General features: G+C 73.0%; 56 protein-coding genes and 3 pseudogenes (2 of these 59 running past the window's edge). 29 read left to right on the top strand and 30 right to left on the bottom strand.

The features are described 5' to 3' along the window. Window positions 1–820, bottom strand: partial view of an apolipoprotein N-acyltransferase gene (lnt, locus tag ABD374_RS10910; protein ID WP_344493924.1) — the 5' portion only. 776 nt of this gene lie to the left of the window's left edge; only the first 820 of its 1,596 coding nucleotides appear in the window; the start codon lies at window positions 818–820; its stop codon lies beyond the left edge, outside the window. A 599-nt stretch (window positions 821–1,419) separates the two neighbouring features. Continuing rightward, complete coding sequence (locus ABD374_RS10905; protein ID WP_344493922.1) at window positions 1,420–1,593, bottom strand: hypothetical protein; 174 nt, start codon at window positions 1,591–1,593, stop codon at window positions 1,420–1,422. A 293-nt stretch (window positions 1,594–1,886) separates the two neighbouring features. On the opposite strand from ABD374_RS10905, the pseudogene ABD374_RS10900 reads away from it, so the two are divergent. Continuing rightward, window positions 1,887–2,170 (top strand): annotated as a pseudogene (locus ABD374_RS10900) (pentapeptide repeat-containing protein); the annotation flags it as partial. A 26-nt stretch (window positions 2,171–2,196) separates the two neighbouring features. On the opposite strand, the gene ABD374_RS10895 reads toward ABD374_RS10900, so the two are convergent. Continuing rightward, window positions 2,197–3,072, bottom strand: coding sequence for an undecaprenyl-diphosphate phosphatase (locus ABD374_RS10895; protein ID WP_344493920.1), 876 nt, complete (start codon window positions 3,070–3,072; stop codon window positions 2,197–2,199). 147 nt (window positions 3,073–3,219) lie between these two features. Further along, window positions 3,220–3,984 (bottom strand): TVP38/TMEM64 family protein, encoded by a 765-nt coding sequence (locus tag ABD374_RS10890; protein ID WP_344493918.1) that lies wholly within the window; start codon window positions 3,982–3,984, stop codon window positions 3,220–3,222. A gap of 422 nt (window positions 3,985–4,406) precedes the next feature. Between ABD374_RS10890 and tuf the strand changes: the two genes are divergently transcribed. Together tuf and ABD374_RS10880 are read left to right on the top strand one after the other, a co-directional pair. Next, window positions 4,407–5,606, top strand: coding sequence for an elongation factor Tu (tuf, locus tag ABD374_RS10885; protein WP_344493917.1), 1,200 nt, complete (start codon window positions 4,407–4,409; stop codon window positions 5,604–5,606). 139 nt (window positions 5,607–5,745) lie between these two features. Further along, complete coding sequence (locus tag ABD374_RS10880) at window positions 5,746–6,591, top strand: spermidine synthase (protein WP_344493916.1); 846 nt, start codon at window positions 5,746–5,748, stop codon at window positions 6,589–6,591. Here ABD374_RS10880 and ABD374_RS10875 read toward each other — a convergent pair. Together ABD374_RS10875 and ABD374_RS10870 are read right to left on the bottom strand one after the other, a co-directional pair. Beyond that, complete coding sequence (locus ABD374_RS10875; RefSeq protein ID WP_344493915.1) at window positions 6,553–7,926, bottom strand: MFS transporter; 1,374 nt, start codon at window positions 7,924–7,926, stop codon at window positions 6,553–6,555. The two genes, ABD374_RS10880 and ABD374_RS10875, sit on opposite strands and share 39 nt — an antisense overlap. A 98-nt stretch (window positions 7,927–8,024) precedes the next feature. Next, the gene (locus ABD374_RS10870; protein ID WP_344493914.1) at window positions 8,025–9,029 is read right to left on the bottom strand and encodes a DUF8017 domain-containing protein; all 1,005 of its coding nucleotides are present in this window, start codon (window positions 9,027–9,029) and stop codon (window positions 8,025–8,027) included. A gap of 109 nt (window positions 9,030–9,138) precedes the next feature. On the opposite strand from ABD374_RS10870, the gene ABD374_RS10865 reads away from it, so the two are divergent. Further along, window positions 9,139–9,576 (top strand): DUF4442 domain-containing protein, encoded by a 438-nt coding sequence (locus ABD374_RS10865; RefSeq protein ID WP_344493956.1) that lies wholly within the window; start codon window positions 9,139–9,141, stop codon window positions 9,574–9,576. 133 nt (window positions 9,577–9,709) lie between these two features. Continuing rightward, window positions 9,710–10,393: a DedA family protein gene (locus ABD374_RS10860; RefSeq protein WP_344493912.1), complete on the top strand. Its 684-nt coding sequence runs from the start codon at window positions 9,710–9,712 to the stop codon at window positions 10,391–10,393. 16 nt (window positions 10,394–10,409) lie between these two features. On the opposite strand, the gene ABD374_RS10855 is transcribed toward ABD374_RS10860, so the two are convergent. Continuing rightward, window positions 10,410–10,940 carry a gamma carbonic anhydrase family protein gene (locus ABD374_RS10855; protein ID WP_344493911.1) on the bottom strand — a complete coding sequence of 177 codons (531 nt, stop codon included), beginning with the start codon at window positions 10,938–10,940 and terminating at the stop codon, window positions 10,410–10,412. 158 nt (window positions 10,941–11,098) lie between these two features. Between ABD374_RS10855 and ABD374_RS10850 the strand changes: the two genes are divergently transcribed. Further along, window positions 11,099–11,854, top strand: coding sequence for an acyltransferase (locus ABD374_RS10850; RefSeq protein WP_344493910.1), 756 nt, complete (start codon window positions 11,099–11,101; stop codon window positions 11,852–11,854). A gap of 22 nt (window positions 11,855–11,876) precedes the next feature. On the opposite strand, the gene ABD374_RS10845 is transcribed toward ABD374_RS10850, so the two are convergent. After that, complete coding sequence (locus tag ABD374_RS10845; RefSeq protein WP_344493908.1) at window positions 11,877–12,743, bottom strand: EamA family transporter; 867 nt, start codon at window positions 12,741–12,743, stop codon at window positions 11,877–11,879. A gap of 94 nt (window positions 12,744–12,837) precedes the next feature. On the opposite strand from ABD374_RS10845, the gene ABD374_RS10840 reads away from it, so the two are divergent. Continuing rightward, window positions 12,838–13,410, top strand: a complete 573-nt coding sequence (locus ABD374_RS10840; protein WP_344493906.1) for a helix-turn-helix domain-containing protein — start codon at window positions 12,838–12,840, stop codon at window positions 13,408–13,410. A gap of 43 nt (window positions 13,411–13,453) precedes the next feature. Next, window positions 13,454–14,008 carry a YbaK/EbsC family protein gene (locus ABD374_RS10835; RefSeq protein WP_344493904.1) on the top strand — a complete coding sequence of 185 codons (555 nt, stop codon included), beginning with the start codon at window positions 13,454–13,456 and terminating at the stop codon, window positions 14,006–14,008. A gap of 36 nt (window positions 14,009–14,044) precedes the next feature. Here ABD374_RS10835 and ABD374_RS10830 read toward each other — a convergent pair whose 3' ends face one another. After that, entirely contained in the window at window positions 14,045–14,452 is a 408-nt protein-coding gene (locus ABD374_RS10830; protein ID WP_344493902.1) for a CoA-binding protein, read from the bottom strand. 194 nt (window positions 14,453–14,646) lie between these two features. Between ABD374_RS10830 and ABD374_RS10825 the strand changes: the two genes are divergently transcribed. From ABD374_RS10825 to ABD374_RS10810, 4 genes are all read left to right on the top strand, one after another. Beyond that, window positions 14,647–15,201 carry a DoxX family protein gene (locus ABD374_RS10825; RefSeq protein WP_344493900.1) on the top strand — a complete coding sequence of 185 codons (555 nt, stop codon included), beginning with the start codon at window positions 14,647–14,649 and terminating at the stop codon, window positions 15,199–15,201. A 32-nt stretch (window positions 15,202–15,233) separates the two neighbouring features. Beyond that, entirely contained in the window at window positions 15,234–15,860 is a 627-nt protein-coding gene (locus ABD374_RS10820) for a YigZ family protein (protein ID WP_344493898.1), read from the top strand. A gap of 673 nt (window positions 15,861–16,533) precedes the next feature. Next, window positions 16,534–17,715, top strand: coding sequence for an exonuclease SbcCD subunit D (locus ABD374_RS10815; RefSeq protein WP_344493897.1), 1,182 nt, complete (start codon window positions 16,534–16,536; stop codon window positions 17,713–17,715). Further along, window positions 17,712–20,855, top strand: coding sequence for an AAA family ATPase (locus tag ABD374_RS10810; protein WP_344493895.1), 3,144 nt, complete (start codon window positions 17,712–17,714; stop codon window positions 20,853–20,855). The genes ABD374_RS10815 and ABD374_RS10810 overlap by 4 nt, the downstream gene beginning before the upstream one ends. On the opposite strand, the gene ABD374_RS10805 is transcribed toward ABD374_RS10810, so the two are convergent. Further along, the gene (locus ABD374_RS10805) at window positions 20,816–21,262 is read right to left on the bottom strand and encodes an Lrp/AsnC family transcriptional regulator (protein WP_344493893.1); all 447 of its coding nucleotides are present in this window, start codon (window positions 21,260–21,262) and stop codon (window positions 20,816–20,818) included. The two genes, ABD374_RS10810 and ABD374_RS10805, sit on opposite strands and share 40 nt — an antisense overlap. 93 nt (window positions 21,263–21,355) lie before the next feature. On the opposite strand from ABD374_RS10805, the gene ABD374_RS10800 reads away from it, so the two are divergent. Beyond that, window positions 21,356–21,862: a rhodanese-like domain-containing protein gene (locus tag ABD374_RS10800; protein ID WP_344493891.1), complete on the top strand. Its 507-nt coding sequence runs from the start codon at window positions 21,356–21,358 to the stop codon at window positions 21,860–21,862. 46 nt (window positions 21,863–21,908) lie between these two features. Next, window positions 21,909–22,726, top strand: a pseudogene (locus tag ABD374_RS10795) (SDR family oxidoreductase). An 81-nt stretch (window positions 22,727–22,807) separates the two neighbouring features. On the opposite strand, the gene ABD374_RS10790 reads toward ABD374_RS10795, so the two are convergent. Both ABD374_RS10790 and ABD374_RS10785 read right to left on the bottom strand, forming a co-directional pair. Then, window positions 22,808–24,499: a DUF885 domain-containing protein gene (locus tag ABD374_RS10790; protein ID WP_344493887.1), complete on the bottom strand. Its 1,692-nt coding sequence runs from the start codon at window positions 24,497–24,499 to the stop codon at window positions 22,808–22,810. Between the two features lie 115 nt (window positions 24,500–24,614). Continuing rightward, entirely contained in the window at window positions 24,615–25,097 is a 483-nt protein-coding gene (locus ABD374_RS10785) for an Lrp/AsnC family transcriptional regulator (RefSeq protein WP_344493885.1), read from the bottom strand. Window positions 25,098–25,156: 59 nt separating this feature from the next. Between ABD374_RS10785 and ABD374_RS10780 the strand changes: the two genes are divergently transcribed. Then, window positions 25,157–26,392 carry a trans-sulfuration enzyme family protein gene (locus ABD374_RS10780; protein WP_344493883.1) on the top strand — a complete coding sequence of 412 codons (1,236 nt, stop codon included), beginning with the start codon at window positions 25,157–25,159 and terminating at the stop codon, window positions 26,390–26,392. Here the strand turns inward: ABD374_RS10780 and ABD374_RS10775 are convergent. Beyond that, the gene (locus tag ABD374_RS10775) at window positions 26,286–27,743 is read right to left on the bottom strand and encodes a GNAT family N-acetyltransferase (RefSeq protein ID WP_425577184.1); all 1,458 of its coding nucleotides are present in this window, start codon (window positions 27,741–27,743) and stop codon (window positions 26,286–26,288) included. The genes ABD374_RS10780 and ABD374_RS10775 overlap by 107 nt on opposite strands. Window positions 27,744–27,936: 193 nt before the next feature. Beyond that, complete coding sequence (locus tag ABD374_RS10770) at window positions 27,937–29,535, bottom strand: alkaline phosphatase D family protein (RefSeq protein ID WP_344493879.1); 1,599 nt, start codon at window positions 29,533–29,535, stop codon at window positions 27,937–27,939. 190 nt (window positions 29,536–29,725) lie between these two features. On the opposite strand from ABD374_RS10770, the pseudogene ABD374_RS10765 reads away from it, so the two are divergent. Together ABD374_RS10765 and ABD374_RS10760 are read left to right on the top strand one after the other, a co-directional pair. After that, window positions 29,726–30,485: pseudogene (locus ABD374_RS10765) on the top strand (sigma-70 family RNA polymerase sigma factor family protein); the annotation flags it as partial. Window positions 30,486–30,621: 136 nt separating this feature from the next. Then, window positions 30,622–31,386: a GntR family transcriptional regulator gene (locus ABD374_RS10760; RefSeq protein ID WP_344493877.1), complete on the top strand. Its 765-nt coding sequence runs from the start codon at window positions 30,622–30,624 to the stop codon at window positions 31,384–31,386. Between the two features lie 51 nt (window positions 31,387–31,437). Here the strand turns inward: ABD374_RS10760 and ABD374_RS10755 are convergent, their stop codons facing one another. From ABD374_RS10755 to ABD374_RS10725, 7 genes are all read right to left on the bottom strand, one after another. Further along, window positions 31,438–32,595, bottom strand: a complete 1,158-nt coding sequence (locus ABD374_RS10755) for an ROK family transcriptional regulator (RefSeq protein WP_344493875.1) — start codon at window positions 32,593–32,595, stop codon at window positions 31,438–31,440. 175 nt (window positions 32,596–32,770) lie between these two features. Beyond that, entirely contained in the window at window positions 32,771–33,334 is a 564-nt protein-coding gene (mug, locus tag ABD374_RS10750) for a G/U mismatch-specific DNA glycosylase (RefSeq protein ID WP_344493873.1), read from the bottom strand. A gap of 10 nt (window positions 33,335–33,344) precedes the next feature. After that, window positions 33,345–34,787 carry an adenylosuccinate lyase gene (gene purB, locus ABD374_RS10745; RefSeq protein WP_344493871.1) on the bottom strand — a complete coding sequence of 481 codons (1,443 nt, stop codon included), beginning with the start codon at window positions 34,785–34,787 and terminating at the stop codon, window positions 33,345–33,347. A gap of 80 nt (window positions 34,788–34,867) precedes the next feature. After that, window positions 34,868–35,647 (bottom strand): SGNH/GDSL hydrolase family protein, encoded by a 780-nt coding sequence (locus ABD374_RS10740; RefSeq protein WP_344493870.1) that lies wholly within the window; start codon window positions 35,645–35,647, stop codon window positions 34,868–34,870. Window positions 35,648–35,725: 78 nt separating this feature from the next. Continuing rightward, the gene (locus ABD374_RS10735) at window positions 35,726–36,751 is read right to left on the bottom strand and encodes a hemolysin family protein (RefSeq protein WP_344493868.1); all 1,026 of its coding nucleotides are present in this window, start codon (window positions 36,749–36,751) and stop codon (window positions 35,726–35,728) included. Further along, window positions 36,748–38,127, bottom strand: a complete 1,380-nt coding sequence (locus ABD374_RS10730) for a hemolysin family protein (protein ID WP_344493866.1) — start codon at window positions 38,125–38,127, stop codon at window positions 36,748–36,750. The genes ABD374_RS10735 and ABD374_RS10730 overlap by 4 nt, the downstream gene beginning before the upstream one ends. Window positions 38,128–38,284: 157 nt before the next feature. Further along, on the bottom strand, window positions 38,285–38,710 hold the full coding sequence (locus ABD374_RS10725) for a GNAT family N-acetyltransferase (RefSeq protein WP_344493864.1): 426 nt from the start codon (window positions 38,708–38,710) through the stop codon (window positions 38,285–38,287). 111 nt (window positions 38,711–38,821) lie between these two features. Here ABD374_RS10725 and ABD374_RS10720 point away from each other — a divergent pair, with 111 nt between their 5' ends. Both ABD374_RS10720 and ABD374_RS10715 read left to right on the top strand, forming a co-directional pair. After that, window positions 38,822–39,049, top strand: coding sequence for an antitoxin (locus tag ABD374_RS10720; RefSeq protein WP_214910147.1), 228 nt, complete (start codon window positions 38,822–38,824; stop codon window positions 39,047–39,049). After that, window positions 39,046–39,417: a fic family toxin-antitoxin system, toxin component gene (locus ABD374_RS10715; protein ID WP_344493860.1), complete on the top strand. Its 372-nt coding sequence runs from the start codon at window positions 39,046–39,048 to the stop codon at window positions 39,415–39,417. Before ABD374_RS10720 ends, ABD374_RS10715 begins: the two co-directional genes overlap by 4 nt. Window positions 39,418–39,493: 76 nt before the next feature. On the opposite strand, the gene ABD374_RS10710 is transcribed toward ABD374_RS10715, so the two are convergent. The 5 genes from ABD374_RS10710 to bioB all read right to left on the bottom strand — a co-directional run bounded on the left by ABD374_RS10710 (window position 39,494) and on the right by bioB (window position 43,828). Next, complete coding sequence (locus tag ABD374_RS10710) at window positions 39,494–40,186, bottom strand: class I SAM-dependent methyltransferase (RefSeq protein ID WP_344493858.1); 693 nt, start codon at window positions 40,184–40,186, stop codon at window positions 39,494–39,496. Window positions 40,187–40,224: 38 nt separating this feature from the next. Continuing rightward, window positions 40,225–40,587: a VOC family protein gene (locus ABD374_RS10705; protein ID WP_344493856.1), complete on the bottom strand. Its 363-nt coding sequence runs from the start codon at window positions 40,585–40,587 to the stop codon at window positions 40,225–40,227. 26 nt (window positions 40,588–40,613) lie between these two features. Beyond that, window positions 40,614–41,309: a dethiobiotin synthase gene (bioD, locus tag ABD374_RS10700; RefSeq protein WP_344493854.1), complete on the bottom strand. Its 696-nt coding sequence runs from the start codon at window positions 41,307–41,309 to the stop codon at window positions 40,614–40,616. 82 nt (window positions 41,310–41,391) lie between these two features. Beyond that, window positions 41,392–42,699: an adenosylmethionine--8-amino-7-oxononanoate transaminase gene (locus tag ABD374_RS10695; protein ID WP_344493852.1), complete on the bottom strand. Its 1,308-nt coding sequence runs from the start codon at window positions 42,697–42,699 to the stop codon at window positions 41,392–41,394. Beyond that, a complete protein-coding gene (bioB, locus tag ABD374_RS10690; RefSeq protein WP_344493850.1) occupies window positions 42,692–43,828 on the bottom strand; it encodes a biotin synthase BioB in 1,137 nt (378 codons plus the stop codon). Before bioB ends, ABD374_RS10695 begins: the two co-directional genes overlap by 8 nt. A 143-nt stretch (window positions 43,829–43,971) precedes the next feature. Between bioB and ABD374_RS10685 the strand changes: the two genes are divergently transcribed. Then, window positions 43,972–45,129 carry an 8-amino-7-oxononanoate synthase gene (locus tag ABD374_RS10685; protein WP_344493848.1) on the top strand — a complete coding sequence of 386 codons (1,158 nt, stop codon included), beginning with the start codon at window positions 43,972–43,974 and terminating at the stop codon, window positions 45,127–45,129. Between the two features lie 383 nt (window positions 45,130–45,512). Further along, window positions 45,513–45,944 carry an ATP-binding protein gene (locus ABD374_RS10680; protein WP_344493846.1) on the top strand — a complete coding sequence of 144 codons (432 nt, stop codon included), beginning with the start codon at window positions 45,513–45,515 and terminating at the stop codon, window positions 45,942–45,944. A 39-nt stretch (window positions 45,945–45,983) separates the two neighbouring features. Here ABD374_RS10680 and ABD374_RS10675 read toward each other — a convergent pair whose 3' ends face one another. The 4 genes from ABD374_RS10675 to ABD374_RS10660 all read right to left on the bottom strand — a co-directional run bounded on the left by ABD374_RS10675 (window position 45,984) and on the right by ABD374_RS10660 (window position 48,982). Beyond that, window positions 45,984–47,003: a LysR substrate-binding domain-containing protein gene (locus tag ABD374_RS10675; protein WP_344493844.1), complete on the bottom strand. Its 1,020-nt coding sequence runs from the start codon at window positions 47,001–47,003 to the stop codon at window positions 45,984–45,986. Window positions 47,004–47,046: 43 nt separating this feature from the next. Then, window positions 47,047–47,520 (bottom strand): C40 family peptidase, encoded by a 474-nt coding sequence (locus tag ABD374_RS10670; protein ID WP_344493842.1) that lies wholly within the window; start codon window positions 47,518–47,520, stop codon window positions 47,047–47,049. A gap of 500 nt (window positions 47,521–48,020) precedes the next feature. Beyond that, a complete protein-coding gene (locus ABD374_RS10665) occupies window positions 48,021–48,329 on the bottom strand; it encodes a hypothetical protein (RefSeq protein WP_344493840.1) in 309 nt (102 codons plus the stop codon). A gap of 8 nt (window positions 48,330–48,337) precedes the next feature. Further along, on the bottom strand, window positions 48,338–48,982 hold the full coding sequence (locus ABD374_RS10660) for an ATP-dependent Clp protease proteolytic subunit (RefSeq protein WP_344493838.1): 645 nt from the start codon (window positions 48,980–48,982) through the stop codon (window positions 48,338–48,340). A gap of 92 nt (window positions 48,983–49,074) precedes the next feature. On the opposite strand from ABD374_RS10660, the gene ABD374_RS10655 reads away from it, so the two are divergent. The 8 genes from ABD374_RS10655 to ABD374_RS10620 form a co-directional block, all read left to right on the top strand. Continuing rightward, window positions 49,075–49,356, top strand: a complete 282-nt coding sequence (locus tag ABD374_RS10655; protein WP_344493836.1) for a type II toxin-antitoxin system Phd/YefM family antitoxin — start codon at window positions 49,075–49,077, stop codon at window positions 49,354–49,356. A 525-nt stretch (window positions 49,357–49,881) separates the two neighbouring features. Further along, complete coding sequence (locus tag ABD374_RS10650) at window positions 49,882–50,184, top strand: urease subunit gamma (RefSeq protein ID WP_093803703.1); 303 nt, start codon at window positions 49,882–49,884, stop codon at window positions 50,182–50,184. 16 nt (window positions 50,185–50,200) lie between these two features. Continuing rightward, complete coding sequence (locus tag ABD374_RS10645; RefSeq protein ID WP_344493832.1) at window positions 50,201–50,512, top strand: urease subunit beta; 312 nt, start codon at window positions 50,201–50,203, stop codon at window positions 50,510–50,512. Beyond that, window positions 50,505–52,226: an urease subunit alpha gene (locus tag ABD374_RS10640; protein WP_344493830.1), complete on the top strand. Its 1,722-nt coding sequence runs from the start codon at window positions 50,505–50,507 to the stop codon at window positions 52,224–52,226. The genes ABD374_RS10645 and ABD374_RS10640 overlap by 8 nt, the downstream gene beginning before the upstream one ends. 2 nt (window positions 52,227–52,228) lie before the next feature. After that, window positions 52,229–52,939 (top strand): urease accessory protein UreF, encoded by a 711-nt coding sequence (locus tag ABD374_RS10635; protein WP_344493828.1) that lies wholly within the window; start codon window positions 52,229–52,231, stop codon window positions 52,937–52,939. Window positions 52,940–52,967: 28 nt separating this feature from the next. Beyond that, complete coding sequence (gene ureG, locus ABD374_RS10630) at window positions 52,968–53,645, top strand: urease accessory protein UreG (RefSeq protein WP_344493826.1); 678 nt, start codon at window positions 52,968–52,970, stop codon at window positions 53,643–53,645. Further along, window positions 53,642–54,424, top strand: coding sequence for an urease accessory protein UreD (locus tag ABD374_RS10625; protein ID WP_344493824.1), 783 nt, complete (start codon window positions 53,642–53,644; stop codon window positions 54,422–54,424). The genes ureG and ABD374_RS10625 overlap by 4 nt, the downstream gene beginning before the upstream one ends. A gap of 179 nt (window positions 54,425–54,603) precedes the next feature. Then, window positions 54,604–54,710 carry the 5' portion of an alpha/beta hydrolase gene (locus tag ABD374_RS10620; RefSeq protein WP_344493822.1) on the top strand. It continues 1,471 nt past the right edge of the window, so 107 of the gene's 1,578 nt are visible here — the first part of the coding sequence; its start codon is at window positions 54,604–54,606; its stop codon lies beyond the right edge, outside the window.

Here is a 54,710-nt window from a genome sequence, read left to right as displayed (position 1 = left end):
GTTCGGTCAGATCCGCGCCGACGCTGCTCTCGCCCCACACCACCAGGTCGAGGTCCTGCCCCGCCAGGTCGCGGGTGAGCGCCTCGCTGAGCGCGAAGCGCCGCTCGGGGGCCCCGGCGCCGTCGACGACACCGGGCTGTACGACCGCGACCCGCACCCGGCCCGACGGCTCGGGGCGCGGCGCCCACGCCCACACGGCGCCCACCGCGACAGCGCAGGCCGCCGTCGCGGCCACCACGGGCGTACGGGCCCGGCGCACGGACACCAGCACGACGACGCCGGTGTTGACCGCGACCACCAGCAGGCTCACCAGCCAGACCCCGCCGACCGAAGCCAGCCGCAGCGCGGGGGCGACCTCCCACTGGCTCGAACCGAGCAGCCCCCACGGGCCGCCCAGGCCCTGCCAGGACCTGACCAGTTCGGCCGTCAGCCAGCCGGAGGGGACGACGACGAGCGCGGCCGTCGCGCGGCGGGCCGATGGCGCCCCGCCCAGCATCGACCTGACCAGCCATCCCCAGGGCAGCCACAGCAGCGCGAGGAGCGCCGCCAGGACCACGATGAACACGTGCAGGCTCGGCATCAGCCAGTGATGTACGGCGATCATGAAGCCGGTGGCGCCGAGCCAGCCGTCCAGCGCCGCCCGCCGGCCCGTCGCCGCGGAGCGGATCAGCAGCATCCACGGCACCAGGGCGACGTACGCGAACCACCAGAGGGAGGGCGCGGGGAAGGCGAGCGCGGGCAGTGCCCCGAACGCCACCGCGGCGGCGCCGCGCCACCAGGGCGACGACAGCCGCTCCCGCCGGCCGGCCGGAATCCGCATGCGGCGCCTCCTCGCCCTGCCGCTCTGCCCGGTAAAGGGTCCGGGAACAGTCCCTGTCACCAGTGTGGGGGAAGGCGGCGATCGCGGACAGTGTGCCCGCAGCGGCCCGGACGTAACGGGCCTTTCCGCACGTCAGCGCGTGGGGAGCCGCCACTTCTCCCGCACGGCCACGGAGCGCGGCCGCCGGTGGCGTGGTGGCCTCCGGCAGTGCGGTGGCCTCCGGCAGTGCGGTGGCCGGGCAGGCAGGCCGGGCGCGGCGGTCCGGCCGGCCGGCGTCGGTCAGGTCGCGAAGACCTTCGCGGAGCTTCGCCTCGGCCTCGCGGTCGAGGTCGCGGTGCACCAGTTCCGCGCGGCCGGTGGGGAACGCGTCGCGGACCCGGTCGGTCGTCGGGGGGTGACGGCCGCGAAGGCCTCCGGAACCGGGTCACCAGGCCGAACAGCCTGCCCTGTACCTGCGGGTCGCCCTCCTGGCCGACGTCTTCCAGGCCCTTGCCCGCGAGGGGGAACGTGTCCTGTACCGCTGGGTGGGACGAGTGATGAGGCCAGGCCCGGACCGAACGGAATAGGAGGGCGCGGCGGATGCGGGCCGCGCGGGCCGGCTAGGCCACTTCGACGACCTCGCCGCGTATGGCCGCGTCCCACTGCAGAAGCAGCAGTTCGTACTCGTCCGCAGGCCATGAGCCGTCCGTGCGCGACTCGACCAGGGCGCGGATCGCCTCGTTCGCCTCGGTCAGGGGCCGCACGGAACCAGACGGCGGGGGTGAGCGGTGCATGCGACAAGACTACGGCGAGGCACTGACAGCGGGCACCAGTACGACAGTGGCTTTCCTCGCACCGGGGGTGGACGCCGGGTGCCGAGTGGTGGTGCCCGCCACCCGGCCAGGAGGTCGCACACCTTGTCCGAGCAGCCCGTTCCCGCGATATCCACCTCAGGCCGAGGCGGCCTCGGCCTGCGGGCCGACTGGGCGAACCGCTTCGGACTGTGTTGTGTCGCACTCGTCTTCGCGGCCTTCGCGATCGACAAGGGCGCCGGGCAGCCCTGCCCGAACCTCCAGACCGATTTCGGCGCCGGACCAAGGACCGCAGGGGCGCCGACCTCATCGGTGCGAAGCTTCGGGGCGCCGACCTCCACGGCGCCGGCCTGAGGGGGGGCGTACCTCATCGGTGCCGATCCCAGGGGGCGCCGTCCTGCGGGTGGCCGGCCTGATCGGGGCCGACTTCCGCGACGCCGGCCTCTCGGGCGCCGACCTCACCGGAAGCTTCTTCCCCGCCCCGTCACAGCTGAACGCGGCGAAGGGCGACGCCGGCACCGGGCTTCCGCCCGCGCTGACGCGCCCTTCGCATGGGTGAGACGGGTGAGACGGGAGGGGTAGGGGTCAGCCCGCCGACTCGCCCGCGTGCGGGCTCAGCGTGTCGGTGCCGACCAGGACGAACAGCACGATGCCGAGCAGGACCCGGTAGATCACGAACGGCATGAAGCTCTTGGTCGTAATAAAACGCATGAACCACGCGATCACGGCGTAACCGACGATGAAGGCGATGATCGTCGCGAAGATCGTCGGGCCCCACGACACATGGCCGCCCTCACTGGCGTCCTTGAGCTCGAAGACGCCGGAAGCCAGCACCGCGGGGATGGCGAGCAGGAACGAGTAGCGCGCCGCCGCCTCGCGGGTGTAGCCCATCAGCAGGCCGCCGCTGATCGTCGCCCCGGAGCGCGAGACGCCCGGGATCAGTGCCATGGCCTGGCAGATGCCGAAGATCAGGCCGTCCCTGACGCCCAGCTCCCTGAGCGTCTTGCGCTCCCTGACCGCGCGGTGCTTGCCGCCGGCCTCGTCGCGGGCCGCGAGGCGGTCCGCGATACCCAGGACGATGCCCATGCCGATCAGCGTGGTGGCGATCAGCCGCAGGTCGCGGAACGGACCCTCGATCTGGTCCTTGAAGGTGACGCCGAGCACGCCGATGGGGATGGAGCCGACGATGACGAGCCAGCCCATCTGGGCGTCGTGGTCACCGCGCACCGACTTGTCGACGAGGGACCTGGACCAGGCGGAGACGATCCGGGCGATGTCCTTGCGGAAGTAGATGAGGACGGCCGCCTCGGTGCCGATCTGGGTGATCGCGGTGAAGGCCGCACCCGGGTCGTGCCAGCCGGCGAAGGCTGCTGTCAGCCGCAGGTGGGCGCTCGACGAGATCGGCAGAAACTCGGTGAGCCCCTGGACGAGTCCGAGGATGAATGATTCGAACCAACTCATGGGGCCAGTGCCGTCCCGGATGTGATTGTGCAGCAGCGTGCAGATGCGGTCAGGTCAGTCGCTGGGCAGCGTATCGTCCGCGGCGACAGCCCCCGCGGGAAGCCCCCGCCCGCGTATCCAACCGGGCAAGGACCGGAGCCGTCGGCCCTACTCGCCGGATGTGCCTGACGCGCCGGTCCTGCCTGACGCGCCGGGCTGGACAGGCTTGCCGGGCCCGCCGCGCAGACGGTGGCGCTTGCGCCAGGCGACCACCGCCGCCCCGAGCCCCGACAGCGCGATGAACCCCATGGCGATCAGGAACGCCGGTGACGTCGGGGACGAGGCGCTGCTTCCCGCGATGACATACGCCGCCGTGTTCGGGACCGACCCGATCCCCGTCGCGAGGAGGAACGGAAGCCACCCCATGCGGGAGACCGCGGCGCAGTAGTTGGCGGCGGCGAAGGGCACACCGGGGAACAGCCGGACGGCCAGCATCGTACGGAAACCGTGCCGGCTCAGTTGGCCGTCCGCCGCGAGCAGCGCCCGCCCGCGCAGCAGCGGACGCAGCGCGTCCTGGCCCAGCACCCGGCCGAGGCCGAAGGCGATTCCGGCGCCGACGACCGTTCCCGCGACGGCGGAGACGAGCCCCGCCTGCGAGCCGAACAGGGCGCCCGCGGCGAGATTGAGGATCGGCCGCGGTACGAACGCCGCTGTGCACACCCCGTACGCGAGGCCGAACAGCACGACGGCCGCCGCACCGCTCAGCTGGGGCGGCCAGCCCGCGCTCAGCAGCCGCTGCGGTTCGAGGACCAGCACCGTCGTCACCGCCGCCGCGAGCATCACCACGAGCAGCGACAGCCGGGACCAGGGGGAGAGCAGCGTCCTGGTGCACCGGACGGTGAATCCTGCGGGCGAAGCGGCGGGCTCGAGCATCCGGGGAGACTAACCGAGATCCGCGTGTGATCGCTGTAATGCGTACCGCACAGCTCCGTGACAGCTCTGTGGGCTTCCTCCCCGCCTCTCCCCCTGTTCTCCCCGCCCCGGACGTCGAAGGGACGGGGCGGGAGACGGGGAGGAAGGGAAAACCGTTCGACGCGAGGGCGGCGGTCGGCCAGGATCGACGACATGTCCGGGCACGCCTTCCTCGCAGCGCAGACCGCAGTCGCGGATGCGCCGAAGGCTGCCGCGAGCGTCCCCGCAGCCCCCACTTCCGCAGCCGCGGCAGTCGCTGCCGCAGCGCCCTTCGGCGGCGCCCGAAGCTGACCCTTCCCGGATCGTCCGGCGGACCCCACAGGGGGAGGGTCGGCAAGGCCCAGGGGTCCCCTTCACGCTTCGACCTTCCGAGGAAGACCACCATGCCCAAGACGGCATACGTGCGCACCAAGCCGCACCTGAACATCGGCACCATGGGCCACGTCGACCACGGCAAGACCACCCTGACCGCCGCCATCACCAAGGTCCTGAGCGAGCGCGGGGCCGGCACTTTCGTGCCGTTCGACCGCATCGACCGGACCCCCGAGGAGGCGCTGCGCGGCATCACCATCAACATCGCGCACGTCGAGTACGAGACCGAGACCCGGCACTACGCGCACGTCGACATGCCGGGCCACGCCGACTACGTCAAGAACATGGTGACCGGAGCCGCGCAGCTCGACGGGGCGATCCTCGTCGTGTCCGCGCTCGACGGGATCATGCCGCAGACGGCCGAGCACGTCCTGCTGGCCCGTCAGGTGGGCGTCGACCACATCGTCGTCGCGCTCAACAAGGCCGACGCCGTCGTCGACGGCGAGGACGCCGAGCTGACCGACCTGGTCGAGCTGGAGGTACGCGACCTGCTCTCCGCGCACGGCTACGGCGGCGACGCCGTGCCCGTCGTGCGGGTGTCCGGGCTCAGGGCGCTGGAGGGCGACCCGCGCTGGACCGCGGCGATCGAGGCGCTGCTGGACGCGGTGGACACGTACGTACCGGTCCCGGAGCGCTACACGGACGCGCCGTTCCTCATGCCGGTCGAGAACGTGCTGACCATCACCGGGCGCGGAACGGTCGTCACCGGCGCCGTCGAGCGCGGCACGGTCAGGGTCGGCGACCGGGTGGAGGTGCTGGGCGCGACTGTGGCATCGAAAGCGGGCGAAACGGTGGTCACCGGCCTGGAGACCTTCGGGAAGCCGATGGAGTCCGCCGAGGCCGGGGACAACGTCGCGCTGCTGCTGCGCGGCATGCCGCGCGACGCGGTGCGCCGCGGCCACGTCGTGGCGGCGCCGGGCAGCGTGGTGCCCAGCAGGCGCTTCACCGCGCAGGTGTACGTCCTGTCGGCGCGGGAGGGCGGCCGTACGACGCCCGTCACGAGCGGCTACCGGCCGCAGTTCTACATCCGTACCGCGGACGTCGTCGGCGACATCGACCTCGGCGAAACGGCTGTCGCGCGCCCCGGCGACACGGTCACGGTGACCGTCGAGCTGGGCCGTGAGGTGCCGCTGGAGCCGGGGCTGGGCTTCGCGATCCGCGAGGGCGGACGCACGGTCGGCGCCGGCACGGTGACGGGCATCGTGGCCTGAGCGGCGCCGGGGCGGGGCGGGGGCCGGGGAGCCGTCCCCGGGCCCCGCCCCTTCCCGCCGTGCACTCCGCGGCTCGGCAGGGGCACGGCACGGGGCTCCCCGGCGCCGGGCGGGCCGGCCGGCGCCGCACAATGGTGGGGTGGACGAGCCGATACCCGTGACCCGGGACGTGGACCGGGGCACCGCCAAGCTGATGCCCGACGTGGACCGGGAGCGGGCCTGGCTGCTCACGGTCGACGGCGCCCCCCAGTCGTACGTCGACCTGGACGATCCCACCCACCTGGAGTTCGAGTACGCGCGGCGCCTCGCCCATGTCGTCGACTGCGCCGCCGACGGGGGCGTGCCCCTCGACGTACTGCACCTCGGCGGCGGCGGCCTCTCGCTGCCCCGCTACACGGCGGCCACCAGGCCGGGCTCGCGCCAGGACGTGGTGGAGGCCGACCGGGGCCTGCTGGCACTGGTCGCCGAGCACCTGCCGGTGGCCGAGGGGTCCGGGATACGGGTGCACGGCGCCGACGCGCGCCAGTGGCTCGAAAACGCCCCGGCCGCCTCCGCCGACGTACTCGTCGCCGACGTCTTCGGCGGTTCCCGGGTGCCCGCGCACCTCACGTCCGTCGCGTACGCGCGGCTGGCCGAACGCGTCCTGCGCCCCGGCGGGATCTACGCGGCCAACCTCGCGGACGGCGCGCCGTTCACCTTCCTCCGCTCCCAGCTGGCCACCTTCGCGGCCGTCTTCGAAGAGCTCGCCCTGATCGCCGAACCGGGCGTGCTGCGCGGCCGCCGTTTCGGCAACGCGGTGCTGGTCGCCTCGCACACCCCCGTCGACACGGCGGCCCTGGCCCGCAGGGCCGCCGGGGACGTCTTCCCCGCGCGCGTGGAGAGCGGTCCTTCGCTGGCGCGCTTCATCGGTGGCGCGACGGCCGTACGGGACGAGGACGCGGTGGAGTCACCCGAGCCGCCCGGTGGTGCCTTCGGCGTCGGCTGAGGGCACGTCGGGGGCGGGTGAAGGCGCGGGAGCGGGCGAGGCCGGGAGGGAGGGCGCGGGCGCGAGGGAGGGGGCGGGCACATCCGCCTTCGCCGTCCCGTGCGTACGCCGGGTCAGGTTCCGTACGTCGGGCACGAACAGCACCGCGGCGGTGACGAGCACCACCAGAGACGCACAGCCCCACAGCGCCTCGTGGCGCCCGACGAGGCTTTCGACGGGGCCGGCCACCGCCGTGGCCAGCGGCAGCATCGCGACCGAACCGAACCAGTCGTACGCCGACACGCGCGAGAACTTCTCCTCCGGGATCTCCTGGTGGAGCGCCGTCATCCAGGAGACGCCGAACACCTCGATCGCGACACCGCTGAAGAACATCACCGCGGCGAGGCCCGCCGCCGGCAGCGGCACGGCGAGCGCCGCCGACGGCAGGGCGAGCGGGAAGACGCACAGGGTCCCGACGAACAGCAGACGCCGGGGCTTCCACCGCATCATCACCAGCGCGCCGCCGACCGTGCCGAGACCGAAGGCGGCCAGGGCCAGGCCCCAGGGCGCGGCGCCGCCCAGTTCCTCCTCGGCGACCAGGGGCCCGTAGACCGCCTCGGCGGCTCCCACGACGGCGACGACCACCGAGAACTGCGCCACGATGCTCCACAGCCAGGGCCGGCCGACGACCTCCTGCCAGCCTTCGCGCAGATCGGAGAGCATCCCGCCGCCGGCCTCGCGGGGCTTGATGTGGCTCACGTCGAGGAAGGCCCGCAGCGCACCGGCGAAGGCGAACGCCGCGGCGTCGACGGCGAGGACCCAGCCGGGCCCCACCGCGGCGACCAGCGCGCCGCCGAGCGCCGCGCCGCCGATGCCGGCGCCGTTCATGGCCATCCGGAAGAGCGCGAAGGCGCGGTTGGCCTGTTCCCCGCTGACACTGGACAGGAGCATGCCCTCGGCCGCCGGGTTGAAGAAGGCCTGGCCCGTACCGCAGAGGGCGGTCAGGACCATCATCTGCCACAGCTGGGGATCGCCCGTCAGGACCAGCAGCGCGAAGGCTGCCTGGGAGAGGCAGTTGAGCGCGTTGGCGGCGACCATCACATGGTGGCGCGGCAGCCGGTCGGCTATCGCGCCGCCCACGAGGAGGAACAGGACGAGCGGCAGGGTGCGGGCCGCGGCCACCATGCCCACGTCACCGCCGTCGCCGCCGGACTGGAGGACGGCGAACGCCGCCGCGATCAACGCACCGTGGGTGCCCAGGTTCGTCACGACCGCGGCGGCGGTCAGCAGGGTGTAGTTACGGCCGGCCCACTCGGGGCGGCGGGCTCGGCGGGGAGCGGCGGCAGGAGATGTCACTTCCGGACTATCGCTGGCGCCGGCCGCCGTTGCCAAACCGATTCGACGCCGACGGCAGGTCTGCTCAGGTCTTGGTGCCGCTCAGGGCTGGGTGCTGCTCAGGACTCGATCAGCCGGACCGTTCCGAGGATCCGCCGGACGGTCGCGTCGGGGAGCTCGTCCTTGACGCCCTTGGCGGTGTAGAGGCTCCAGACGGCGAAGTCGCCGTCGGTGTCCTTGAAGGCGAAGGCGATCGACTTGCCGTCGGTGTCGCACTTGTCCTTCTTGGTGACACCCGTGACGGAGGCGACGGACACACTGCCCCTGAGCCCGGACGCGGAGGTGAACGGCGTGGCCCTGGAGACCTTGAACGTGCCGGTCTCCTTCTGGTCGTACGCGGCGAACACCCAGTTGTCGGCCACGGCCTCGGCCTCGGTGCTCGTGGTGCGGGCCCCGTTCGCACCACGGGTCCCGGCCGCCCCGAGCAGCGTGTTCTTGCCGCACCACCCGTTCTTGAAATACGCCGGTGCCGACATCCCGATGAGGGGCTTGCCCGCCGGGTCATCGGTGTCCGAGATGTTGAGGGAGATGCCGGGCGCCTGCACCTCCCACTCCGGCGGTACGTCGAACCGGGTTCCGTGCCTCGGGTTGGAGACGACCTTCCAGCCGGGGATCGTCGGCTTGGCCTTCTCGACCGAGCCGCCGCGCGGGTTCTCGGGGGGAGAGGCGGGGGCGGAGGGGGCCTCGGAGGTGGCGGGAGACGACGACGCCTTCTTGCCGTCCGTCCGGGTGCCGCCGCCCTCGTCGTCCTTCCCCAGGACCACCGCGCCGGTGATCACGGCCGCCGCGACGACGGCGGTGGCCGCGGCGATCGCGACGAGCGTGGTCTTCTTCCGGCTGCCGTCCGGCGGCCGCGGGCCGCCCGGCGGCACCGAGGGCGCGTACGGGGACGCGGCCGTCGGCTGCTGGTAGGGGTTGGGCTGCTGGTACCCCGGTTGCCGATGGCCCGGCTGCTGGTAGCCAGGCGGCTGGTACCCCGGCTGCTGGTACGGGTTCTGGTGCTGCGAGTGCTGCTGGTCCTGCGGGTTCTGCTCGCCCCCGGGCGGCTGCTGTCCTGGCCACATGGCCAGTAACGATAGAGGTGCGCGGCCGGATCCGTTGCTTCCGTCCCCGAGGGGGATGGCCAAGCGTGCCTACTCGTGGGTAACCTGACGCCGCATGAGCGCAGATCAGATGTCCGTCGGCGACATGCTCGCGGCGACGGTTCCCATGGCCCGTACCCTCAACCTCGAGTTCCTGGAGACCACGGAGGAGCGCGCCGTGGTCCGCCTTCCGGACCAGGCCGACTACCACAACCACGTGGGCGGCCCGCACGCCGGCGCGATGTTCACCCTCGCCGAGTCGGCGAGCGGCGCGATCGTCCTCGCCGCCTTCGGCGACCAGCTGTCGCGCGCCGTGCCGCTCGCCGTCAGGGCGGAGATCGGCTACAAGAAGCTCGCCATGGGACCGGTCACCGCGACCGCGACGCTCGGCCGCCCGGCGGCGGACGTGGTCGCGGAGCTCGACGCCGGACAGCGCCCCGAGTTCCCCGTCGTGATCTCCATCCGGCGTGAGGACGGCGCCGTGACGGGCGAGATGACCGTCGTATGGACCCTGCGTCCCCACAGCTGACCGCGGGCCCCGTGTGACGGGGGCGACCTCCCGGACGCCGTCACGCCGCGGTGAGGTGCGGGTAGGCTGCCCGCCGTGCGCCACCGGTGCGCACGGCGGGCAGCCGCACTCTCCACGACGACAGGAACCGGCGTTGCACATCACGGAGTGGCTCGAGACCATCCCGGCGGTCAGCATTTACCTCCTGGTGGGGGTTGTCATCGGGCTGGAAAGTCTGGGCATTCCACTGCCGGGCGAGATCGTTCTCGTCAGCTCGGCCCTGCTCGCCTCCCAGCACGGCGACATCGACCCGTACGTCCTCGGCGCGTGCGCCACGGCGGGCGCCATCATCGGTGACTCGATCGGTTACGCGATCGGACGCAAGGGCGGCAGGCCGCTGCTCGCGAAACTGGGCCGCAAGTTCCCCAAGCACTTCGGCGAGGCCAATATCGCCATGGCGGAGCGCTCCTTCGAGAAGTGGGGCATGTGGGCGGTCTTCTTCGGCCGCTTCGTCGCCCTGCTGCGGATCTTCGCGGGACCGCTCGCGGGCGTACTGCGCATGCCGTACTGGAAGTTCCTCATCGCCAACGTCTTCGGCGGCATCCTGTGGGCGGGCGGCACCACCGCCGTCGTCTACTCGGTGGGTGTGGTCGCGGAGGCTTGGCTCAAGCGCTTCTCGTGGCTGGGCCTGGTGCTGGCCGTGCTGTTCGGCGTCACCTCGATGCTCGTGCTCAAGAACCGCGCGAAGAAGGCCGCCGCCCAGGCCGAGGCCCGGTCGCAGGCGGGGGAGGAGCCGGTGGCCGCCGCGCCGGAGAAGGTCGCGGCGGCCGCCGACTGACGGCTTCGCCCCGCGCCTAGCCCGCGTGCGCCTCGCGGTGGTTCCCGGCCAGCTCCAGGTACATCGCGGCGTTCAGCCTGATGCCCTCGCGCTCCTCCGCCGTCAGCTCCCGCCTCACCTTGGCGGGTACGCCGGCGACCAGCGAGCCCGGGGGCACGCGCATGCCCTGCGGCACGAGCGCCTGCGCGGCGATCAGCGAACCGGCGCCGATGTGCGCGCCGTTGAGCACCGTGGCACCCATGCCGACCAGTACGTCGTCCTCGACCGTGCACCCGTGCAGTACGGCGTTGTGCCCGACGGAGACGCGGTCGCCGACCGTGACGGGGAAGCCCGGGTCCACATGGACCGTGCAGTTGTCCTGGATGTTGCTGTCGGCGCCGAGGACGATCGGCCCGCAGTCGGCGCGCAGTACGGCGTGGTACCAGACGCTGGCGCCCGCGCCCAGCGTGACGTCCCCGATCACGACGGACGTCGGCGCGGCGAAGGCCGAGGGGTCGATCCGCGGGTCCTTGCCGCCGATGCCGGTGATCAAAGCCTGCTGTGCCATCGCGTGCTCCCTGGTGCTTCGTCGCTGTTCGGTCGCGCCAGGGGAACCGTAAGTGACGCCCGCGGGCCCCTGGATGCCGGGTGGGGCGGGGCGGGGGTGGGGCGAACATCACAGCAGGCCGCTCCGGGCCCCCGCGTCCCGCGGACTACCGTGTGCGGGTGCCGAAGAACAGAAACACGTTCTCATCGTTGTCCACGCCGGCCGCCTGGCGCCGCCGCCTGGTGACCGGCGCCGTGCACGCCGGATGGCGCTGGGTGCAGCAGGCCGGAGCCGTCAGCGCGGAGCGCCCGGGCCGGCTGCGCTTCGGAGCGATCGGCACCGGAACCAAGCTCGCCTTCCCGCAGGGCACCGTGTTCGGCGAGGAGTGGATCCACCTCGGCGACCACTGCATCATCGGCGAGCAGGTCACCCTGACCGCCGGCATGATGCCCGGTCTCGACCTCGGCCCCGACCCGATCCTGCGGCTCGGCAACGGTGTGGTCCTCGGCCGCGGCAGCCATGTCGTCGCCGACACGACGGTGACCATCGCGGACGACTGCTACTTCGGCCCGTTCGTGTACGTGACGTCCACGAACCACAGCTACGACGATCCCGAGGTCCCCGTCGGCAAGCAGTGGCCCCGCATGAACCCGGTGGAGATCGGCCCCGGCTGCTGGATCGGCACCGGCGCCGTGATCCTCCCGGGCGCCCGGCTCGGCCGCAACGTCGTCGTCGCGGCGGGCGCGGTCGTACGGGGCGAGGTGCCCGACCACGCGGTGGTGGCCGGGGCGCCCGCCCGGATCGTACGCAGCTGGGACGCGGTGAAGGGCTGGCAGCCGCCGCTGCGCACGCCCGCGCCCGTACCGATCCCGGAGGGCGTCACTCCGGAGCAACTGCTGGCGCTGGCCGAGCTGGAGGCCGGGGCCGCCGAGTGAGCCGCGGCGGACGCCGGTCCGCTCACCCCGCGGCGAGCAGCACCGTGCCCACCACCGCCAGCCCGGCACCCGCCGCCTGCACGCCGCGCAGCCGTTCCTTGAGGAGGGCGAGGGCGCACAGCGCCGTGACGACCGGGTAGAGGTTGGCCAGTACGGCGGCGACGGTGACCGGACCGGTCTGGGCGGCGATGGAGTACGTGCCGTTCGCCGCGACGTCGGCGAGACCGACGAACGCCAGAGCGGGCAGCGCGGACCGGATCACGCGCATCCCACCGTCCTCGGGAAAGGCCCTGGCGCCGCGCCTGACCGACACGTACAGCGCCGCGCCGCCGACCGCCACGTTGGTCACGCGCTGGACGAAGAGCGCGAGGAACAGCCCCACCAGGGTGGTGGACGCCTCGGCGATCAGGGCCAGCACCGCACCGAAGCCGACCGCCGCGACCAGCGTCAGTGCGATCGCCTGCCGCTGCACCGGCGCGCCGCGCAGCTGCGGGCCGCTCGCCAGCACCACTCCGGCGATCGCGACCGCGATTCCGGCGAACTGGAGCAGCCCGGGACGCTCGCCGAGGACCAGCCCGACCGTGACGGGCACGGCGACGCCCACCGACCCCAGCGGCGAGACGACGCCCATCGGGCCCAGCGCGAGGGCCTTGTAGAAGCACAGCATCGCGACGGGCCCGACCGCGCCCGCGGCCACCGCGAACCACAGCCGCGGCCCGGCCTCGCTCCAGCCGCCGGTCGCGACGACGACCGCGCCCAGCACCACCACGGCGATGGACTGGGACACGACGACGACGGTCAGTGCGGGCGTACGCCGGGTGAGCAGCCCGCCCCCGAAGTCGGCCAGTCCCCAGAGCAGGCTGGTGGCCAGGGCGAAGAGTGCGGTCATGACGGGGCCTCGCAGTACAGTGCGGTGAACGGTTCGGTGCACCAGACCGTAGTGCAACTCATTGAACCCTGTCATCCAAAATATTGGACGGAATGTGTCGGACCTCGACCAGCTCACGCAGTCGCTCGCCCGCAACCTCAAGCGCTGGCGGGCCGAGCGCGGCTTCACGCTGGACGCGCTGGCCGCCCGCGCGGGCGTCAGCCGCGGCATGATCATCCAGATCGAGCAGGCGCGTACGAACCCGAGCGTCGGCACCACGGTGAAGCTCGCCGACGCGCTCGGCGTCAGCATCACCACCCTGCTCGACTACGAACAGGGCAAGCAGGTCCGCCTCGTACCGCGGGAACAGGCGGTCCGCATGTGGTCCACGGACGCGGGCAGCCACACCACGCTGCTCGTCGGCACCGAGACCCGTGGTCCGCTGGAGCTGTGGGCCTGGCGGCTGATGCCGGGCGACAGCAGCGCGTCCGACCCGCACCCCGGTGGGACCGTCGAACTGCTGCACGTCACCGCGGGCGAGCTGACCCTCGTGGTCGACGGCGAGCCGCACTCCGTGCCGGCGGGGACCTCCGCGACGTTCGAGGCGAACGTGGCGCACGCGTACCGCAACGAAGGCGCCGAGACGGTCGAGATGACGATGGCCGTATCGATTCCGCCCGCACGCTGAGACGGCCAACACTCCCTCCGGGGGCGGCTGTTAGCGTCTGCCCATGCGCGCCCCTCTCGGAGACTTCGACAACGCCACGCCCGCCCCCGACTGCCTCGGCCTGCTGACCGCGCCGGTCGCGGAGGCCGTGCGCGCGTGGAGCAATGACGTACCCGCCGACCAGCTCATCTACGTCGACACCGACCCGGAGATCGCCGACACGGCGGCCTTCGCCGAGCACTACGGCGCCGGGCTTCTCGACGCCTCGGCGAACTGCGTGGTCGTCGCGGGCAGGCGGGGCGGCGAGAGCACGCTGACCGCCTGCGTGGTCCTCTCCCGTACGCGCGTGGACGTGAACGGCGCGGCCCGCAAGCACCTCGGCGCGCGCAAGGCGTCGTTCGCCCCGATGGACACGGCCGTCGGCGAGACCGGCATGGAGTACGGCGGCATCACGCCGGTCGGGCTGCCCGCCGGCTGGCCGCTGCTCGTGGACTCCGCCGTCACCGGCGTCCCGTGGGTCCTGATCGGAAGCGGCCGCCGCAGGGGCAAGCTCATCCTGCCCGGCAAGGCCTTCGCGGGACTGCCGGGCGCGGTCGTCATCGACGGGCTCGGCGTCTGACCCCGTCCGGCGGCGCGCCCCCGGTCCGGGCGGCCGTCAGCCGAGCCGGGGGATCTCGATCGCCGGGCAGCGGTCCATGACCATGTCCAGACCGGCGGCGCGGGTGCGTTCGCAGGCGGCTTCGTCGACGACCCCGAGCTGGAACCACACCGCCCGGGCGCCGACCGCCACCGCCTCGTCCGCGACGCCGCCCGCGAGGTCGCTGTTGACGAACACGTCCACGACGTCGACCGGGAACGGGATGTCGGCCAGTGACGCGTACCCCTGCTCGCCGTGGACCGTCTCGGCCTTCGGGTGGACCGGCACGACGCGCTTGCCGTAGCGCTGGAGCACCTCGGCGACGCCGTACGCCGCCCGCGACCGGTTGCCGGACAGGCCCACCACCGCCCAGGTGTCGCCGGACTGCGTGAGGATCTTGCGGATCGTTGCCGGGTCGCCGTACACGCCCTGCCTCCTGGGGTCGGAAGGTCACTTGTGGTGACCAACGGGTGGCGCCCCGCGGGCATTCCCGGGGCGCCGCGCCGGTCTGCTCACCGGCGCGTCGTTGTTCAAGGTTGTACCGCTGTGTATCGTCGCGACGAGTGACTTGAAGTTTCAAGTAACTCCGACCGGCCCGACCCCACAGGAGAGCCCCTCACATGACTCCCCCCACCAGCACTCTCGGCCTCCCCGTCATCAGCGGTACCGCTGCCCGCCGCACCCCCTCGCTCCACGGCTACGACACCGGCCTGCTCGTACTCCGTCTCGCCCTCGGCCTGACCATGGCCGCGCACGGGACCCAGAAGCTCTTCGGCTGGTTCGGCGGCGGCGGGCTCGAGGGAACCGGCCAGTTCTTCACCGCGAGCGGTTACCCGGCCGGCGAGGCGATGGCGGCCGTGGCCGGTCTCACCGAGACGCTCGGCGGCCTCGGGCTCGTCCTCGGTCTGCTCACCCCGCTGGCCGGCGCGGCCCTCGTCGGCACCATGGTCAACGTGCTCGCGGTGAAGTGGGGCGGCGGCTTCTTCGCCCCCGAGGGCATCGAGTACGAGGTGCTCCTCACGGCGGCCGCGGTCGCGCTCACGCTGACCGGTCCCGGCCGGTACGCCGCCGACCGCTTCCTGCCCGGCCTGCGCACCCACCGGCTCGCGTACGGCGCCGCCGCCGTGGCCGTCGGACTGGTGGTCGCCGTCGCCGTCCTGCTGCTCCGGAAGTAGCGACCCCGTGGCCTGCGCATAGGGTGGGCCGCATGCAGGAGCAGTACCGGACCGTCGCCCGCGCGGGTGTGCACGAAGCCGAGATCAACCGGTCGCGCTTCCTCTGCGCGCTCGCACCCGCCGCGACCGAGCGGGAGGCGCAGGACTTCGTCGCGCGCGTCCGCCGGGAACACCCGACGGCGTCGCACAACTGCTACGCGTACGTCGTCGGCGCGGACGCCTCCGTGCAGAAGGCGAGCGACGACGGCGAACCGGGCGGCACGGCCGGTGTACCGATGCTCCAGATGCTGATGCGCCGCGAGGTGCGGTACACCGTCGCCGTCGTCACCCGCTACTACGGCGGCGTGAAACTCGGCGCGGGCGGGCTGATCAGGGCGTACGGCGGTGTGGTCGGCGAAGCCCTGGACGCCCTCGGCACGATCGCCCGGCAGCGCTTCCGGCTCGCCACCGTCACCGTCGACCACCAGCGGGCCGGAAAACTGGAGAACGACCTGCGGGCGACCGGACGCGCGGTGCGCGAGGTGCGGTACGCCGACGCGGTCGCGATCGAGGTCGGGCTGCCGGAGGCGGACGTCGAGCCCTTCCGCGCCTGGCTGGCCGACGCCACGGCGGGCACGGCGGGGTTCGAACTCGGCGGAGAGGCGTACGGCGACGCCTGAGGGCGAACGCCGACGCGCCTCGGAGCCCCGGCCTGCCTTCACGCCCCGGTCTGCCTTCACGCCCCGGCACGCCTCGGAGCCCCGGTGCGCCGGGCGCGGCGTACTGCCGGACAGCCGGGGCGACCGTAACCTCACATGACTGACCGTCACGGCGGGGTGAGGGCTCCCGTGTGTCCCGGGACTCGGCCGGCCGGATCGCGGAACCGCCGTGCGAACGGTTTCGCGGGCGGCGCGCTCCCGGCGCCCCGGGGGCCCACCGGGACCCGTCGTGCGGCCGCCCGGCACGGGCGCCGCCCCCGAAGCACCGGGGCCCGCGGGACCCGGGAAGGGGACGCTGTTCGCGGACGCGCCCTGGCGCGGGCACCGACCGGGATCACGTCACGGACCGGGGCTGCCGCGGATCCCCGGCTCCCGCGGCGGCTGCCGGGGGCGTTCCCGCGAAACCTCCGGCGTCTCCCCCCGGACCGACGCCGCCGTCGACGCCCCGGCGGGCCGGGCACTGCGCCGACTCCCTCCCCCGGTGGAACCCGGTGGAACCCGGTGAAAACAGAGGTCTGTGACAGGCCGGGTGCCGACCGGCGCTAACGTGGTCCGTGCTGACAGTCGGGTCCGCGCCGGGACGGCGCCGGACCAGGGGGCGGAAGAAGGTACACATGCAGGTCGGAGCCGTCTCTTGAGGATTCTGCATACGTCGGACTGGCACCTGGGGCGTTCCTTCCACCGAGTGAACCTCCTCGACGCCCAGGCCGCGTTCCTCGACCACCTGGTGACGACGGTGCGCGAGCGGGACGTGGACGCGGTGCTGGTGGCGGGGGACGTGTACGACCGTGCCGTGCCGCCGCTCGCCGCCGTGGAACTCTTCGACCGGGCCCTGCACCGGCTCGCCGCCGCGGGCGTGCCGACCGTCATGATCTCCGGGAACCACGACTCGGCCCGCAGGCTCGGCGTCGGCGCCGGACTCATCGACCGGGCCGGGATCCATCTGCGTACCGACCCGGCAGGGTGCGCCACGCCCGTCGTCCTCTCCGACGCGCACGGAGACGTGGCCTTCTACGGGCTGCCGTACCTCGAACCCGCCCTGGTGCGCGAGGAGTTCAAGACGGCCGGGGCCGGGCACGAGGCCGTCGTCGGGGCGGCGATGGAGCGGATACGCGCCGACCTCGCCGAGCGGCCCGCCGGCACCCGCTCGGTCGTTCTCGCGCACGCCTTCGTCGCGGGTGGCGAACCGAGCGACAGCGAACGGGACATCACGGTCGGCGGCGTGGCCTCCGTCCCCGCCGGTGTCTTCGACGGCGTCGACTACGTGGCCCTCGGGCACCTCCACGGCTGCCAGGCCGTCACCGGACGCGTCCGCTACTCGGGATCCCCGCTCGCGTACTCCTTCTCCGAGGCGGACCACCGCAAGACGGTGTGGCTGATCGACCTCGGGCCCGGCGGCGAGGTCGAGGGCGAGCGGATCGACTGCCCCGTGCCCAGGCGCGTCGCCCGGATCCGCGGTCGTCTGGAGGAACTCGTCGAGGATCCCGCCCTCGCGCGCCACGAGGAGTCCTGGATCGAGGCGACACTCACCGATCCCGTACGCCCGCCGGAACCCATGGCGCGGCTCAGCGCGCGCTTCCCGCACACCGTCAGCCTCGTCTTCGCCCCCGAACGGGCCCCCGAGGATCCCCTGGCGTCCTACGCCCAGCGGCTCAAGGGGCGCGACGACCAGCAGATCGCGGAGGACTTCGTGGCCCATGTGCGCGGTGGCAGCGGCCCCGACGACCGGGAGCGCACCCTGCTCCAGAGCGTCCTCGACGACGTACGTGTCGACACCGCGCTCGCGCAGGACGGTGTGCGCGGGGCCGCCCGATGAGGCTGCACACTCTGCACATCACGGCCTTCGGGCCCTTCGGCACCACCCAGGAAGTCGACTTCGACGCGCTCAGCGCCGCCGGGGTCTTCCTGCTGCACGGAGCGACCGGCGCCGGCAAGACCTCCGTCCTCGACGCCGTCTGCTACGCGCTGTACGGCGCGGTGCCGGGCGCCCGGCAGAGCCCCGGCGCCTCGCTGCGCAGCGACCACGCCCCGCACGGCCTGCCGACCGAGGTGCGCCTCGAACTGACCGTGGGCGGGCGGAGCCTGGAGATCACCCGGCGCCCCGCACAGCCGCGCCCCAAGAAGAAGGGCACCGGATTCACCACGGAGAAGGCGCAGAGCTGGCTGCGCGAGTACCGGTCCGGCACCGGGTGGAAGGCGCTCAGCCGCTCCCACCAGGAGATCGGCGAGGAGATCACCCAGCTCGTCGGCATGAGCCGGGAGCAGTTCTGCCAGGTGGTGCTGTTGCCCCAGGGGGACTTCGCGCGCTTCCTGCGGGCCGACGCGGAGGCACGCGGCAAGCTCCTCGGACGGCTTTTCGACACCCGCCGCTTCGCCGCCGTCGAAGAGCGTCTCGCCGAACTGCGCCGCTCGGCGGAGCAGCAGGTGCGGGCCGGGGACGAGCGGCTGCTCGCCGTCGCGCAGCGGATGGCGCAGGCGGCGGGCGACAGCGCGGACGCGCGCGCGTGGCCGCTGCCCGGCGCGCAGCCCGGCGAGCCCGGACTCGCCGGGGCCGTACGGGAGTGGGCCGCGATCGCGCGCAGCGGTGCGCACGAACGGCTCGCCGTCGCGGAGTCGGCGGTCGCCGCGGCGGAGAGCCGGCGGACCGCGGCCCGCACCGCCCTGGAGGCCGAACGCGAACTGGCCGCCCTCCAGCAGCGGTACGCCGACGCGCGCGGGCGCGCCGACGCGCTCGAAGCGCGCCGCCCCGAATACGAGCGGCTGCGCGCGCTCCAGGACCGCGCCCGCCGGGCCGACCGCGTCGCCCCCGCCCTGGCGCTGCGCGACGACGCCGAGCGGGAGCACCGCGCGGCGAGTTCGGCCCGCGAACGCGCGCGGGCCGAACTGCCGCCGGACCTCGCCGACACCGGCGCCGAGCACCTCGCCGCACTGGAACGCGGGCTCCGCCAGGAGCTCGGCGGCCTCGAAGCCGCCCGCAGGGCGGAGCGGCGCGGCGAGGAGATCGGCCGGGAGCGGGCGGCGCTGGAGCGGCAGGCCCGCGCCGACGACGAACTGCTGCGGGACGCCGCCCACTGGCTGGACGGCTGGGACGCGACCCGCCGCCGCTGCCAGGAGCGCATCGAAGCGGCCCAGGACGCGGTGACCCGCGCCGAGCACCTGGCGGGACGGCTCGAACCGGCCCGCCGCAGACTCGACGCCGCACGCCGGCGCGACGCGCTCGGCGAACAGGTCACGGCCGCCGAGGAGCGGCTGCGGACGGCCCGGGAGGAGGCCGCCTCGGCCCACGAGAGGTGGCTGGACCTGAAGGAACGCCGGCTGCTGGGCATCGCGGCCGAACTGGCGGCGAACCTGCGCGACGGCCAGGAGTGCGCGGTCTGCGGCTCGACCGAGCACCCGGCGCCCGCCCGGGCGGCGGCGGACCAGGTGGACCGTACGGCGGAGGAAGCGGCGTACGCCGCCCATACGGACGCCGAGGCGGTGCGCTCCCGGGCGGAGCGCGCGCTGGCAGCGGTGCGCGAGGACCACGCGGCGGCGCGCGCGGAGGCGGGCGGCTCCGCCACCGGCGGCGGACCGGCCGAAGCGGGGACCGCCGGCGCGGTGCCTGCCCCGGCAGAAACCCTCCGGGACGCCGGATCCGGCCGTCCGCGTGAGGTGGGCGTCGGCGAACTGGCCTCCCTGGTCGAGGAGTTGCGGCAGGAGCACGCCGAGGCGCACACCGTGGCCGCCGGTCTGCACGCGGCCCGTGAGGCGCTGGACCGCGCCGAGCGCGAGCACGCCGGACGTGTCGACGCGCAGCGGCAGGCCGAACGGCGTGCCGCCGCTCGTACCTCGCAGCGCGAAGCGCTCGACCGCGAACAGGCGTCCCTCGAAGCCGAACTGGCCCGGGCCCGCGGTGAAGCGCGCAGTGTCGCCGAGCATGCCGCGCTGCTGGAGCGCCGCGTGCAGGTGCTCGGTGAGGCGTCCGAAGCCGTGCGGGCGGTCGAGATCACCGCCCGGCGCCTCAAGGAGGCCGACGACCGGCTCGCCGACGCCGCGTTCAAGGCCGGTTTCGAGACCCCGCGCGCGGCGGCCGAAGCGCTGCTCGGGGACGCGGAGCAGCGCGACCTCCAGCACCGGATCGACGACTGGCAGCGCGAACAGGCCGCCGTCGCCGACCGGCTGGCGGAGCCCGGGACCACCGCGGCCGCCGCCCGGCCCCGGGCCGAACCGCAGCGCGCCCAGGCGGAGTTCGACGCCGCCGAGCGCGGACTGCGTGACGCCGCGTCCGTCCTCGACGCCGCGAGCGAGCGCTGCGCCGCTCTCGCCCGGCTGTCGCGGCAGGCCGCCGAGGAGACGCGCCGCCTCGGCCCGCTGCGCGAGCAGTACGAGCGGGTGGCGCGCCTCGCCTCGCTCACCGCCGGCACCTCCGCCGACAACGAACGCAGGATGCGCCTGGAGTCGTACGTCCTGGCCGCCCGCCTGGAGCAGGTCGCGGCCGCCGCCACCGCCCGCCTCCAGCTCATGTCCTCCGGCCGCTACACCCTCGTCCACTCCGACGCCAGGGCCGGCGGCCGGGGCCGGTCGGGACTCGGCCTGCACGTCGTCGACGCCTGGACGGGCATCGAGCGCGACACGGCGACCCTCTCCGGCGGCGAGACGTTCTTCGCCTCGCTCGCGCTCGCGCTCGGCCTCGCCGACGTGGTCACCGACGAGGCCGGCGGCGTACGGCTCGACACGCTCTTCATCGACGAGGGCTTCGGCAGCCTCGACGACCAGACCCTGGACGAGGTCCTCGACGTACTGGACTCCCTGCGCGAACGTGACCGCAGTGTCGGCATCGTGAGCCACGTCGCCGACCTGAGGCGCCGCGTCACCACCCAGCTGGAGGTCGTCAAGGACCGGCACGGCTCCGTGGTGCGCCACCACGCGGCCTTCGGTCAGCGGCTGAGCGCGCGCCGGGGGAGCGGCGAGGAGTAGACGACGCTGGTGGTGACCGAGCCGAGCGTGCCGAACCGGCCCGAGACCTCTTCCAGGTGCTTCATCGAACGGGCCGCGACCTTCATGACGAAGCAGTCGTCGCCCGTGACGTGATGCGCCTCCAGCACCTCGGTCGTCGTTTCGAGCAGGTCGTGGAACGGCTTGTAGTTGCCGTGCGGATAGCGCAGCCGCACGAACGCCAGGATGGGCATTCCCAGCTGTTCCTGCTCGACGACGGCCGTGTAGCCCGAGATCACCCCGGCCTCTTCGAGCCGCCGCACCCGCTCGGTCACGGCGCTCGCGGACATGGACACGGCGCGCGCCAGCTCGGCGAACGTGGCCCGGCCTTCGCGTTGCAGGGCTTCCAGGATGCGCCAGTCGGTGGCGTCCGGTGAATATCCGGTCATGCCCCGAGACAACAGGGAATCCACCGGCAGATCAAGAGAAGAGCCGGGGAATCCCACTTCAGTCGGATGATCACTCGCCGTAGATTTTCACCCATGACGACGACGCAGACCACCGCCGCCCAGACCGCCGCCACCCGCGCGAACGCCGTTCTCCGCGTCCCGCCGGCCGCCCCCGCCGCGGCCGCCGCGTACTTCGGCGCCAGCCTCGCCTTCCACGCCGACGTGTCCGACGTCGCCTCGGTCCTCGCGTCCGGCGAAGACCCCGGCTTCGTCGTGATCGACTCCCGCTCCACCGAGGCCTGGGACCAGGGGCACGTCCCCGGCGCCCTGCACCTTCCCACGGCGGAGATCCCCGCCCGGGCGGAGCGGCTCCTGGACAAGTCCGTGCCGGTCGTCACGTACTGCTGGGGCCCCGGCTGCAACGGCGGCACTCGCGCCGCCCTCGCCCTCGCCGAACTCGGCTACCAGGTCAAGGAGATGCTCGGCGGCATCGAGTACTGGATCCGCGAGGGCTTCGAGGTCGAGACGTGGCAGGGCCGGGAGCGGCGCGACGCCGACCCGCTCACCGCGCCCGTCGGATCCGACGCCTGCGGCTGCTGACCGGCCTGTCCGCCGTACGGCACGGACCACCAGGATGGTGGGGGCCGTGCCCAGGATTCCAGGGCCTTCCCCGGCCGGACTCCGCCGCGTCCCCCTGCCCCCGCGCGGCCGTGCCGCCTCCGTCGCCGGAGCCGGCCGCCTGGTGGCGTCGGTCACGCGGTGACCCCAGGGGCGCCGGTCCCGAAGGCCCGGAAGCGGTCGGCGCGGGGGTACGGGAAGCGAGCACCGGCCCGGCCGCCACCGTCGCCCACGGCCCGGCGGCCCGGCGGACCCCGGGCTCCAGCCGAACCGATCGCCACTGCCACCGAGGCGCTCGGCGGACGGATCGACGTCCTCGTCGCCAACCACGCCCTCAGTGGCTCCGAGGGCACGCTGGCCACCGCCGGCGCGGCCGTGCTCGACGCGCACCGGGCCGTCGGCACACGGTCCGTGGCCCTGCTGGTCCAGGTGTACGCCCGCCTCCGTGCGACCCTGCCGCGGCGCTCACCGGGCGGACGGATCGTCAGGATGACCTCGGGTCAGGACATCGCGGGCGGTAGGCCCGGAGAGGTCGCGTACGGTCTCGCCAGGGGCGCCCTCGCGTCCGCCACCCGTACTCTCGCCGTCACGCTCGCCGACCTCGCGGTGACGGTCGCCGCCGTCGATCCGGGCCCTGTCGACACGGGCCGCACGAGCGGTGACGACTACGGAGCGATCACCGCGGTGTTCCCCGCCGGGCGGTGGGGCGTGCCGGGCGGTCCGGCCCGGCACCTGACTGGCCACGGACGAGGCAATGGGGTCTCCCCCGCCCGAGCAGGGTCGAGAGCTCGGGGAAGGATCACGGGGCAGGCCACCGGCTCCGAGGGCGGGTTCCGGCGCGGGTGAGCCCGTGGAGGGTCCGGGGCGACGGCGACCGGGTGCATGGATCCGGGGCGGACCCGGCCGCCGTACCGCGTACCCGGGCCGTCAGAGCTTCGACAGCTCTTCCACCAGGTCGTCGAGGCCCAGCGAGCCCTGCGACAGCGCCGCCATGTGCCACGCCTTCGCGTCGAAGGCGTCTCCGTGCGCCTTGCGGGCGTTCTCGCGGCCCAGCAGCCACGCCCGTTCGCCCAGTTTGTAGCCGATCGCCTGGCCGGGCATGGACAGGTAGCGGGTCAGCTCGCTCTCCACGAAGTCCGCGGGCCGCCCACTGTGCATGCCGAAGAACTCGTGCGCCAGCTCCGGCGTCCAGCGCTCGCCCGGGTGGAACGGCGAGTCCGCCGGGATCTCCAGCTCCAGGTGCATGCCGATGTCGACGATGATCCGGGTGGAGCGCATCATCTGCGCGTCCAGGTAGCCGATCCTGCGCTCCGCGTCGCCGAGGAAGCCCAGCTCGTCCATCAGCCGCTCCGCGTACAGCGCCCAGCCCTCGGCGTTGGCGCTGACCATGCCGACCGACGCCTGGTAGCGGGACAGCCGATCCGCGACGTGCACCCACTGCGCGAGTTGCAGGTGATGCCCGGGGACGCCCTCGTGGTACCAGGTCGATGCCAGGTCGTACACCGGGAAGCGGGTCTCGCCCATCGTCGGCAGCCAGGTGATGCCCGGGCGCGAGAAGTCCTCGGAGGGGGTGGTGTAGTACGGCGCCGCCGCGCCGCCGGGGGGCGCGATGCGGGACTCCACCTTCCGTACCCGCTCGGCGAGTTCGAAGTGCGTGCCGTCCAGCGCCTCGATGGCCTCGTCCATCAGGCCCTGCAACCAGGCCCTGGTCTCCTCGACCCCTTCGATGTGCGTGCCGTGCTCGTCGAGCCAGGCCAGCGCCTCCCAGGGGGTGGCCGCGCCCGGCAGGATCTTCTCCGCCTCGGTCTTCATCTCGCCGAGCAGACGGTGGTACTCGGACCAGCCGTACGCGTACGCCTCGTCGAGGTCGAGGTCGGTGCCGTTGAAGTAGCGCGACCAGCGGGCGTACCGCTCGCGGCCCACCGTGTCGGGCGCGTCCTTCACGGCCGGGGCGTACACGTCGCGCATCCAGTCGCGCAGCGCGGCGACGGCTTCGGTCGCGCCGCGGGCCGCCGCGTCCAGCTCGGCGCGCAGCGCGTCGGGCCCCGCCGCCGCGAACTCCTCGAACCAGCCGCGCCCGGTGCCCGCCCACTCGGTCAGCTGGCCGGTGAACGTCCCCGTGGCGCGCGGACCGCCCAGGAGACCCCGCTCCAGGCCGAGCGCGAGCGACGCCCGGTAGCCCTCCAGGGCGCCGGGTACCGCGCGCAGCCGCTCGGCCACCGCCGCCCAGTCCTCGTCGGTCCCGGTGGGCGTCACCGTGAAGACGCCGCGGATGCTGTGCGCGGGCGAGTGGATGTTGCTGACGGCGCGCAGGCCCTCGTCGGCCTCGTGCACGGCGAGTTCGGCGTTCAGCCGCTCACGCAGCAGCCGGCCGCAGCGCCGCTCGACGTCACTGTCCGCGCCGGGCAGGGACTCCGCCCTGTCCAGCTCCGCGAGCGTGGTGCGGGCCAGTTCGGCGAGTGCCTCCTGCCCCGCGGGGGAGAAGTCCGGCAGGCTGCGGGAGCTCTCCTCGACCCCCAGGTACGTGCCGGTGATCGGGTCGAGGGCGATGAGTGCGTCGACGTACGCGTCGGCGACCTGGCGGGGGAGGGGGAGCGCGCTGCTCGAAGTGACTGACATGCGGACATCCTCGTACGGGAAAGGGCTCCGCGTCACTACGGTCCGGGCTCGGCGGACCGTCACCGGCGGACTCTCACCGACGGCCTGTCACCGGCGGTTTGACGGCAGCCCGTTGTCAGCGCCCGGCCGCGGGCGGCAGCAGCGGCCCGCAGTCCCACGCCTGGAAGATCAGCCGGGTCTCCACGCGGGCGACTTCGCGCCGTGAGGTGAACTCGTCCAGGACCAGCCGCTGCAGGTCCGCCGTGTCCGCCACCGCCACGTGGACGAGGTAGTCGTCGGGCCCGGTCAGGTGGAAGAGGGCCCGCGACTCGGGCAGCGCCCTGATGCGTTCCACGAACGGGCCGATGAGCTCGCGCCGGTGCGGGCGTACCTGCACCAGGAGCAGGGCTTCGAGGCCCCGGCCGAGTTTGGCCGGATCGAGGCGCAGCTGGTGGCCGAGGATCACACCGGAGCGGCGCAGCCGCGCCACCCGGTCCAGGCAGGTCGAGGGCGCGACCCCGACCTCGGCGGCCAGATCGCGGTAGGTGGTCCGCGCGTCGTTCTGCAGAAGGCGCAGGATGTGCAGATCGACCGGGTCTAGTACGACGGATTCGGCCATGTGCCGAACGTAACACGGCCATGCGTCCGTACCTCCCGGTAGCTGTTCAGAGTCATGTCATGAACACCGACGCCTCGACCACACCCCGGGCCCTGGCCACCGAAGCCGTCCACGCCGGCCGCGAAGACCTCGCGGCGCTGGGGCTGCACGCCGTGCCGCTCGACCTGTCGACCACCTACCCCTCGTACGACAGCCGGGGGGAGGCGGCCAGGATCGACGCGTTCGCCGCCACCGGCGCGCGGCCGGAGGGCCCGCCCGTCTACTCACGGCTCGACAACCCGACCACCGCCCGCTTCGAGGACGCCCTGGCACGGCTGGAAGGCGCCGAGAGCGCCGTCGCGTTCGCCAGCGGCATGGCGGCGCTCACCGCCGTACTCCTCGTACGGGCGAGCGCGGGCCTGCGCCACGTCGTCGCCGTACGGCCGCTGTACGGATGCAGCGACCACCTGCTGAACGCCGGACTGCTCGGCACCGAGGTGACCTGGGTGGACCCGGCCGGCATCGAGGACGCGATCCGCCCCGACACCGGTCTCGTGATCGTCGAGACCCCCGCCAACCCGACCCTCGCGGAGATCGACGTCCGGGCGGTCGCGCGGTCCTGCGGGTCGGTGCCGCTGCTCGTCGACAACACCTTCGCGACGCCGGTGCTCCAGCGCCCGCTGGAGGACGGCGCGCGGCTCGTCCTGCACAGCGCCACCAAGTACCTGGGCGGACACGGCGACGTGCTCGGCGGGGTGGTGGCGTGCGACGAGGAGTTCGCCCGCGCGCTGCGCCAGGTGCGGTTCGCGACCGGCGGCGTACTCCATCCGCTGGCCGGATACCTGCTGCTGCGCGGGCTGTCCACACTGCCCGTACGGATGCGTGCGGCGTCGGCGTCCGCGGCCGAGCTCGCCCGGCGGCTGTCCGCCGATCCGCGGGTGGCGCGGGTGCACTATCCGAAGCTCGGCGGCGCGATGGTGGCCTTCGAGGTGTACGGCGATCCGCACGCGGTGATCGGGGGCGTACGGCTGATCACGCCCGCCGTCAGCCTCGGCAGCGTGGACTCGCTCATCCAGCATCCGGCCTCCATCAGCCACCGCATCGTGGCCGAGGGAGACCGGCGGTCCTCGGGGGTCAGCGACCGGCTGCTGCGGATGTCGGTCGGGCTGGAGGACGTGGAGGACCTGTGGCGGGACCTGTGCGAGGCCCTCAGTGCCGCCGGGGCCGCCGCCCCTGTGTGTGCGCCTGTGTCCGTACCGGCCCCTGCGGGTGGGCGGGACGCGGACGCACGGCCGCCGTACCCAGCCGCGCGGTGACCACCAGGGTGCCCTCCTCGATCTGGTAGTCGAGGGGCAGGCCGAGGCCGCGCATGGCCGCGACCATGCCGGTGTTGGACGACTGGGTGACGGCGTAGACGCTCTCGCAGCCTGCCTCGGCGGCGAGCTCCACCAGGCGGCCCAGCAGCTCGGAGCCGATGCCGCGGCGCTGCCACGCGTCCTCGACGAGCAGCGCCACCTCCGTCTCGTCGCCGTCCCAGAGCAGGTGGCCGAGACCGACGAGGCGGCCGGACGCCGTCGAGGCGGCGAGGGTGCGGCCGAAACGCGGGCTGAGGAGGTGGCCGAGGTAGCGGTCGGCGTCGCCCACCGGGCCGTGATAGCGCAGGCTCAGGGTGCGGTCGCCGCAACGGTCGTGCATGGCGCGGGCGTCGGCGAGGTCGTCGGGCCCGGCCCTGCGGACGGTGATCTCGTTGCCCTCGGGGAGGGTCAGCACCTGCTCGCCGCGCGGGATGCGCGGGCCGAGGCGGGCGTCGAGCTCCACGAGGGCGCGGGCGCGCGCGAACTCCGTCGGGGTGAAGGGCAGGTAGTGGCGCTCGACGGTGATCGTCCCGCCGGACGGGTCGCGCAGTTTCATGACCGTGCCGTCGAGTACGCCCTCGACCGGAGCGGCGTCACCGGTGGACCGGCCGGTGAGACTGGTGGCGGGCAGCGAATGGATGGTGCAGCGTCCGAGCAACTGGCGCAGGGCCAGGGGGAGTTCCGCGGCGTCGAGCGCGGTGCGGGTGGCGAGACCGAGCACCCGGGTGGGGGCGTCGACGAGGTCGTGGGCGTCGGCCCGCTCCAGCCACGTGTCGCGGCCGCCGGCGGCGGAGACCTCACGGCTCAGCGCGGCGGCCTGGAGGGTGCCGGGGGCGCGCAGCAGCAGTTCGTCGACGGTGCCGTCGGCGAGCGGGTGGGTCTGCAGGGTGAGGATGTCCACCTGGTGGCGGGCCAGGGCGGTGCACAGCAGCGCCAGGCTGCCGGGCTCGTCCCTGACGGTGGTGCGCATCCGCCAGAGCGCGGTCCCGGAGGCGGGCGGCGCGCCCTCACCGGCCGTACCGGGACGGGGGCGGGTGTCGGCAGGGGGCGGCGGGGAATGACTGTGCCGCCGCGCCCACCAGGTGTGGAACCCGGCCGTGGCGGCCAGCGCCACGGCCGAAGCCACGAGGAGATACGGTCCGTCGGGGCCGTGCGCGATCGTGTTCGCGATCGCGTCGGCGACGGCCACGGCGGTGAACAGGGCGGCGAGTTCGACGAGGTCCCGCCGCCAGTGGTGCGCACGGCGGGCACGCTTCGGCGATGCCGTGGCTGTCGCGGCCGTCGCGCCGGTCGTGTCGGTCGTATCGGTCATGCCAGTCACATCCGTCATGGCACCACTGTGGCCGATCGGTGTTGCGCGATCACGAACACTCTGTGACTGATGGGTTAAGCGCGCTTCTGGGGCTTAGTGACCGTTTTCGGCCACGACCGGCCACGGAATCCGGCCCGTCCGCATTCCGGGATTCCGGGATTCCGGGATTTCCGGATCCCCTTCCGATCCTCCGCTACTGGCCGACGCGGCCGGGCTGCAGCACCTTGCTGAACAGCACCGTCCCGCCCTCGGCGCGCAGCCGCACCGTCAGCTCGCCGCTCCCGCCGTCGATCTCGACCTCGCCGAAGTACTGGGGGGACTCCATGGGCGACACGTTGGCACGCGCCGGTGCCTTCACGAAGACCTGGTCCGGGCCGAAGGTGGCGTCGAGCCGGCTCGACGGGAAGCCGCCCGCGGCCAGCGGCCCGGACACGAACTCCCAGAAGGGCGCGAAGTCCTTGAACGCCGCGCGGGACGGATCGTAGTGCTGGGCCGAGGTGTAGTGCACATCCGCCGTGAGCCACACCGTGCCGGTGATACGGGCATGCTTGATGTGGCGCAGGAGCTCCGCGATCTGGAGCTCCCTGCCCAGCGGCGCCCCGGGATCGTCCTGCGCGACCGCCTCGAAGTCGGCAGCCCCGTCCGGGACGACGATCCCCAGCGGCATGTCGGAGGCGATCACCTTCCACACCGCGCGGGAGCGCGACAGCTCCTTCTTCAGCCAGGCGAGCTGCTCGGCGCCGAGGATGCCGGTCGCGTCGTCGGGCTGCCGTCCGGGCGAGTTGGCGTTGCGGTACGTCCGCATGTCGAGGACGAAGACGTCGAGCAGGGGACCCTGCCTGACCACCCGGTGGACCCGGCCGCCTCCCTTTCCGCCCTCCCCGCGCGCGGGGAGCGTCGAAACCGGGAAGTACTCGCTGAACGCGCGCACCGACCGTGCCGCCAGTACGTCGACGTTCTTCTCCGTGTAGCGGGCGTCGTCGAGGATCTGGCCCGGGTACCAGTTGTTGCGCACCTCGTGATCGTCCCACTGCACGATCGAGGGCACCTGCGCGTTGAAACGGCGTACGTTGTCGTCCAGCAGGTTGTAGCGGAAGTTCCCGCGGAACTCGTCCAGGGTCTCGGCGACCTTCGACTTCTCCGGGGTGGTGATGTTCCGCCACACGCGCCCGTCGGGCAGCGTCACGCTCGGCCGGATCACGCCGTCCGCGTATACGGTGTCGCCGCTGCACAGGAAGAAGTCCGGGTCGAGGCGGCGCATCTCCTCGTACACCCGGTAGCCGCCGATGTCCGGGTTGATGCCCCACCCCTGGCCCGCGATGTCCCCCGACCACAGGAAACGCACGCCCTCACGTCGCCTCACGGACGCCGTACGGAACGTTCCCTGGAGCGCCTCCCCGGTGCGACGGGGATCGTCGGGATCGGCGAGGGTCACCCGGTAGTGCACCTGCTCGCCCGGGGGCAGGCCCCGCAGCGGTGTCGTCCCTGTGAAGTCCGTACCGGGCCCGAGCAGGGGGCCGTGCCATCTGCGGGAGTGGCGGAAGGACTCCGTCGCGGACGTCTCCACGATCATCCGGGCCGGACGGTCGGACCGTACCCACACCAGACCCGACGAGGAGGTGACGTCACCCGTCTGCACACCCCATGCGGCGCGCGGTCGGCCGGAGAGCGCCTGCGCGGGCGCGGCGGCCGCGCCGACGGCGGCGGGCAGGGCAAGCGCGGCCGAGGCGGCCAGCGAGCCGCGCAGGACGGAACGTCGGTCGGGGGACTGGCTCTGCGGTCGGTGCGGCATCGATGCGCCTCCAGTGACGGTTGGGTCGTTCTGTGGGTCGGAACGCCGCCCGAGTATCCGCCCCGCGGACGGTCCGGCGTGTGACGCCATGCCTAGCGCCCGGCCACGGCAACCACACGAACCACAAGTGAACAGCCGGCCACCGTTCCCGGGAACCGGCCCGGCGCGCCCCCTTCCCGTTCCCGCAGGACGCCGGTCCGCGCGGCCGCGTGACGACGTGCGCGAACCGCGCCCACCTGGCGCGGATCACCACCCGGCTCGCCGTCGACCGGCTGCGCCACGTACGGGCGAGGCGTGAGGTGTACGCCGGTCCGCGGCGGCCCGAGCCGCTCGTGACGGACCCCGGTGCGACCGTCGAGGACAGCGCGCAGCGCGCGGTGCTCGCCGCCTCCGGATCGCGCGCGGTGCTCGTCGTTCTGGAGTCGCGCTCTCCGCTGGAACGCGCGGTGTGCGTCCCGCGGGAGGCTTTCGGCTTCCCGTACGGAGAAATCGCAGCCACCCCGGAACGCCAGGAACCGACCGTACGGCAGCTCTCGGGACGCGCCCGGCGGCATGTCGCGGAACGCGGGCCACGGTTCGGCGTGGACCCGGCCGAACGCCGCGACCTCACCGAGCGGTTCCCCGCGGCGGCGTCGGGAGGGGACCTCGACGCACTGCTCGCACTGCTCACGCCGGACGTCCGGCTCGTCGGCGACAACGGCGGCAAGGCCAGGGCGCCACTGCGCGTCATGGAGAGCGCCGACAAGGCGGCGCGCTTCCTGTTCGCCGCGGCCGAGCAGCCGGTCGCCGAGAGCGAGTTCCGCTTCCTGGAGCTCAACGGCGGGCCGGCCCTGCCGGTCCTGTCCGGCTCGAAGCCCGACGCGGTCCTCCAGCTGGACGTCGCGGACGGCCTCATCCCGTGTGTCTACATCATCCGCAACCCCGGCAAACCCACCGCATTCGCCCCGTAGGAGCGGCGCCTGACCTGCGCCGATTGGTCTTGACCAAGGGGGGTCACGGACTTATGGTCGCAGAGTTAGTGCAGGAACCTTTAATAAACAAGGGCGCGGAAACTCGCCGGGGACAGGCTGATTGCGGAGGATCAGGGTGGGGACCACGCAGCTCGAAACGGTGCCGGAGCCGAAGTACTGGCACCTCAAGACCGTGCTCAGCGAGGCACTCGACTCCGACTTCGCGGTCGGTGAGATCCTGCCCAACGAGCGTGAACTCGCCTCGCGCTTCGGCGTCGCGCGCGCCACGCTCCGCCAGGCCCTCGAACAGCTCGAACTGGAAGGCCGCCTGCAGCGCCGTCGCGGCGTGGGCACCACGGTCGCCCCGCCGCGCGTGGGTGTGGACGTCGGCGCCTCGCAGCACGGCTGGCCGGGCGCGGCCGGCGACGCCTGGCAGCCGGTCGACTGCGCGAGCGCCGTGCCCCCCGTCGCGGTGGTCCGTATGCTCGACTTCGACGCCGAGGACGAGGTGCACGTGGTGCGCCGGCTCCGGGTGACGAACGGTCAGCCGGTGGCGGCCGAGCTGCTGTACGTACCGGACGCGTCCGTGCCGGACCTCGCGGCCATCGAAGCGCCCTCGGGCGCGGCCCGCGCGCGCAGCGTGCTCCGGGAACTGCAGCGCCTCGTGATGGACGGCCAGGACCGTGCCGTCGAGCTCGGCTCGGCCCGCGCGGACGACGCGAAGGAACTCGACCGGCTGCCCGGCGCGCCCGTCCTCGTCGTCACCACGCGTTACTTCGCCGAGGGCAGGACCGCCGCGGTCTCCGTGGCCACCTACCGGGCGGACACCTGCCGGCTCACCTTCGGTGACTCGGGCGACGTGGAGATAAGCCACCACGGGCAGGAGCGCAGGGCCTCCTGATTCCCTCCGCCTCACGGTAGGTGAGGCTCTCGCGGTACGGCCCGTCGCGGCTCAGCGGCGGGCCGTCACCGTTCCCTCGACGGCGAAGAGCTGTTCCTCGACGTGGCCGAGGGCCAGGCGCAGCGCGCCGGTCGCCACCGCCGCCTCACCGAGCAGCGACAGCGCCACCCGCGGCGGACGCAGGCAGTAGCGCGCCAACTCGCCGCGCAGCGGCTCCAGTACGCCGTCGATGCCGGCCGCCCACCCGCCGATCACGACCAGCTCGGGGTCGAGCGCCAGGACCAGCGCCGCCACGTCGTGCACCAGCCGCTGGATGAACCTCTCGACGGCCTCCCGCGCCCCCGGGTCGCCCTGTCTGGCGCGCCGGAAGACGGTTGCCACCGCCTGCTCGTCCAGCGGGAGCAGCGGCTCGCCCGTCGTCGACAGCAGCGTCTCCGGCGTGACCTCGCGGCCCAGCAGGTGCAGCGCTCCGATCTCGCCGGCCGCGCCGCCGTACCCGCGGTGCAGCCGGCCGCCGATCAGCGAACCCGCGCCGGGGCTCAGCCCGGCCAGGACGAACACGATGTCGTCGGAGTCGACGGCGACGCCCTTCCAGTGCTCGGCGACGGCCGCCGCGTTGGCGTCGTTCTCCACCAGTACGGGGCAGCGGAAGGAACGGCGGAGCCGCTCGCCGAGGGGCAGCCCGGTCCACTCGGGCAGGGCCGTGCCCAGCCGTACGGTTCCGTCGGCCTCCACGATGCCGGGCGAGCCGACGCCCACGGCGCGCAGCGAGCTGCGGGCGACTCCGGCGCGGCGCAGTACGTCGGCGACCGTGGCGCGTACCCGGTCGAGCCGCTCGTCCGCCGAAGCGGTCACGGACACCTCGCGGGAGCCCGCGCCGATGACGCGGCCGTCGAGCCCGGACAGCAGGGCGGCGATGCGGTGCGGACCGATCTCGACGCCCAGCAAGTGCCCCGCCTCGGCCCGGAACCGGAACCTCCGCGCGGGCCGCCCCTGCCGCCGCGCCTCGCCGTCCTCGGCCGGGGCCTCGACGACGAGCCCGGTCTCCATGAGCCCTTCGACCACACCCTCGACGGTCGGCCGGGAGAGGCCCGTGATGCGGGTGAGGTCGGTGAGAGTGGGCGAGCCGGCGCCTCGCAGGGCGTGCAGCACCACGGCGGAATTGATCCGCCGCAGCAGTGAGGGGTCCCCGCCGGTCAGCCGCCCCACGGTGTGTCCTCCCAGCTCGCGCGCTTGTTCTGCCGGATCGTACTCGCTGGTCGGGGGAGCGGCGAGTAAGATCCGGCGGTGTGCGGCCCACACGGCGCCCCAGCGGTACGCCGACGGCTTCCGCGGCGCCCCAGCGGTACGGCCGGCGGCTTCCGGGCGTCGGCGGTCTCCGCGCCTAGCGCGTGGTGTCGGACTCCTGGCCGTCGTCCTGCGACGCGGCCCGCAGTCTGGCGTACTCCTCGGCCATGGTCCGCGCGGTCCAGTGCGCGTTGAGTCCACTGGGGTTGGGCAGGGCCCAGATCCGGGTCCCGCCGATCGTCCGCTCCTGCGGCCCGATCATCGCCTTCTTCTCACCGAACGCCGTGCGGTAGGCGGTGATGCCGACCACCGCGAGCCACTTCGGCCGCAGCAGTTCGACCTTCGCGGTCAGGAGCCGTCCGCCCTCGCGGAACTCCTCGTCGCTGATCTCGTCGGCCCGCGCGCTCGCCCTGGCCACCACGTTGGTGATGCCCAGACCGTAGGACAGGAGCTCGTCCTGCTCCCACGGCTTCAACTGCCGGGGCGTGAAGCCCGAGAGGTGCAGCACCGGCCAGAAGCGGTTGCCGGGGCGGGCGAAGTGGTGGCCCGTCGCGGCCGACATCAGCCCCGGGTTGATGCCGCAGAAGAGCACCCGCAGGTCACCCGCGACCACGTCGGGAACGAGGCGGTCGCGGGCGGCCAGGAGTTCTTCGGGTGTCATGGCGTGCGGATCAGAGGATCGATCCGGGGGTGTACGCGGCGGCGTCGGGGTGCTGCCCGGCGATCTCCTCGATACGGGAGACCACGGCCCCGACCTGCTGCGCGGCCGCACCGGTGAAGGACAGCTTGTCGGCCATCAGCTCGTCGAGCCGCGCCCGGTCCAGCGGGATCCGCTCGTCGGCCGCGAGCTTGTCCAGCAGCTCGTTCCGCTCGGCGCCCTGCTCGCGCATCGCCAGCGCGGAGGCGACGGCGTTCTCCTTGATGGCCTCGTGCGCGACCTCGCGGCCGACCCCGGCCCGTACCGAGGCCATGAGCACCTTGGTGGTGGCGAGGAAGGGGAGGTAGCGGTCCAGCTCGCGGGAGACGACCGCCGGGAAGGCGCCGAACTCGTCCAGCACCGTCAGGAAGGTCTCCAGCAGGCCGTCGAAGGCGAAGAACGCGTCGGGCAGCGCGACGCGGCGCACCACCGAGCAGGACACGTCGCCCTCGTTCCACTGGTCGCCCGCCAGCTCGCCCGTCATCGAGGCGTAGCCGCGCAGGATCACCATGAGGCCGTTCACACGCTCGCAGGAGCGGGTGTTCATCTTGTGCGGCATCGCGGACGAGCCGACCTGGCCGGGCTTGAAGCCCTCCGTCACCAGCTCGTGCCCGGCCATCAGCCGGATCGTCTTCGCCACCGACGACGGCGCGCCCGCCAGCTGCACCAGCGCGGTGACGACCTCGTAGTCCAGCGAACGCGGGTACACCTGGCCCACCGAGGTGAAGGCCTGCGAGAAACCGAGGTGAGCGGCGATCCGCTGCTCCAGGTCCGCCAGCTTGCCCGCGTCGCCGCCCAGCAGGTCGAGCATGTCCTGGGCCGTGCCGACCGGGCCCTTGATCCCGCGCAGCGGGTAGCGGCCCAGCAGCTCCTCAAGACGTCTGTACGCCACCAGCAGCTCGTCGGCCGCCGTCGCGAAGCGCTTGCCGAGGGTCGTCGCCTGGGCCGCGACGTTGTGCGAGCGGCCCGCCATGACCAGCTCCGCGTACTCGGCGGACAGCTTGCCGAGGCGGGCGAGCACGGCGACCGTACGGTCGCGCATCAGCTCCAGCGAGAGCCGGATCTGGAGCTGTTCGACGTTCTCGGTGAGGTCGCGGGACGTCATGCCCTTGTGGACCTGCTCGTGGCCCGCGAGCGCGTTGAACTCCTCGATCCGCGCCTTCACGTCGTGGCGCGTGACCTTCTCGCGCTCGGCGATGGACACCAGGTCGACCTGGTCGAGCACGCGCTCGTAGTCGGAGAGGGCCTCGTCCGGCACCTCGATGCCGAGGTCTTTCTGGGCGCGGAGCACGGCGAGCCACAGCCGGCGCTCCAGCTTCACCTTCTCCTCGGGGGACCACAGGACGGCGAGTTGCGTGGAGGCGTAGCGGCCGGCCAGGACATTGGGGATGCGGGGCTTCGCGGGAGCAGCAGTCACGTGACCAGATTCTACTGGCGGTTTCTGCAGGTCGGCGCAGCACCCCTGGCTGTGGCTTGCTACAAGGAGGGGCGCGAGCGCTACGGAGGGGGCCCGTCATACGGCAGCAGCTCCGGGCGCTTGGCCGGCCGCCCGTCGCCCGAGGACCGCCCCGTGACGCGCCGTCCGATCCACGGCACCAGGTGCTCGCGCGCGAACCGCAGGTCGCTGCCGCGCCGCGCCGCCCAGCCGGGGGCCACGCCCGGTGCGAGCGGCGAGCGCCAGTCGTCCTCCGCCGCGAGCCCGAGCGCCTGCCACACCGCCTCGGCGACCCGCCGGTGCCCCTCCGCCGTCAGGTGCAGCCGGTCGACGTGCCACAGCCGGGGGTCGGCGAGCGCGGGAGCGCCGTACAGATCGACCACCAGGGCGCCGTGCCGCGCCGCCAGGCCGTCGACGAAGGCGAACAACTGCTCCATGCGCGGCCGGAAGCGCTCCATCACCGGACCGTTCCGGCCGGGGCTGCGCATCAGCACCAGCTGCCCGCAGGACGGCGCCAGCTTCCCGGCGGCCTCTTCGAGGAGTCCGCACACCCTGCCCATGTCGACCTTCGGCCGCAGCGTGTCGTTGAGGCCGCCGACCAGCGTCACGAGGTCCGGCCGCATGGCGGCCGCGACGCCGACCTGCTCGTCGACGATCTGGCCGATCAGCTTTCCGCGTACGGCGAGATTGGCGTACTGGAAGCCCGGTGTGCGCGCCGCGAGCCGCGCGGCGAGCAGGTCCGCCCAGCCGCGGTACGAGCCGTCGGGCAGCGCGTCCGACATGCCCTCGGTGAACGAGTCGCCGACCGCGACAAAACTGGTGTAGACGGCATTCATTTCCATGGCGGAGCGATCGTATCCCGGGCGCTCCCACCGTCGCGGCCGGGGCGACGCTCCTCGCCGCCCCGGCCGCGCCGACGGTCAGGACTGCTGCTTCTGGTCCGGCCGGCCCACCAGTTCCCGCAGGACGTCCTCCATCGTGACGAGCCCCGCCGGACTGCCGTCCTCGTCCAGCACCGCCGCCAGATGAGTCCGGCTGCGCCGCATCGCCGTCAGCACGTCGTCGAGCGGTGCGTCCGCCCGCACCCGGGCGATCGGCCGCAGCGCGGACACCGGGAAGGGCACGTCGCGCGGTACGGCGTCCAACGCGTCCTTGACGTGCAGGTACCCCAGGATCCGCAGACCCTCCAGCACCGGGAAGCGGGAGAACCCCGACTCGGCCGACAGCCGCTCCAGCTCCTCCGGGCCCGTCCCCACCTGGGCGTAGACCACGCGCTCCACCGGCATGACCACGTCCCGCACCGGGCGCCGGCCCAGCTCCAGGGCGTCGTGCAGCCGCTCGGCCGCACGGTCGTCGAGCAGGCCGGCGTCGCCCGCGTCGGTGACCAGCCGCGCCAGTTCGTCGTCCGAGAACGTCGCGGACACCTCGTTCTTGACCTCCACCCGCAACAGCTTGAGCAGCGCGTTGGCGAAGGCGTTGATCGCGAAGATCACCGGGCGCAGCGCACGGGCCAGCGCCACCAGCGGCGGCCCCAGCAGCAGCGCGATCCGCACCGGCTCGGCCAGCGCGATGTTCTTCGGCACCATTTCGCCGAAGAGCATGTGCAGATACGTCGCCGCGGCGAGCGCGATGACGAAGGAGACGAGGTGCGTCAGCCCGTCCGGCACACCGACGGCGTGGAAGACCGGCTCCAGCAGGTGCGCGATGGCCGGCTCGGCGACCACGCCCAGCACCAGGGTGCACAGCGTGATGCCCAGCTGGGCCGCCGCGAGCAGCGCCGAGACGTGTTCGAGGCCCCACAGGACGCTGTGCGCCCGCCGGTTCCCGCGTTCGGCCTCCGGCTCGATCTGGCTGCGGCGTACGGAGATCAGCGCGAACTCCGCGCCGACGAAGAAGGCGTTGACGACCAGCGTGAGCAGGCCGATGAGCAGTTGGACCGCGGTCATCGCCCGGCCTCCTTTTCCCCGGAACGGGCCGAGCCGGCGGAGCCGTAGGAGCCCGCGGCCTCTTCTTCCCCGGGCAGCGGGGCGTGCAGCAGCACGCGCGCCGCGCGGCGGCCCGCCGCGTCCACCACGTCCAGCTGCCATCCGGCCAGTTCGATGCGGTCGCCCACGACCGGGATACGGCCCAGCTCGCTGGCGACCAGCCCGGCGAGCGTCTCGTACGGGCCGTCGTGCAGCCGCAGTCCGACCCGCTCCAGCTGGTCAGTCCTGGCCGCGCCGTCCGCCGACCACAGCGTCCGCCCGTCGGCGTCCTCGCCGGCCGGGGCGAGGTCAGGCGTCTCGTGCGGGTCGTGCTCGTCGCGCACTTCGCCGACGACCTCCTCGACGATGTCCTCCAGCGTCACGACGCCCGCCGTGCCGCCGTACTCGTCGATGACGACGGCCATGGTGCGCCTGCCCGACAGCCGGTCGAGGAGCCGGTCCACGGTCAGCGACTCCGGTACGAGCAGGGGCTCGCGCAGCAGGGACGAGACCGGGTGCGACGGCCTGCGTTCGGCGGGCACGGTCAGTACGTCCTTGATGTGCGCGATGCCGACGACCGAGTCGAGGCTGCCCCGGTAGACGGGGAAACGGGACAGGCCGGTCGCGCGGGTGGCGTTCGCGACGTCCTCCGCGGTGGCCTGCACGTCGAGCGCGGTGACCTGCACGCGCGGGGTCATCACGTTCTCCGCGGTCAGCTCGGCCAGGTTCAGGGTCCGTACGAACAGCTCCGCCGTGTCGGCCTCCAGCGCGCCCTCCCGCGCGGAGTGCCGCGCCAGGGCGACGAGCTCCTGCGGGCTGCGGGCGGAGGCCAGCTCCTCGGCCGGCTCCATGCCCAGGCGCCGCACGATCCGGTTCGCCGAACCGTTGAGGTGGCTGATGAGCGGGCGGAAGGCCGCGCTGAACATCCGCTGCGGGGCGGCCACCACCCTGGCCACGGCCAGCGGTGACGAGATCGCCCAGTTCTTGGGCACCAGCTCGCCGACGACCATCAGGACGACGGTGGACAGGGCCGTACCGATGACCAGGGCCACCGACGAGGACGCCGAGCGGGAGAGGCCGACGTCTTCGAGCGGACCGCGGATCAGCTTGCCGATGGAAGGCTCGGCGAGCATGCCGACGAGGAGGTTGGTGACGGTGATGCCGAGCTGGGCGCCGGAGAGCTGGAACGTGAGGCTGCGTACGGCCTTGAGGGCGCTCGCCGCCCCCCGTTCACCGCGCTCCACGGACCGCTCGAGGTCTCCGCGCTCGATCGTGGTCAGCGAGAACTCGGCTGCGACGAAGGCTCCGCAGGCGAGCGAGAGCAGCACGGCCAGGGCGAGCAGAAGCACTTCGGTCATCGGTTCACCTCCGTCCCATGATCGGGCAGGGCGGGGAGGAGTGCGCGATGTCGACTGCTGGTACTGGGAGGCTCGCCCATGGGCGGACGCTCACACCTTTCAAAAAAGGGGATGAATGATCCGCCCATGGTAAAGGACCAGCAAACCGCGGCAGAAGTCAGTCCACGAGCGGCTTGACCCACCGCTGCCACTGCGGCTCCGGGGCGTAGCCCGCGGCGCGCCAGGCGTGGTGCGCGAGCGCGTTCCGGACGAGGACCATCGCGTCGCCGCGCCGCCCGCCCAGCTCCACGAACCGCTCCTCCGCCGCCGCGAGCAGCGCGGAGCCGATGCCGCGCCGCCGCCGGTCCGGGTGCACGGCCAGCCGGTACAGGTGGCAGCGCCAGCCGTCGAAGCCCGCGATGACCGTGCCGACGAGCTCGCCGCCGAACTCCGCGAGGATCAGCGAGCCGGGATCCCGGGCGACGAGCCGCCCGACGCCCGCGCGGTCGTCGCTGATGCTGGCCCCCTCGGCGGCCTCCTTCCAGAAGGCCAGTACCGCGTCGAGGTCGTCGGGGTTCGCGGCGCGTATTCGAAGATCGTTCATGGCGTCATCCCAGCATCCGGGGGCCGCCGCGTCGACCGTTCTCCGTATGCCGGACTTTCCGTAGCCGGACGCCTCTTGCCGGTGCTAGCACTGCCGCGCTAGCGTGAAGGGGTGGCGAAGACCCAGCTGAACGTACGCGTGGACGAGACCACCGCGGAGGCCGCGCGGCAGCGCGCCCTCCAGCGCGGGATGAGCGTGAACCGCTACATCGAGGAACTGGTCAGACAGGACGCGGGCGAGGTGGGGCGCACCTTCGTCGAGGCCGCGTCCGACTTCATGAAGCAGTACGAATCGGTGTTCGCGGAAGAGTTCGGCACGGAGCGCGAAGGCAAGCGTTGACTCTCAGGATCGACCTCGCCTGGCTCCTCATGGTCGCCGAGCACAAGACCCCCGGCGACCCGCAGGTCGTCGACTGGGGCGCGCTCGTCGCCGCCGTGGCCCGGCACGAGGCGGAGATCTTCGGCATCCCCGTCTACGGCGACGCGCCCGCCCGCGCGGCAGCCCTCCTCCACCTGCTCCTCCAGGTGCCCGCGCTGGAACGTTCCAACGCGATGTTCGCCTCGGCCGTCGCGTACGGCTATCTCGTCGCCTGCGGCCTGAAGATCGCGACCTCGCCCGAACAGGTGAGGGACCTGGCCAGGCTGGTCAAGGAGGGGAAGGCGGACGTGCACGCGATCGCCGAAGAGCTGCGCCGGTGGAGTCTGTGAGGGCGGGATCCGGGAGGGCGAGGTCTGTGGGGGAGCGGGCCGCGGAGGGGATGAGCCGCGGCCGGGCCGCGCGGCATCAGCCGCCGGACGGCCCCGTTTCCTCCGGGGGCCGGCGCGCCACGCCCAGCACGCAGGGCGACGACGGCAGCCGCGGTCCCCTCTCCGGTACGGACAGCCGCCGGTGGGCACCGATGTCGAAACCCGCCGCCACGATGCCCGCCAGCGGGTCGCGCGCCGTGTGGCACCCGCCGAAGAGCAGGGGCCACACGGTGCGGTCCAGCGCGCGCTGGACCGTCACCATGACCCGGCCCTCGCCCCGGCCGTGCTCGAAGAACCGCAGCTCGCCACCCGGCCGCAGCACACGCCTGATCTCGGACAGGGCGCGCGGGACGTCCCGTACGCTGCACAGCACCAGCGACACCACCGCCGCGTCGAACGCCTCGCTCTTGACCGGCAGCGCCTCCGCGGCGCCCGGCACCACGTCCACCGGGACACCGGCGTCCAGGCCCGCCTTCACGGCCAGCCGCCGCAGGCTGCGCTCCGGTTCGATCGCCACCACCTCGGAGACGGCCGACGGGTAGTACGCGAAGTTCAGCCCGTTTCCCGCGCCGATCTCGATGACCCGGCCCGAGAGACCGGACAGCAGTTCCGCGCGGTGCGCGGCCACCCCGCTCCTCAGGTCGGACATCACACTCACGCGGGCGTAGAAACGGGCGAAGAGCGGATGGTGCACGGCGTCCCGGGGAACCTTGCGGCGGCGTTCCAGCATCGCGGACCTCCTCCGTGGGCGTACGGATACCGCGATTCCTACCCCGTGGCGGGGCCCACGCCGCTCACGAAGCAGAACTCGTTGCCTTCCGGATCCAGCAGCACCTGGAAGGAGCCGTTCTCGTCGGTGACGATGCCGCCCGTCCTGGTCGCTCCCAGGCGCTCCGCCTCGGCGCTCGCCGCGTCCAGGTCACCCGCCTCCAGGTCCAGGTGGAGGCGGTTCTTGACGGTCTTGCCCTCCGGTACCCGCTGGAAGGCGATCCGCGTCCAGTCCGGCGGGTCGACGTACGACCAGTGCGGACTCCGGTCGACGGGGTCGCCGCCCAGCAGGGCGGCCCAGAACCGGACCAGCGCGGCCGGGTCCGCGCAGTCGAAGACGATCTCGTCGATACGTGCTCGCATGACGACGACCATAGGCGCTCACGGGCTCACGGGCACCAGGTGCCGCCGAGCCGGGGCGCGAGCCACGTCGTGGCGCGGCTGCGGAATTCGGCGGGCTCCAGGGCCCCCGCGCCCTCGGGGACGACGCCGAGCAGGGGCGCTCCTGCGGCGACCTCGGGAAGGTCCGTCAGATTGCACCGCTCGGCGAGGCCGGGATCCCCGGGCCAGCTGCCGACGACGATCCCGAGCATCTCGATCCCGCGGGCGCGCAGCGCCTCGGCGGTCAGCGCGGTCGAGTTGAGCGTGCCGAGGCCGGCCGGGGTGACGACGAGCACGGGCGCTTCGAGCAGGCGGGCGGCGTCGGCGAGGGTGGCGCCGTCGTCGTCGAAGCGGACCAGGAGGCCGCCGGCGCCCTCGACGAGCACGAGGTCGTACTCGACGGCGAGCTCGGCGGCCGCGGTGGCGACGTCGTGCGGCCGTACGGGGGGCAGACCGGCGCGGCGGGCGGCGGTCGCGGGCGCCAACGGCTCGGGGAACCGGGCGAGTTCGACCCCCGTGACCGCGTCGCCCGCGAGCCGTACGACTTCGTCGGCGTCCCCCGGCTCCCCGTGCGCGAGTCCGGTCTGTGCGGGCTTGAGCACGGCGACGGTACGTCCCTGGGCACGGGCGGCGGCTGCGAGGGCCGCCGTGACGACGGTCTTTCCGATCTCGGTGCCGGTGCCACTGACGACGATGACGGCCATGGGTGGTGCTCCTGCGTAGTAGTTCGTCGTAGTTCTTTGTGGTTCGCCCGCGTATGTCCGGACGGGCGGCGGGAGGACCCGCTCACACGCTCGCCGACGCCGCCGCCCGCACCGCCCGGCAGACGCGGGCCAGGTCCTCGTCGCTCGTGACGTACGGCGGCATCGTGTAGATCAGGTCGCGGAACGGGCGCAGCCACACGCCCTCCCGTACCGCCGCCTCCGTCGCCGCGGCCATGTCGACCTCACGGTCCAGCTGTACGACGCCGATCGCGCCCAGTACCCGCACGTCCCGCACCCCCGGCAGCCGCGCCGCCTCCGCCAGCCCTTCGCCCAGGCCCGCTTCGATGCGCTTGACCTCGCCCTGCCAGTCCTGGCCGAGCAGCAGGTCGATCGAGGCACACGCCACCGCCGACGCCAGCGGGTTGCCCATGAACGTCGGGCCGTGGGCCAGGACCGGGACTTCGCCGCGCGAGATGCCGTCGGCCACTTCGGACGTGCACAGCGTCGCCGCCATCGTCAGGTAACCACCGGTCAGCGCCTTGCCGAGGCACAGGACATCCGGCGAGACGGACGCGTGCTCCGAGGCGAAAAGGGTTCCCGTACGGCCGAAACCCGTCGCGATCTCGTCGAAGACCAGCAGCACGTCGTGCGCGTCGCACGCCTCCCGCAGCACCCGCAGGTACGCGGGGGAGTGGAAGCGCATCCCGCCCGCGCCCTGCACCACCGGCTCCACGATCACCGCGGCCAGTTCGCCGGCGTGACGGGCGATCAGCGCGCGCAGGTGGTCGGCGTACGCCGCGTCGTACCCGGCCGGCGGCGCGTCCGCGAAGACCTGGCGCGGCAGCGCCCCCTGCCACAGCCCGTGCATCCCGCCCTCGGGGTCGCACACCGACATCGGCTGCCAGGTGTCCCCGTGGTAGCCGCCGCGCCAGGTCAGCAGCCGCTGCTTGCCGGGACGGCCGGCCGAACGCCAGTACTGGAGGCACATCTTGACCGCTACCTCGACCGCCACCGAACCGGAGTCGGCCAGGAAGACATGGCGCAGCGGCTGCGGAGTGATCTCCACCAGCTTGGCGGCCAGACGCACGGCGGGCTCATGGGTGAGCCCGCCGAACATCACATGGCTCATCCGGTCGAGCTGACCGCGCGCCGCCTCGTTGAGGACGGGATGGTTGTAGCCGTGGACCGCCGACCACCAGGACGACATGCCGTCGATCAGCTCGTCCTGGCCGTGGGCGGCCCGCGCGAGCCGCAGCCGGACGCCGGACGCGGACTCCACCAGCAGCGGCTCGGCCCGGCCCGGCATCGGACCGTACGGATGCCAGACGTGCTCCCGGTCGAGCCGGAGCAGCTCGGCGGGCGAGAGGGCGGGGGAGAGCGGCTCAGGCATTGGGCGCGAGGTCCGTCCCGGCGCCCCGCCGGCGTACCGACACCAGGTCCGTACGGGCGGCCGGGATCTCCGGGGCGTCCCCTTCGGCCGCCGGCTCGCCGCACGCCGACGCGCAGCCGCCACCGCCCCGGTGCTCCGGCAGCGTCGTCGTGTCCGTCCCCTCCACCTCGAAACCGGCGTCGGCGATCATCTCCAGGTCGGCCTGACCGGCCTGGCCCTCACTGGTCAGGTAGTCGCCGAGGAAGATCGAGTTGACCAGGTGCAGCGCGAGCGGCTGCAGGGTGCGCAGATGCACCTCGCGCCCGCCCGCCAGCCGTACCTCCACGTCCGGGCAGACGAACCGCACCATCGCGAGGATGCGCAGCGCCCGCTGCGGGGTGAGGTTCCACTCCTTGGCGAGCGGCGTGCCCTCGAAGGGGATCAGGAAGTTCACCGGCACCGAGTCCGGGTCCAGCTCGCGCAGCGCGAAGACGACGTCCACCAGGTCGGCGTCGGACTCGCCCATGCCCGCGATCAGCCCGGAGCACGCGGACATGCCCGCGGCCTGCGCCTGCTGGACGGTCTCCACGCGGTCGGCGTAGGTGTGGGTGGTGGTGATGGCGCCGTACGTCCCCTCGGACGTGTTCAGGTTGTGGTTGTACGCGTCGGCGCCCGCCGCCCGCAGCCGCTCCGCCTGCCCGTCGGACAGCAGCCCGAGGCAGGCGCACACCTCGACGTCCTCGTGCCGGTCCTTGATCGCCTCGATCGTCTTCGAGACCCGGTCGACGTCCTTGTCCGTCGGCCCGCGCCCGCTCGCCACCAGGCACACCCGCTTCGCGCCACCGGCGACCCCCGCGGCCGCCGCCTTCGTCGCCTCGTCGGGCTTCAGCCAGGTGTACTTCAGGATCTCGGCCTTCGAGCCGAGCCGCTGCGAACAGTAGGAACAGTCCTCGGGGCACAGGCCCGACTTGAGGTTGACGAGATAGTTGAGCTTCACCCGCCGCCCGAACCACTGACGGCGTACCTTTCCGGCCGCGGCCACCACGTCGAGCAGCTCGTCGTCGGAGGTCGCCAGCACGGCGAGCGCTTCTTCGCGGGTCGGCAGCTCACGCCGCAGCCCCTTCTCCACCAGTGTGTTCAGCAGGTCCATGGCGCCGATCCTGGCCTACGGCGCAGCCTGCCGCCAGGGAGGAATCGCACAAGAGGGGCCCCGCAGGGTGTGGGTATTGCCACACCCTGACCGAGCATGACCCCGGCTAGTGTCTGTTCGCTGCCTACAAAAGGGACTCACTCATGCCCCAGGGACCGTCCGACCCGTTCGGCTGGATCGACGAGCAGGCGGCGGTGCGCGCCACGGCCGGGCTCGTCAGGACTCTGCGCCCGCGTCCCGCCGAGTCCGCCCTGCTCGACCTCGCGAGCAACGACTACCTCGGCCTCACCCGCCGCCCGGAGGTCACCGCCGCCGCCGCGGAGGCCGCCCGCCGCTGGGGCGCGGGCGCCACCGGGTCGCGGCTCGTCACCGGCTCCACGCGGCTGCACGCCGAACTGGAGCGGGAACTGGCCGACTTCTGCGGCTTCGAGGCCGCCCTCGTCCTCTCCTCCGGTTACGCCGCCAACCTCGCCGCCCTCACCGCGCTCACCGGCCACGGCGCGCTGATCGTGTCCGACGCCCTCAACCACGCCTCGATCGTGGACGGCTGCCGGCTCTCGCGCGCCACGACCGCGGTGGTGCCGCACGCCGATCCCGACGCCGTACGCAAGACGCTCGACACGCACGGGGGCCGAGCCCTCGCCGTCACCGACTCGGTGTTCTCGGTGGACGGCGACGCCGCGCCCCTGCCGGAACTGGCGGCGGCCTGCCGTGCGTACGGAGCGGCCCTCCTCGTCGACGACGCGCACGGGCTCGGCGTCCTGGGCGACGGAGGCAGGGGCGCGCTGGACGCGGCGGGCCTCGCGGGAGCGGACGGCGTCGTCGCCACGCTCACCCTGTCGAAGTCGCTCGGCAGCCAGGGCGGAGCGGTCCTCGGCCCGGCCCGTGTCATCGACCACCTGGTCAACACGGCCCGCACGTTCATCTTCGACACCGGTCTGGCGCCGGCCGCCGCGGGCGCGGCGCTGGCGAGCGTACGGCTGCTGCGCCGTGAACCGGAGCTGGCGGGCAGGGCCCGGAGCGTCGCCCTCTCGCTGCACCGCGGGCTGACGGACGCCGGCCTGAGCGCCGTACGTCCGGACGCCGCCGTGGTGTCGGTCCTGGCGCCCTCGCCGGAGGCGGCGGTGCGGTGGGCCGCCGACTGCCGGGCGGCCGGCCTCGTGGTGGGCTGCTTCCGCCCCCCGTCGGTACCGGACGGGATCTCCCGGCTCAGGCTGACCGCGCGGGCGGACCTCACGGACCGGCAGATCGCGGAGGCGGTGGACACGGTCGTGCGGACCGCGCCCACCGCTGCCTTCTGAGGGCCGCCGGCCCATTCCCCGGACAGGACGCGGAAATTCGCATGAGGAAATTCCGGCGCCGGCAGTAATTCCCGTAACCGCTGTTCCGCGCCTGCCGGCCGCCCGCCGACCGAACTCGCCGGGACACCAGGGCTGGTGGGCACCCTCCCGGACCACGGTTTTCGCGGCTTCTCCACGGACCTTGCACAAGACCCGGCTCAGATGTGGTTCCGCGCAGCAGAGTTCACCGCTTTGAGCGACAGATATCTGCATATCTCGGGGGATCACCCCCGATAGCAACACCATGAGTGGCACTCTGACGCGGAGCACAATCCGAGGCCGTCCTCGAAGTTCATCCGCTACGAGTCGGAGTCCGGCCCCGGTGCGAAAGGGACAGCGTCGCCATGGCAGACCATCAGGAAGTATCCGTCACTCTGCCGAGCGAGCCAGCCTCGGTCTCCGCGGCCAGGAGATATGTCGCGGAGATTCTCGGCGAATGGGGCATGCCCCCGGGATCCGACGCCGCCGACACCGTCCGGCTGATCGTTTCGGAACTTGCGACCAATGCCGTTCAGCACACCTTCGGGCAGTCGCCGACGTTCACCGTGGACGTGCAGCTCGAGCGGGACGAGCAGCTGCGCATCGGCGTCACCGACAGTCACCCGCGCTGGCCGAAGCGGCTGCCCGCCGCCGTCCAGCAGGACAACGGGCGCGGCATGGTGATCATCCGCTGGCTCACCGCCGAGTGCGGTGGGAGGGTGTCCGTCCAGCCCACCCGGGACGGCGGCAAGACCGTGTGGATCGCGCTGCCCTGGACCGTGCCCGTCCAGCAGTAGGGCTCGGGCCGCACGGACACGAGGACAGGGGAGGAGGGCTCAGGCCGTACAGGCCCGGCCGAACCCGCCACGCAGCAGCGCGCGCAGGGTGTCCGCCGCCGGGCTCGCCCCGCCGGGCCGGTACGCCACCGAGATCGTGCGCCGCAGCCCGGCCGGTTCCAGCGACCGCACGCCCACCGGCGTCGTCGCCATCGCGGCGACCATCTCGGGCACCACGGCCCCCCCGAGCCCCGAGCCGACCAGCGCGCACACCAGCGCGTAACCGGGCGACTCGCACACGACCGCCGACGTCGCCCCCGCCGCGGCCGGCGCCGCCTCCACGCCCTGCCGGGGCGGATGCGAGGGCGCACTGCTGATCGGCGGCTGCCCGGCGAGCTCGGCGAGCGCCACTCGCCCCGAGCCGGTGGCCGGCGCGTGCCCCGGCGCCGTCACCAGGACGAGCTCCTCGTCGAGCAGCGGCTGCGCCGCCACCCCGGAAGGCAGGGGCACGGCCGGCGCGGGCTCGTACGCGTGGGTCGGCGCCAGGTCGACCGCGGGCGCGGCCCGCGCCGTGGAAGCGGTCAGCGGGACCGCGCTCGCCGTGCTGGGAGTGGCCTCGCTGGCCGGGCCGGTGGCGGCGGCAGCCGCGTAACGCGCCCGCCGCCCCACCGTCCGCACCGCCGCACCGCCGTGTCGGACGGGCCTGATCTCCTGCGCGCCGCGCTCCACGCAGAATTCGTTTCCCTCGGGGCCGGCCATGACGACCCAGCCCCGGCCGTCCTCGGTGCGGCGGTCGTCGACGATCCGCGCACCGAGCGCGCCGCGCCGCTCCACCTCGGCATCCCGCGCGCCGTGCGGCGGCTGGGTGCCGAGGTGGACGCCGTTCTTGCCGGCCTTGCCCTCGGGAACCCGTACGAACAGCAGTCCGGGCACACCGGGCCGCTCCGGATGGATCAGCACCTCGTCGTCACCCGGCTCGTCCAGCAACGGGCAACCGGTCAGGTGCGACCAGAACTCGGCGATCGCGTACGGGGCGTGGGCGTCGAAGGTGATGTGGCGCACCGGATTCAGGGAGGTCATGGCACGGAACGCACCTCCCTGGACCGGCAGCCGGCCGGAAATATCAGCGCACGCGGCCGTACCAGACGCTCTTGGACCAGATCTTCTCCAGCTTCACCACGGAGCCGGACTTGGGGGAGTGCCAGATCTTGCCCCTCCCGGCGTAGATGCCCACGTGGTAGACGCTGCGCCCGGAGTGGAAGAAGACCAGGTCCCCGCGCTGGCGGCTGGAGGCGGAGATGTGCCGGGTCTTGTTGTACTGGGACTGGGCGGTGCGTGGCAGGCTCTTGCCGACCTTCTTGTACGAATAGAGCGTCAGCCCTGAGCAGTCGAACCGGCTCGGGCCCGCCGCCCCGTGCTTGTACGGGGCCCCCTTTTTCGACGCGGCGACGTTGAGCGCCTTCGTCGAATGCGATGCGGCCTGGGCCTCGGTGACGGCGCCGGGCGCCAGCATCGTGGTGCCGATCGCGGCGAGGGTGAGAGCCGAAGCGGCTCCGGCCCGGGACAGTACGGACGGGACATGCTTGTGCGCGGTCATGCGCGACCCTTCGTCAGCCGCCTGTGAAGGATGACCTGTCGGGTTCGGACAGGCGAAGATGCCCGGCCGCGGTGTGCGGCTTCACCCCGAGGGACGACCGTCTCCGGTCACCCCGTACTGCTTGGGTCCTCCACTCCTGCCGATGCACTCCTGTCGACCAGTCATCCGAAGCGGCGGCAGGACTCGGCGTCCGCCCGGACCGCCCCGCCGCGGTGGCGGGGGCTTGTCGTCCCAGGGATCTTGACTCATGAACAGCCGGATTTCCGAGCCGAAACGGCATTTTGTGAGGCTGATCACCGCTGACCCGTTCGGGTGGACAGGGATGTTTTCGACATCGGACGCGGGTGCCTGACGACCGTCGCACCAGCGACGGAATGTCCAATTCCGCCGGATGTGCAGGTGTGTTGCGCAAGTTGGGTCATACCGCTGTTCAGGTATTTCCTACGCCTTTTGAGTGAGCTCCTCCCGTACGCCAATGGGGGGAGCCGACCGCGTGTTCCTCAACTCGTGGACACGGACGGCAGAGTGACCCGGCCCGCCCGCCGCTCTCCGTCGAGCACGCGCAGGGCCCGCGCGAGCGTGACGGCGTGCACACGCGCCTCACCCCGCTCGTGCATCAGGGCGAGGGCGTCCCGCAGGCCGGCGGCCTTGCCGGCGAGAGCCTGGGCGGCCCGCAGCGCGCCGTAGGTGTCGGTGCCGCGTGCGGGGTTGATCCGCCCCATCAGATCGAGCACTTCGAGATAGCGGTCGACGTACTCGCACTCGGCGCGCGTCAGTGCGGGCAGCGGCGGCAGTTCGGGCGGCAGCATGCGCGGGTTCACCTCGGGGCCGGGGAGACGGGCGCGGCCTTGCGGCTCTGCACGACGTGGTCCACCAGGCCGTACGCCGCCGCCGTCTTGGCCGTGAACACCTTGTCGCGCTCGATGTCGTCGTCGACGCGCTCCTCGCTCTGCCCGGTGTGCAGTGCGAGGAGTCGGGTGAGCATCTCCCGCGTGCGCGTCAACTCCCGTGCCTCGATCTCCAGGTCCGAGGGTTGGCCGTGCACGGGCCGGTCGATGGACGGCTGACTGAACAGCACCCGGGCGCCCGGCAGCGCGAGGCGTTTGCCCGGTGTGCCGGCCGCGAGCAGTACGGCGGCGGAGGCGGCGGCCTGCCCCAGGCAGACCGTCTCCACGTCGCAGGTTACGAACCGGATGGTGTCGTAGATCGCGGACATCGCGGTGTGCGAGCCGCCGGGGGAGTTGATGCAGAGCGAGATGTCCCGGTCGGGGGCGGCGTGTTCGAGGTGCATGAACTGCGCCGTCACGTCGTTGGCCGCGGCGTCGTCGACGACCGTTCCCAGGAGGACGATCCGCTCCTCGAGCAGCTTCGCGTACGGATCGAACGTGCGGGTCCCGGTCCTGGTGCGCTCGGTGAACTCGGGCAGTACGTAGCGGGCGCTGTGTGCGGAAGGCCGGTTCATGGCGTACCTCTCCTGATGCTTCCTGATGCTCCTCGGACCGCTGAAGCCTCTGTAAAAAATGTACAGGACGTACAGCTCGTACTATGGGGAGCATGGCCTACGAGATTCCGGTGACGCAAGCCCGGGCAGAGCTGGCGGAGCTGATCAACCGCGTCGTGTACGGCGGCGAGCGGGTGGTCGTGACGCGGCACGGGAAGCCGCTGGTGGCGTTGGTTTCCGCCGCTGACCTGGAACGACTTGAGGGGGAGCAGGCAGAGCCCGAGGAGTCGGCGATCAGTTCGGTCTCGACGATCGGCTCGGCGGCGTCCGCTCCGGGCGAACGGCGCCGCTTCGGCATCGCCGCCGAGCACCGCGGTGAAACCCCCGGCAGCTGACGCCTCGGGTCCGCCCGTACGAAAAAGCCGCACGCCCCCGTCCGCTGCGGCGGGGGCGCACGGCCGGTCCCGCACTGCCGTCGGCCGGCCGGGGCCGGCTGCGGGGTGCGGTACGCCGGAACCCCTGCGCCGTCGGCCACCGCGTCGGTGACCCGGGCCTGCGTACCGGGCAGGACGTGCCGGGTGACGACGGCCGCCCCGCCTTCCCGGGGCCGGTCCTCCAGGTGTGGACCCCGAGGCGGCGCAACGACCGGTTGTCCGCGCTCCTGCGGGCGGGCCGAACGCGCTGATGACCATGGACGTGCAAAGCCCCAGTTAACGCGTTGGAAAAACTTCCGCTCTAACGTGCAATGTCTGGCCGCGCGGCCAGAAAACGCAGGTCAACGGAGTGTTGAAGTTGGATATGGTCCCGCTGCGCCCGAGTCGGAAGCAGTGGTTCCGTACCTCCCTCTCAGCCTCGCGGACGCGCTGGACTCCGCCTGCCCCCGCACGGGCGGCGCGGCGGTACAACTGGAGGTGGCACGCGTGCAACTGACCCCGCACGAGCAGGAAAGACTGCTCATCCATGTGGCGGCGGACGTGGCGGAGAAACGCCGCGCACGCGGCGTGAAACTCAATCACCCCGAAACGATCGCCCTCATCACCTCGCACATCCTCGAAGGCGCCCGCGACGGCCGCAGCGTCGCCGAACTCATGTCCTCGGGACGCAAGGTGCTCACCCGTGACGACGTCATGGAGGGCATCCCGGAGATGATCCACGACGTACAGGTCGAGGCGACCTTCCCGGACGGCACCAAGCTCGTCACCGTCCACGAACCGATCGCCTGACGGGGAGCGGCAGCCGATGATCCCCGGAGAGATCCTGTACGCCGACGACCCCGTCGCGCTCAACGACGGCCTGCCCGTCATCCGCCTCACCGTCCTGAACGCCGCAGACCGGCCCGTCCAGGTCGGCTCCCACTACCACTTCGCCGAGGCCAATCCCGGCCTCCGCTTCGACCGCGCCGCCGCCCGCGGCCTGCGGCTGAACATCGCCGCGGGCACCGCCGTGCGCTTCGAGCCCGGCATCCCCGTCGACGTCGAACTCGTCCCCGTCGGCGGCCGGCGCATCGTCGCCGGTCTGCGCGGGGAGACCGGAGGTGCCCTCGATGCCTGAGCTCCCGCGCCCGGTGTACGCCGACCTGTTCGGCCCCACCACCGGCGACCGCATCCGGCTCGCCGACACCGACCTGCTCATCGAGATCGAGGAGGACCGCTGCGGCGGACCCGGACGCGCCGGTGACGAGGCGGTGTTCGGCGGCGGCAAGGTGATCCGCGAGTCCATGGGCCAGGCCCGTACGACCCGGGCCGAGGGCGCGCCCGACACCGTGATCACCGGCGCGGTGATCCTCGACCACTGGGGCGTCGTCAAGGCCGACATCGGCCTGCGCGACGGGCGGATCACCGGCATCGGCAAGGCCGGCAACCCCGACACCATGGACGGCGTCCACCCGGACCTGGTCATCGGTCCGGAGACCGAGATCATCGCGGGCAACGGCCGGATCCTCACCGCCGGGACCATCGACGCGCACGTCCACTTCATCTCGCCGACCGTCGTCGAGCAGGCGCTCTCCTCCGGGATCACCACGCTCGTCGGCGGCGGCACCGGCCCCGCCGAGGGCACCAAGGCCACCACCGTCACGCCCGGCGGCTGGCACCTTGCCCGGATGTTCGAGGCGCTGGAGCACTACCCCGTCAACATCGGGCTGCTCGGCAAGGGCAACACGATGTCGCGCGAGGCGATGCACGCCCAGCTGAGGGGCGGCGCACTGGGATTCAAGATCCACGAGGACTGGGGTGCGACGCCCGCCGTCATCGACGCCTGTCTCGGCGTGTGCGAGGAGACGGGCGCCCAGCTCGCCATCCACACCGACACGCTGAACGAGGCCGGGTTCGTCGGCGACACCCTCGCAGCCGTCGCCGGGCGCACCATCCACGCGTACCACACCGAGGGTGCGGGCGGCGGGCACGCGCCGGACATCATCACGGTCGTCTCCGAGCCGTACGTCCTGCCCAGCTCCACCAACCCGACCCGGCCGCACACCGTCAACACGATCGAGGAACACCTCGACATGCTGATGGTCTGCCACCACCTCAACCCGGCCGTGCCGGAGGACCTGGCCTTCGCCGAGTCCCGGATCCGGCCCTCGACCATCGCGGCCGAGGACATCCTCCACGACCTCGGCGCCATCTCGATCGTCTCCTCCGACTCGCAGGCGATGGGCCGGATCGGTGAGGTCGCGCTGCGCACCTGGCAGACCGCGCACGTCATGAAGAAACGCCGGGGAGCGCTGCCGGGCGACGGGCGCGCCGACAACCACCGGGCGCGTCGCTATGTCGCCAAGTACACGATCAACCCGGCGGTCGCGCAGGGCCTCGACCACGAGATCGGCTCCGTCGAGAGCGGGAAGCTCGCCGACCTCGTGCTGTGGGAGCCCGCCTTCTTCGGTGTCAAGCCGCAGCTCGTCCTCAAGGGCGGGCAGATCGCGTACGCGCAGATGGGCGACGCCAACGCTTCGATCCCGACCCCGCAGCCGGTGCTGCCCCGGCCGATGTTCGGCGCGATCGGCAGGGCTCCGGCCGCCAACTCCCTCAACTTCGTGGCCCAGGCCGCGATCGAGGACAAGCTCCCCGAACGGCTCGGCCTGGGCAAGCGGTTCGTACCGATCAGCAGCACGCGGCGGGTCACCAAGGCCGACATGCGCGAGAACGACGCTCTCCCGCGCGTCGAGGTCGACCCCGACACCTTCACGGTGACGATCGACGGGGACGCGGTCGAGCCGGCGCCGGCCGCGGAACTCCCCATGGCCCAACGCTACTTCCTCTTCTGACCATGGACACCTCCCCTCACCTCGACCACGCCTCGCCCGGCGCGCGGGCCGCCCTCCTCGTGCTCGCGGACGGGCGGTTCCCCGCCGGGGGCCACGCCCACTCCGGTGGCGCCGAAGCGGCCGTCAAGGCGGGGCGCGTCCGCGACGCCGCGGACCTCGCCGCCTTCTGCCGGGGCCGCCTGCACACCACCGGGCTCACCTCGTCGGCGCTCGCCGCCGCGGCCGCCCTCGGCGTCGACGCCCTCGCACTCGACGAGGCCGCCGACGCCCGTACGCCCTCACCCGCCCTGCGGGCGACGGCGCGCAAGCTGGGCCGGCAGCTGATGCGCGCCGCCCGCGCCACCTGGCCGTGCGACGCGCTCGACGCGCTGGCCGCCGCGCGCCCGCGCGGCGCGCACCAGCCCGTCGTGCTCGGCGTCACCGCCCGCGCGGCGGGGCTCGGACCCGAGGACGCCGCGCACTGCGTCGCGTACGAGACCGTCAGCGGTCCCGCCACCGCGGCGGTACGCCTGCTCAGCCTGGACCCCTTCGAGGCCACCGCCGTCCTCGCCCGCCTCGCGCCCGAACTCGACCAGGTCGCGCGGCGCGCCGCCGAAGCCGCCCGCCGTGCCCGGGACGAAGACACGGGCGCGCTGCCCGCCGCCTCCGCGCCGCTGCTGGACATCACGGCGCAGGCGCACGCCGACTGGCCCGTACGCCTCTTCGCCTCGTGACACCGCATCACCGCACAGGAGCCGCATCATGCACCTCGACCACGCCCACGACCACACCATGGCGGTCGGCGCCGACGCCGCCCGCCCCGACGGTACGAAGCGCGCCCTGCGCATCGGACTCGGCGGCCCCGTCGGCTCCGGCAAGACCGCGACCGTCGCCGCCCTCTGCCGGGAACTGCGCGACGAGCTGTCCATCGCCGTCGTCACCAACGACATCTACACGCGCGAGGACGCCGAATTCCTGCTCCGCAACGCCGTCCTGCCGCCCGAGCGCATCCAGGCCGTCGAGACCGGCGCCTGTCCGCACACCGCCATCCGTGACGACATCTCCGCCAACCTCGAAGCGGTCGAGGACCTGGAGGACGCGGTCGGGCCGCTCGACCTGATCCTGATCGAGTCGGGCGGCGACAACCTCACCGCCACCTTCTCCAAGGGGCTCGTCGACGCGCAGGTCTTCGTCATCGACGTGGCGGGCGGCGACGACATCCCGCGCAAGGGCGGGCCCGGTGTCACCACGGCCGACCTGCTGGTCGTCAACAAGACCGACCTCGCGCCGTACGTCGGATCCGACCTCGGCCGCATGGCACGCGACGCCGAGGCGCAGCGCGGTGAACTCCCCGTAGCCTTCACCTCGTTGGCGTCCGAGGGCGGCGTCAAGCCGGTGGCCGACTGGGTCCGCGAGCGGCTCGCCGCCTGGTCCGCATGACCACCGTGGCGCCGGCGGGCACCGGCGTGGCGGGCGTCGAGGCGACGGCCAGGGTCACCGCCGTCCCCGACGGCCGGGGCGGCACGCGGCTGCCCGTCCTGGAGAGCGGCGGGCCGCTCGCCCTGCGCCGCACCCGCGGCACGGGCGCGTACGCCCGGGTCACCGTCGTCGGCGCGATGAGCGCGCCGCTGGGCGGCGACCGGCTGGCCGTCGAGGCCGAGGTGCGGGGCGGCGCCGCGCTCGCCGTCGACTCGGCCGCGGCCACCGTCGCCCTGCCCGGCCGCGGCGGCCCGCCCGCCCGCTACGACGTACGGCTGACGGTCGGGGCCGACGCGGACCTGCGCTGGCTGCCCGAACCGCTCATCTCGGCCCGCGGCAGCGACCTGCGCATGACCACCCGCGTCGAGCTTGCCGCCTCCGCCCGCCTGGTCCTGCGCGAGGAGCAGATCCTCGGCAGGTACGGCGAGGAGTCCGGCACGCTCACCACCCGCCTCACCGTCCTGCGGGCCGGACGCCCGCTGCTGGACCAGGAACTGTCGTACGGCCCGGGGGCGCCCGGCGGCTGGGACGGGGGATCGGTGCTCGGCGGACACCGGGCGACCGGCCAACTCCTGGTCGTACATCCCGACTTCGAGCACGAACCACCTGAAACCCGCCTTCTGGGTGACAACGCGGTCCTCACCGCGCTCGCCGGTCCCGCCGTGCTGGTCACGGCGGTGGCGACCGACGCGCTGCGGCTGCGGCGCGTACTGGACGGGGCACTTCAGACATTTGGGTGACCCCCATGTGCACCGCTCAGCGGGACACGGCTCTCCGGTTATGGGATTGGTAAAGAAACACCAGTACGACCTGTTGCTGAGGACCCTTCAGGCGACAGGATGCGCCCGTACACCCATGACCGTCGATCACTGATCGCTGCCGTCACCCGCGGCACCACACTCACAGGGGGAGGCACCACTTGAGGCGTACAGCAGCGCTCGGCTCGGCCGGCACTCTCATAGCGGGCACCTTGCTGGCCGGCGCGGTAACCGCGCCCGCGGCCGGCGCCCAGGACCGCCACACCAG

It is taken from the genome of Streptomyces enissocaesilis, from assembly GCF_039533765.1.
GTDB classification, from domain to species: Bacteria; Actinomycetota; Actinomycetes; order Streptomycetales; family Streptomycetaceae; genus Streptomyces; species Streptomyces enissocaesilis.
Note: the sequence above shows the minus strand (reverse complement) of the source record. Positions and strands in the feature narration are given on the sequence as shown.

What these genes read in the sequence shown, in the direction of transcription:
- ABD374_RS10905 (WP_344493922.1), bottom strand. Translation starts at nt 1,593, where the DNA reads ATGCACCGCTCACCCCCGCCGTCTGGTTCCGTGCGGCCCCTGACCGAG.
- ABD374_RS10895 (WP_344493920.1), bottom strand. Translation starts at nt 3,072, where the DNA reads ATGAGTTGGTTCGAATCATTCATCCTCGGACTCGTCCAGGGGCTCACC.
- ABD374_RS10890 (WP_344493918.1), bottom strand. Translation starts at nt 3,984, where the DNA reads ATGCTCGAGCCCGCCGCTTCGCCCGCAGGATTCACCGTCCGGTGCACC.
- tuf (WP_344493917.1), top strand. Translation starts at nt 4,407, where the DNA reads ATGCCCAAGACGGCATACGTGCGCACCAAGCCGCACCTGAACATCGGC.
- ABD374_RS10870 (WP_344493914.1), bottom strand. Translation starts at nt 9,029, where the DNA reads ATGTGGCCAGGACAGCAGCCGCCCGGGGGCGAGCAGAACCCGCAGGAC.
- ABD374_RS10865 (WP_344493956.1), top strand. Translation starts at nt 9,139, where the DNA reads ATGTCCGTCGGCGACATGCTCGCGGCGACGGTTCCCATGGCCCGTACC.
- ABD374_RS10855 (WP_344493911.1), bottom strand. Translation starts at nt 10,940, where the DNA reads ATGGCACAGCAGGCTTTGATCACCGGCATCGGCGGCAAGGACCCGCGG.
- ABD374_RS10845 (WP_344493908.1), bottom strand. Translation starts at nt 12,743, where the DNA reads ATGACCGCACTCTTCGCCCTGGCCACCAGCCTGCTCTGGGGACTGGCC.
- ABD374_RS10835 (WP_344493904.1), top strand. Translation starts at nt 13,454, where the DNA reads ATGCGCGCCCCTCTCGGAGACTTCGACAACGCCACGCCCGCCCCCGAC.
- ABD374_RS10825 (WP_344493900.1), top strand. Translation starts at nt 14,647, where the DNA reads ATGACTCCCCCCACCAGCACTCTCGGCCTCCCCGTCATCAGCGGTACC.
- ABD374_RS10820 (WP_344493898.1), top strand. Translation starts at nt 15,234, where the DNA reads ATGCAGGAGCAGTACCGGACCGTCGCCCGCGCGGGTGTGCACGAAGCC.
- ABD374_RS10810 (WP_344493895.1), top strand. Translation starts at nt 17,712, where the DNA reads ATGAGGCTGCACACTCTGCACATCACGGCCTTCGGGCCCTTCGGCACC.
- ABD374_RS10805 (WP_344493893.1), bottom strand. Translation starts at nt 21,262, where the DNA reads ATGACCGGATATTCACCGGACGCCACCGACTGGCGCATCCTGGAAGCC.
- ABD374_RS10800 (WP_344493891.1), top strand. Translation starts at nt 21,356, where the DNA reads ATGACGACGACGCAGACCACCGCCGCCCAGACCGCCGCCACCCGCGCG.
- ABD374_RS10790 (WP_344493887.1), bottom strand. Translation starts at nt 24,499, where the DNA reads ATGTCAGTCACTTCGAGCAGCGCGCTCCCCCTCCCCCGCCAGGTCGCC.
- ABD374_RS10785 (WP_344493885.1), bottom strand. Translation starts at nt 25,097, where the DNA reads ATGGCCGAATCCGTCGTACTAGACCCGGTCGATCTGCACATCCTGCGC.
- ABD374_RS10780 (WP_344493883.1), top strand. Translation starts at nt 25,157, where the DNA reads ATGAACACCGACGCCTCGACCACACCCCGGGCCCTGGCCACCGAAGCC.
- ABD374_RS10775 (WP_425577184.1), bottom strand. Translation starts at nt 27,743, where the DNA reads ATGACCGATACGACCGACACGACCGGCGCGACGGCCGCGACAGCCACG.
- ABD374_RS10770 (WP_344493879.1), bottom strand. Translation starts at nt 29,535, where the DNA reads ATGCCGCACCGACCGCAGAGCCAGTCCCCCGACCGACGTTCCGTCCTG.
- mug (WP_344493873.1), bottom strand. Translation starts at nt 33,334, where the DNA reads ATGACACCCGAAGAACTCCTGGCCGCCCGCGACCGCCTCGTTCCCGAC.
- ABD374_RS10740 (WP_344493870.1), bottom strand. Translation starts at nt 35,647, where the DNA reads ATGGAAATGAATGCCGTCTACACCAGTTTTGTCGCGGTCGGCGACTCG.
- ABD374_RS10735 (WP_344493868.1), bottom strand. Translation starts at nt 36,751, where the DNA reads ATGACCGCGGTCCAACTGCTCATCGGCCTGCTCACGCTGGTCGTCAAC.
- ABD374_RS10730 (WP_344493866.1), bottom strand. Translation starts at nt 38,127, where the DNA reads ATGACCGAAGTGCTTCTGCTCGCCCTGGCCGTGCTGCTCTCGCTCGCC.
- ABD374_RS10725 (WP_344493864.1), bottom strand. Translation starts at nt 38,710, where the DNA reads ATGAACGATCTTCGAATACGCGCCGCGAACCCCGACGACCTCGACGCG.
- ABD374_RS10710 (WP_344493858.1), bottom strand. Translation starts at nt 40,186, where the DNA reads ATGCTGGAACGCCGCCGCAAGGTTCCCCGGGACGCCGTGCACCATCCG.
- ABD374_RS10705 (WP_344493856.1), bottom strand. Translation starts at nt 40,587, where the DNA reads ATGCGAGCACGTATCGACGAGATCGTCTTCGACTGCGCGGACCCGGCC.
- bioD (WP_344493854.1), bottom strand. Translation starts at nt 41,309, where the DNA reads ATGGCCGTCATCGTCGTCAGTGGCACCGGCACCGAGATCGGAAAGACC.
- ABD374_RS10695 (WP_344493852.1), bottom strand. Translation starts at nt 42,699, where the DNA reads ATGCCTGAGCCGCTCTCCCCCGCCCTCTCGCCCGCCGAGCTGCTCCGG.
- bioB (WP_344493850.1), bottom strand. Translation starts at nt 43,828, where the DNA reads ATGGACCTGCTGAACACACTGGTGGAGAAGGGGCTGCGGCGTGAGCTG.
- ABD374_RS10685 (WP_344493848.1), top strand. Translation starts at nt 43,972, where the DNA reads ATGCCCCAGGGACCGTCCGACCCGTTCGGCTGGATCGACGAGCAGGCG.
- ABD374_RS10680 (WP_344493846.1), top strand. Translation starts at nt 45,513, where the DNA reads ATGGCAGACCATCAGGAAGTATCCGTCACTCTGCCGAGCGAGCCAGCC.
- ABD374_RS10675 (WP_344493844.1), bottom strand. Translation starts at nt 47,003, where the DNA reads ATGACCTCCCTGAATCCGGTGCGCCACATCACCTTCGACGCCCACGCC.
- ABD374_RS10670 (WP_344493842.1), bottom strand. Translation starts at nt 47,520, where the DNA reads ATGACCGCGCACAAGCATGTCCCGTCCGTACTGTCCCGGGCCGGAGCC.
- ABD374_RS10665 (WP_344493840.1), bottom strand. Translation starts at nt 48,329, where the DNA reads ATGCTGCCGCCCGAACTGCCGCCGCTGCCCGCACTGACGCGCGCCGAG.
- ABD374_RS10660 (WP_344493838.1), bottom strand. Translation starts at nt 48,982, where the DNA reads ATGAACCGGCCTTCCGCACACAGCGCCCGCTACGTACTGCCCGAGTTC.
- ABD374_RS10655 (WP_344493836.1), top strand. Translation starts at nt 49,075, where the DNA reads ATGGCCTACGAGATTCCGGTGACGCAAGCCCGGGCAGAGCTGGCGGAG.
- ABD374_RS10645 (WP_344493832.1), top strand. Translation starts at nt 50,201, where the DNA reads ATGATCCCCGGAGAGATCCTGTACGCCGACGACCCCGTCGCGCTCAAC.
- ABD374_RS10640 (WP_344493830.1), top strand. Translation starts at nt 50,505, where the DNA reads ATGCCTGAGCTCCCGCGCCCGGTGTACGCCGACCTGTTCGGCCCCACC.
- ABD374_RS10635 (WP_344493828.1), top strand. Translation starts at nt 52,229, where the DNA reads ATGGACACCTCCCCTCACCTCGACCACGCCTCGCCCGGCGCGCGGGCC.
- ureG (WP_344493826.1), top strand. Translation starts at nt 52,968, where the DNA reads ATGCACCTCGACCACGCCCACGACCACACCATGGCGGTCGGCGCCGAC.
- ABD374_RS10625 (WP_344493824.1), top strand. Translation starts at nt 53,642, where the DNA reads ATGACCACCGTGGCGCCGGCGGGCACCGGCGTGGCGGGCGTCGAGGCG.